Raw genomic sequence first — 56,475 nt, 5'->3', positions numbered from 1 at the left:
CGACAATCTGGACATTGTGGCAACGGTAATTGCGGCGCTGCTGGTGGCGGCGCTGGTTGTGTTCAGCCAATATACCAAGCAGGGCCGGGCGATGCGCGCTGTGGCGGATGACCATCAGGCGGCGCTGTCGGTGGGGATTTCGCTGAATTTCATCTGGATCATGGTCTGGTCTGTGGCCGGGTTTGTAGCGCTGGTCGCGGGCATCATGTGGGGCACCAAGTCTGGCGTGCAGTTCTCACTGTCGCTGATCGCGCTCAAAGCGTTGCCGGTGCTGATGCTGGGCGGGTTTACCTCGATCCCCGGAGCCATCGTCGGAGGGTTGATCATCGGTGTGGGTGAGAAACTGTTCGAGTTCGCCATTGGCCCGATGGTTGGCGGTGCGACCGAGAACTGGTTTGCCTACGTGCTGGCATTGATCTTTCTGGTCTTCCGACCACAGGGCCTGTTTGGGGAGAAGATCATTGAAAGGGTTTAGGAACCGCGTGATGTTCGCCGCTGGGGTTGCATGTGTTGCGGCTGTGCTTTCCGGCATCGCTGCGCAATCCAGTGGCAGATATCGAGGCCCCGGTGTTGATGCGGGGTTGGATCTGCTGGGAACCATCGCTCTTATGGGCCTCTCTGCGATTGCCATGTTCCTTTTGGTGATGTGGTTCACCTGGTGGGGCTCGTGATGACCAAACTCATCGCCATTCTCAACGTTATCGCATGGGCCGGGTTCTGGGCGTTTGGGTATATCGCCCTGACCTCGGACGATCTGACCGACAGCCAACTGACGATTGCCGCGATCCTGGCTTTTGCCGGGTTGGTCACGGGTGTCATGGCCTACATGAAACTTGTGCGCGCCTCAGAGGCGAGCGGATATGCCAAAGGCTCCAGCCAACTGAACACTGTCGCCCGCGACCGGGCGCAGGAAGAATGGGGAAAGTAAGACATGTTTTATCGCGAGGCCGGAGATTTCAAAACCTCTTACGTGGAAGACAGCCAGACCTTTCCGATCAAATTTGACCGGTATCGGTACTATGTGGTGCTGGCAGTGGCATTTGGGATCATTCCATTCATCATCAATGACTACTGGGCGAACGCGCTGCTGCTTCCGTTTCTGATCTATGCGATCGCCGCCATCGGATTGAATGTATTGGTTGGCTATTGCGGGCAGGTGTCGCTGGGTACCGGTGGGTTCATGGCTGTGGGAGCCTATGCCTGCTACAAGCTGATGACCGCCTTTCCCGAAGTCAGCATGTTCATCCATGTCATCCTTGCGGGCGGGATCACCGCCATTGTCGGTGTTCTGTTCGGATTGCCTTCGCTTCGGATCAAAGGGTTCTATTTGGCCGTGGCCACGCTTGCGGCGCAGTTCTTTCTGGTGTGGCTGTTCAACCGTGTGCCGTGGTTCTACAACTACTCGGCATCTGGGCAGATCAACGCGCCCGAGCGGGATGTGTTCGGCATCATCATCACAGGCCCGAATGCTCCGGCCTGGGCAACCTATCTGTTCTGCCTGATCTTCCTGACCTTCTGCGCCATCATTGCACGGAACCTGACTCGGGGAACGACCGGCAGGACATGGATGGCGATCCGCGACATGGATATCGCGGCCGAGATCATCGGGGTAAACCCGCTCAAGGCAAAACTGACCGCCTTTGCTGTCAGCTCATTTTTTGTGGGTATCGCGGGGGCGCTATTCTTTGCGGTCTATCTGGGCGCGGTTGAGGTTGGCGAAGTCTTTGGCATCCAGAAATCGTTCCTGGTCCTATTCATGGTCATTATCGGCGGATTAGGGTCTATCTTCGGCTCCTTCGCCGGGGCAGCTTTCTTGGTATTGCTGCCGGTTGTTTTGAAGGTGGTCGGTGTCGATCTACTGGGCTGGCCCACTGATATCGTTGCGCATCTCAATCTGGTGATCGTCGGCGCACTCATCATCATGTTCTTGATTCTGGAACCGCATGGGCTGGCGCAGCTTTGGCGTGTGGCGAAAGAGAAACTCAGACTCTGGCCGTTTCCGCACTGACGGGCAGGCCCAAAGACAAGACGGGTGCAAAGCCCGAATTCAACATCGGACCAATCAAGGGAGGAGACACCCGATGAAGACGAAACTGGCAACCCTGGCGCTGGGCGCTATGATGGCCGCAGGTCCGGCCATGGCCGACCTTGTGTTCCCGTCGCTCAGCTATCGGACGGGACCATATGCGGCAGGCGGTATCCCGTTTGCTGACGGCTATGCCGATTATTTTACACTGCTCAACGAGCGTGATGGCGGCATCGGAGGTGTTTCGGCCAATGTGATCGAATGCGAAACCGGCTATAACACCGAAAAAGGCGTGGAATGCTATGAATCCACAAAGGGCGAAGGCGCCTTGGTATATCAGCCATTGTCGACCGGCATTACATACCAGCTGATCCCAAAAGTGACCGCAGATGGCATTCCGCTGCACACGATGGGCTATGGCCGGACCTCTGCTGCGAACGGCAAGGTATTCAGCCACGTGTTCAACTATCCGGCCAACTACTGGAACGGAGCGTCGGGCGCGATCAACTATCTGCTGAGCGAAAACGATGGTGACCTGAACGGTAAGAAAATCGCACTGGTCTATCACAACTCGGCCTATGGCAAGGAACCGATCCGCACGCTGGAGACCCTGGCTGAAAAGCACGGGTACGACCTGACGCTGCTGCCTGTTGACCACCCCGGTCAGGAACAGAAATCGCAGTGGCTGCAAATTCGCCGCGAAAAGCCTGATTATGTAATCATGTGGGGCTGGGGCGTGATGAACCAAGTCGCGGTGCAGGAAGCTGCGAACATCCGCTTCCCGATGGAAAACTTCATCGGTGTCTGGTGGTCTGGCGCTGAATTTGACGTGCAGCCCGCGGGCGACAAGGCAAACGGCTATAAGGCACTGACCTTTACCGGGCTGGGCATGGACTATCCGGTCTATGATGATCTGCAGAAATACGTGGTGGATGCAGGCAAAGCGGCGGGTGCGGGCGATCAGCTTGGCTCGGTTCAGTATAACCGCGGTCTCTATGCCGCCATGCTGGCCGCTGAAGCTGTGAAGACTGCGCAGGGAATCCACAATACCGCTGATATCGACGCATCCATGATGCGCGATGGTATGGAGGCGCTGGAAATGACCAACGCCAAGATGGAAGCGCTGGGCATGACCGGTTTCGGGCCTGAATTTTCCGTCTCGTGCGAAAATCACGGCGGACCCGGCCTTGTCGGCGTTGTGCAGTGGGATGCTGCGGCCGGAACCTGGAACCCGGTTCAGGACTTCCAGCCGACCGATGCAGATGTGATCAACACGTTGATCGAAGAAGATTCTGCAGCCTATGCAGCGGAAAACAACATCACACCTGGGTGTGAATAAATGGCTGGCCCCGGTCTTGATCCGGGGCCGCGAAACTGACCAGAGCGGCGGGCAGCCGCCGCTCTATCCCAACGGTCCCTCGCGGGACAGTCATGAGGACACGCGCTGATGCTGGATGCGGCACAAACCACTGACGTGCAGGCGGAAACCCTGCTTGAGGTCAACAATATCGAGGTGATCTACAATCATGTGATCCTTGTGCTGAAAGGCGTCAGCCTAACGGTGCCCAAAGGGGGCATTACGGCCCTGCTGGGCGGCAACGGGGCAGGCAAGACCACCACACTCAAGGCTGTGTCGAACCTGCTGCATTCGGAACGGGGCGAAGTCACCAAGGGATCAATCAAGTATCGCGGGACCAGCGTGCATGAAAGCGATCCTGCAGATCTGGTGGAAAAAGGCGTCATCCAGGTGATGGAGGGCCGCCATTGTTTCGAACATTTGACGGTCGAGGAAAACCTGCTGACCGGCGCCTATACCCGCAAAGATGGTAAGGCCGCGATCCAACAGGATCTGGACCTTGTTTACACCTATTTCCCACGTCTGAAGGAACGCCGCCGCAGCCAGGCGGGTTACACGTCGGGCGGAGAGCAACAGATGGTTGCGATGGGTCGGGCGCTGATGTCGCGGCCCGAGACGATCCTGCTGGATGAGCCGTCCATGGGACTGGCCCCGCAGCTTGTCGAAGAGATTTTCGGCATCGTCCAAGATCTGAACGAAAAAGAGGGCGTCTCGTTTCTGCTGGCCGAGCAGAACACCAATGTGGCGCTCAGGTTCGCACATTATGGCTATATTCTTGAATCCGGCCGCGTTGTGATGGATGGCCCAGCTGCCGAGCTGCGCGAAAACCCCGATGTTAAGGAATTCTATCTGGGCATGTCGGATGACGGCCGCAAAAGCTTCCGCGATGTGCGCTCATACCGCCGCCGCAAGAGGTGGCTGTAGGCGGATGGAGGATTTGGCGATGACGAAATTCTACGATGCGCTAGAAACCCGCTCGGCCGACCAGCGCGCCTCTGAACAGTCTGAGGCGTTGCAGGTACAGATCACGCGCGCGAACTCGGCTCCGGGGTTTGCGGCGCATATGGCGGATGTTGATAAGGCAGCTGTAAAGTCGCTGGACGACCTTGTGAAGCTGCCAGTTCTGCGCAAGTCCGATATGGCTAAGGCGCAGGCGTCGCGCCCGCCCTTTGGCGGGTTTACCGTCAAACCGGCCCGGCATTTCCATCATGTTTTCCAGTCGCCCGGCCCGATCTATGAGCCCGGCAGCACCGATCACGACTGGTGGCGGATGGGGCGGTTCCTGCACGCAGCAGGTGTCGGGCCCGGAGACATCGTTCAGAATTGCTTTGGCTATCACCTGACCCCAGCGGGCATGATCTTCGAAAGCGGCGCGCGGGCGGTGGGGGCTGCTGTGCTGCCTGCCGGCACCGGCCAAACCGAACTGCAGGTAACCGCCGCGCGCGATATCGGCTGCACCGCTTATGCGGGCACACCGGATTACCTCAAGGTCATTTTGGACAAGGCCGATGAGATGGGCGTGGCACTGGATTTCGTGACTGCCGTTGTTGGCGGCGGTGCTTTGTTCCCGTCTTTGCGTCAGGAATACGCCAATCGCGGTATCGCCTGTCTGCAATGCTATGCCACCGCCGATCTGGGCAGCATCGCTTATGAAAGCCCGGCGATGGACGGGATGATCATTGATGAGCATGTCATCGTCGAGATCGTCACCCCCGGAACCGGAAACCCGGTCGCGCCGGGTGAAGTGGGTGAGGTTGTCGTGACCTCACTGAACCCCGATTACCCGCTGATCCGGTTTGCCACCGGTGATCTGTCGGCGGTTCAACCTGGTCAGTCACCTTGCGGTCGTACCAACATGCGCATCAAGGGCTGGATGGGACGCGCGGATCAGACAACCAAGATCAAGGGTATGTTCGTGCGCCCTGAACAGGTCGCGGCGCTGGTCGACAAGCATGATGAAATCGTCAAGGCGCGCGTCATTGCCGCCCGCCAGGGTGAGATGGACACGATGACGGTTCAGATCGAAAGCGCCGGCGGAAATGACTTGGCTTATGCGAAATCCGTCGTCGAGGTGCTGAAGCTGAAAGGCGCGATCGAAGTCGTGGCGCCGGGATCGCTGCCGAAAGATGGTTTGGTGATCGAGGATCAGCGCGTCTACGAATGAAGGCTGTACAACTCTGCGGCAGTATGTGTCGCAGATTTGTTTCGCTGCCCACTGGTGTTTCCGAGCGTTTTGGTCGATTAAAGACGGACTCTGCGCCTTAGCCAGTTAAAGCCGGGATCATGGCCGATATCGAAATCTCTGAGCACGGACGGCGCAACCGCGGCGCTGTAGGTACACGCCTCGTCGGCGTGGTGGCCTGCCTTGTGGCGGCAGCCTGTCTGTTGCCGATGCTTGCGGTTGTTCTGGCCGCTACGACGGGCGGCACGGATACGGTTTCGCATCTCCTGGAAACTGTTCTGCCCGGCTATGCTATGACGACGCTGATACTGGTCGTGCTGGTGGCCACGGGCACGTTTTCCATCGGCGTGGGCGCAGCCTGGCTGGTGACGATGACGCGGTTCCCCGGCGTGCGCATTCTGGAAATTGCGTTGGTGCTGCCGCTGGCCTTTCCGGCCTATGTGCTGGCCTATGCCTATACATTCATTCTTGATCACCCGGGCATCGTCCAGACCACCCTGCGTCAGGTAACGGGCTGGGGCCCGCGCGACTATTGGTTCCCCGAGATTCGGTCGACCGAGGGTGCGGCAGTGATGTTGATCTTAGTCTTGTATCCTTACGTCTACCTGCTGGCCCGGGCCGCTTTTCTGCAGCAGAGTGCAACGGCCTTTCTGGCAGCGCGCGCGTTGGGCAAAAGTCCGTGGCTGGCCTTTTGGCACGTTTCGCTGCCAATGGCGCGCCCGGCGATTGCGGGTGGCGTGCTGCTTGCCATCATGGAAACCATCGCCGATTTCGGCACCGTGGCCTATTTCGGGGTGCAGACATTTGCCACGGGCATCTATACCAGTTGGTTTTCGATCGGTGATCGGGTGGGTGCGGCGCAGCTGGCGCTCTGCCTTCTGGGCTTTGCGCTGGTCATGGCCGTGGCAGAACGGATGCAGCGCGGGAAGGCCAAATACTATCAGGCAGGCAAAAGCCACGCCTCGCTGCCATCCGCCCGGCTGAAGGGCTGGCAAGCGGGCGCGGCTTTTGCCCTGTGTGCCATACCGGTGCTGTTCGGATTTCTGTTGCCGGTGTTCATTCTGGTTCAGATGGGGATGGAGTCCGAACAGAACCTTCTGTCACGGCGCTATCTCGGGTTCATTCAGAATTCGCTGACGCTGGCCGGTGTGGCGGCGTTTGTCACGGTCTTTGCGGCCATCAGCGTTGGGTTCTTTCAGCGATTGCGGCCGGGGAGGGTGTCCTCTGGTGCCGGGTACATGGCGCGGCTGGGCTATGCGGTTCCAGGCGGTGTGATCGCCGTCGGGCTGATGGTGCCTTTTGCCAGTTTCGATAACGCACTGGATGCATGGATGCGGCAGAATTTCGACCTATCGACCGGGTTGCTTGTTACCGGTTCGATCTGGCTGTTGGTAGCCGCTTATATGGTGCGGTTTCTGGCCGCCGCGCTCAGCGCATATGAGGGAGGGCAGAGCACGGTGCATGCCAATATGGATGCAGCCTCGCGGTCTCTGGGGCAGACGCCGCTGGGGACGTTGCGCCGGGTGCATTTGCCGATTCTGACGCCGTCGCTGCTGACCGCGCTGCTGATCGTCTTTGTGGACGTGATGAAAGAACTGCCCGCGACCCTGATCATGCGACCTTTCAACTTTGATACGCTGGCGGTGCAGGCCTATCGGCTGGCATCAGACGAACGGCTTGAGGGCGCTGCTGTGCCCTCGCTGGTCATATTGGCAGTGGGGTTGCTGCCGGTGATCCTGATTTGTCGGCAAGTCGGGCGACAGCGTTAGACTTGACCAAAAAACCACACCTATTTGCGGATGGGCTTGATTCGAACGCGTTTTCCGGCAAGGCTTGATCCATGAACATGCAGCCTCCCAGCCGGTTTTCTGCAAACCCGACCCAGATGCCCGTCGCGTTCGATCGGCACGAGATGTCCCAAATCCTTTCTGTCTATGGCCGGATGGTCGCCGCCGGAGAATGGCGCGATTACGGGATCTCGAACCTGCGTGATATGGCGGTGTTTTCCATCTTCCGCCGCACGGCAGAGCATCCGATTTATCGGGTCGAAAAAGATCCGCGTCTGCGCTCCCGGCAAGGGATGTATTCGGTGGTCGGTATGGATGGTCGCATCCTGAAACGCGGTCATGATCTGCGCACGGTTCTGCGGGTATTGGAACGCAAGCTGATACGGTCGGTCGACTTGGATTAGAGCCTTTTATGGGTGGTCACGGGCCCATCGCCCTGTTCCAGAATGCGCGTGATTGCAACATCCATCGGCTCAAAGGTCACATCCATGTGGAACGCGTTTGCATGCAGCAGCATATTGTCGCCGTAGACCCAGGCCACATGCCCTTTCCAGAACAGCAGATCACCGCGCTGAGCGGGTGTGCCAGGGGTCAGCGCCTGACCCAGATCACGCTCCTGATCGCCACTATCACCGGGGCAGGGCAGCCCACAAGCCAGCATTCCGGCCTGAACCAGACCTGAACAATCAAGCCCGAACCGGCTGTTGCCGCCCCAAAGATAGGGCGTTCCCAGAAACAGTTCGGCCACGGCGATCGGATCGGTCAGGGTTACGTTGATCTGTTTGGCGTGTATGGCCGGGATAAAGCCTAGCTCCGTCTCAATAAATCCATTCTGTTCGGACATTGTCTGAACCTTGCTGCCAAAGCTTAACGAGGTTCGGTCCCGGGATTTCATGTTCGGTTGCTCATAGGCATGTGTTGACGGTGCCGTGATCCAGTGCGTGGCAGGCACATCTGGGGCCAGACAGTCTGACCGGACCCAGCCCGCATAGCCGTCCTTGTCCGAGGTGATCCGGCTCCAGCCGTTGTTCTCTTCATGCGTGCAAACACCATCTCCATACAAAAGCTGGCGATCTCGCGGCCCGTCCGGGGCGCGCAACAGGTCGATGACCGGTTGTATGATGCGGTGCCGGGTCAAAGGCCCAAAATTTCAGGCAGGGCAGTCAGCAGGGCGCGGGGCCCCTGACCGAATCCGCCCTTGCTGCGTCCGGGTTCTTTGCTGCGTTGCCACGAGAAGATGTCGAAATGCATATAGGGACTGTCACCAACAAATCTGCGCAAGAACAAGGCGGCAGTAATCGAGCCTGCAAAACCACCCGCCGGTGCGTTATCCAGGTCCGCAATACCGGGTTCAATCAGACCCTCATAGGGGTTATGGAATGGCATGCGCCAGACAGGATCGGCTGCTCTGCCTGCGGCGCGGTTCAAGGCATCAGCCGCGGCATCGTTGTCGGTATAGAATGGTGCAAGATCGGCGCCCACCGCCACACGTGCCGCCCCGGTCAGTGTCGCCATCGAGATCACCAAATCCGGTTCGCCCTCATCCGCCAGCGCCAATGCATCGGCCAGAACCAAGCGCCCTTCGGCATCGGTATTGTTGATCTCAACGGTCAGCCCCTTGCGCGAGGTCAGGATGTCGCCGGGCCGGAAGGCGTTGCCCGCAACGGAATTCTCTACCGCCGGGATCAGCACGCGCAGCTGCACGGGCAGCTCTAGGGCCATGATCATCCGGGCCAGCCCCAGTACATTTGCGGCCCCGCCCATATCTTTCTTCATCAGCCCCATCGAGGCGCCGGGTTTCAGGTTTAGCCCTCCAGTGTCAAAGCAGACGCCCTTGCCGACAAGGGTCAGCTTTGGGCCTGTCACGCCCCAGTTCATCTCAATCAGACGGGGCGCTTGTGCGGCGGCGCGGCCAACCGTGTGGATCATGGGGAAGTTCTGCTCTAGCAGGGCGTCGCCCAGAACAACCTCGAAAGAGGCGCCGAATTCCTGTGCCAGGGCTTCGGCTGCGCTATGAAGCTGTTCCGGCCCCATATCAGAGGCCGGTGTATTGACCAGATCGCGGGTCAAGGCCTCGGCCCCGGCCAGAACCTCAAGCCGGGCGGCGTCGATCCCATCGGGGGCAACCAAACGGGCCTTGGCCGGGGATTGGCTGGCATAGCGGTCAAAGGCATAACCGGTCAGCAACCACCCCAGGCACTCTGTTTCCAGATCACCTTGGTCTATGCCCGATGCGATGTGATATGTGCCTTCGGGCAGGGCTTCGGCGGCGGCGGCCAGAGGAAAACGATTGCGGGCCCGACCTGTGGCTGTGCCATACCCCGCCAAAGCAGACTGTACCGCACCGTCAGCGCCCGGAATCAGCAAAACCTGTCCCAGTGCACCGGTAAATCCGCTGATTTTGGCCCAGGTCGTCACGGCTTCGGGCTGGCCCGCCAGCCAGTCGTCCAGACCTGGCTGCGCAATGACGTGAAGAGGAACAGATGGATCCGATGGTGATGCGAAAGACAGGGTCATGAAAATCTCGGCTGTTGCGGCTTATGCCCAACCTAGCCGTCCATGGACCGTCCGCAAGCCCTGTCAGACCGAAAGATCTTGCTGATCCCAGATCACAGTCAGCGATTTCTCACCCACTCTGATCAACCGCGACAGGGTGGCCCCGGCGGCGACCGAGTCGCCCGCATCCACATTTTGCGCCACATCATTCGCCACACAGGCCAGCGCCATCATTCCGATCTGTTCGGCAATGGCCACAATGGATCGCGCACATTTGCGCAGCCCGGCCCAGTCACGCTGTCTCCAGAACCGCTCGCAATTCGACAGGCGCACCGCCAATTCCTCGACCGTGCGACACAGCACGTCCAACGCGTTTTTCTCACCCAGTTGTCGATACAGCCCATTCAGACGATCCGAATCCAGCCGCACTGTTTCTTTGTGTTCAAGCGTGACGATCTTTTCCACCACATTCACCCCAATTCTATACGCCCCCACGGCATAGCCCGAATGTGGTGCGCAATTCCTTTGCAAAACCTTGCTATGGGGCAGGATAATGGCTCGAATTTTCTTCGAATTCAGGTTACAGCAGTCCACCGAGACATGAACAGGGACACAAGAATGGAATTCGCCAAACCTCTGCCAAACTATCTGGTCAATCGGTATCATGGCTGGAAAGCCACCACATATTCGGAAAACCAGGTCTGGTATCGCCGTCTGGCCACCGAAGGGCAGCGTCCGCGGGCCATGGTGATTTCCTGTTGCGACAGCCGGGTTCATGTCACCTCGATTTTTGGGGCGGATCAGGGTGAGTTCTTTATTCACCGCAATATTGCAAACCTGGTTCCGCCTTATGCGCCCGACGGTGATCATCACGGCACCAGTGCTGCCATCGAATACGCGGTGACCGCGCTGAAAGTGGCGCATCTGATCGTGCTGGGCCATTCCCAATGCGGTGGTGTGCAGGGCTGTATCGACATGTGCAAGGGCCAGGCACCACTGCTGGAAGCCAAAGAAAGCTTTGTTGGTCGCTGGATGGATATCCTCAAACCAAAATATGATCTGGTTGCCGATATCGAAGACAGCACCGACCAAGCGCGCCAGTTCGAACGGCAGGCGGTTGTTGCTTCGCTCGAAAACCTGATGACCTTCCCCTTCATCTCCGCGGCGGTTGAGAGCGGCTCGCTCAGCCTGCACGGTTTGTGGACAGATATCGGTGAAGGTGGCCTTCAGTGTTATGATCCCGGCGAAAAGAAATTCGTGGTCGTCTGACCCGGCGGATTTTCGACAATTTCAGACAGCGCGGATCAGACTACTGATTCCGCGCTGTTTTTTTGATAAGTTTGGGATGTCATTTTAGGGATTCGGAGCATTCCATGCGATTGATCAAACGTGTTCTTGTCACTTTGCTAGTCTTGATTCTGGTTCTGGTAGGGGTGTCCTTTATATTGCCAGGCAAGGCAGAAGTTTCGCGTAGCATCACGATTGATGCCTCGCCCGAGGTCATCTTTCCTTATGTCAACTCCATGCAGGAGACCGAGAAATGGTCGCCATGGTTATCTCGTGATCCCGAGACGAAGCTGACCTATGGCGGGCCTGATTCTGGGGTCGGGAATGTGCTGAACTGGTCGTCGGATCACCGGCAGGTCGGCACCGGTTCGCAAGAGATTACCGAAAGCGTTGAAAACCAGATGGTCAGAACCGCCTTGGATTTTGGTCCAATGGGAACTGCCATTGCCATGTTTGAACTGCAGCCGGAGGGCAGCGGCACCAAAGTGACCTGGGGGTTTGAATCCGAATTGGGTATGAATCCCATGTCCCGTTGGATGGGGCTGATGATGGATAAATGGGTTGGCGGAGATTACCAGCGCGGGTTGGATAATCTGAAAGCGCTGGTCGAAGGGTGAATGAGGCCAAACCCCTGACCGGAGTGATCAGCCGAGGGCCGGATTGGCCAGTTGAATCTCAAAAAGCCACCATTATTTCATTTTCTGAACACCGTGTTGGGACATTTAACGCGCTTTTTCCTCGATAAACACATGTTAAAGCAGCAGGGTTAGGTAGACCGCCATGAGTATCAATCGTCGTGTTTTCGCCTCCGGAGCGTTGGGAATCGGGCTAACGGCATTCTTACCGGTTGGGGGCTATGCGTTGGCTGTGGCCGCGGGTCAGGTCGCGCACCGAATTCTGGCCGCTGAAAAGCTGAGCTTTCTGTCCGAGAAGGTCGCCAAATCCGCAGTTCTGGTCAGCATCGGCGGAGCAGTTGATCGGAACCTGAGTGAATTGCAGCAGGCGCATGATGAATTTGACGATATCCTGCTTGGCTTCAAAGAAGGCAAAGGGTCGTCCGGTATTGACCGGGAAAGATTCTATTCCGTCAACAAAGCGCTTGAGGAAGTCGCCAGCGTTTGGGTGCCATACCGGACCGCGGTCGAAGACATCGTTGCTGACAAGTCGATCAACGAAGCGCAACTGAACATGATCGTGGGCAATGTCGAGGCACTTGAAGAATCCTGCCACATCGTGGTCCGCAAGCTAGAAGCGGCCTATGGCGAGGTCGATATTGAACCTTCGATGGCCCTGGCATTGGAATTCGCAGGTCGTCAGCGGATGATCACCCAGAAGATCTGCAAGGAGATTGCGCTGGCCGCCACCGGAAAAGAAACCGCAGAACACCACGAAAAGTTCAAGAAGAATGCAGCCAAGTTTGGCAAGATCGTCGATGCGTTGATTGGCGGCGGCAATGACTATCTCAAGATGTCTGAACCGCCCAGCGATGCCTCGCTTGAGGCACTGGAACAGGTAAAGGCCCAGTGGAATGAGCTGCAACCAACCGTCGAGGCCCTGAACGCCGCAGAGGTGCCAAGCCTGGAGGACGTTGTGCAATTCTGCGCAAAAATGGACGTGCTCGAGAAGGAATCCGAACGGGCGGTTTTGCTGTACGAGGATGCGATCAAGATCGCCTCTTGATTGGGGCTGCGCCGTACCGGCGGGCTACACGAACACCAATCACTTTAATCTGATCCGGGTCCACTACAGAGATGGGCCCGGATTTCTTTTTGCGGCCTAAGAAAAAACAAACCCCGCAAGCGGCGCTGCGGGGTTTGGTCAATCACATAAAGAAAGGGTATCAGTTATCCCTTCTTCAGGACCTCACGGCCCAGCAATTCGGCGATTTGTACCGCGTTCAGCGCTGCGCCCTTGCGCAGGTTGTCACTGACGCACCACAGGTTCAGGCCGTTCTCAATGGTTGAATCCTGACGGATGCGGCTGATGAAGGTGGCGAAATCACCCGCGCATTCGATCGGCGAGACGTAGCCGCCCGGTTCGCGCTTATCGATCACCATGATACCTGGTGCTTCGCGCAGGATGTCACGGGCTTCGTCTTCGTCTAAGAATTCCTCGAACTCGATATTCACGGCCTCTGAATGGCCGACAAAGACCGGAACGCGGACGCAAGTGGCTGTAACCTTGATCGACGGATCGACGATCTTCTTGGTCTCGACAACCATCTTCCACTCTTCTTTAGTCGAGCCGTCTTCCATGAAGACGTCGATCTGCGGAATGACGTTGAAGGCGATCTGCTTCTGGAACTTGTTCGGCGGAACTTCGGTGGTGGGGTTATAGATGGCTTTGGTCTGATCCCACAGCTCATCCATCCCTTCTTTGCCCGCGCCGGAAACCGACTGATAGGTCGACACGACGACGCGCTTGATCTTGGCGCGGTCATGCAGCGGTTTCAGCGCGACAACCATCTGCGCGGTCGAGCAGTTGGGGTTGGCGATGATGTTCTTGTTCTTATAGTCGTGGATCGCCTCGGGGTTACATTCCGGCACGATCAGCGGAATTGCAGGGTCATAGCGATACAGGGACGAGTTGTCGATCACCACGCAGCCAGCCGCCGCCGCCTTGGGGGCGTAGACCTTGGTCGCCTCGGATCCCACGGCAAACAGCGCCATGTCCCAGCCGGTGAAATCAAACGTGTCCAGGTCTTTGGTCGTGAGTGTCTTGTCGCCAAAGCTTACTTCGGTTCCCAGCGACCGACGGCTTGCCAGCACGGCAAGCTCATCGATGGGGAACTGGCGTTCTGCCAGAATGTTCAGCATTTCGCGGCCCACATTACCTGTGGCGCCGACGACTACGACGCGATAGCCCATTTCATGTCTCCAAAGTTAAGGACGCGCGTTCATAGCCGCGTTGCAGCAAAGAAAAAAGAGGTTTCGCGGGATATTTCCCCCAATGACACCGATTTGACGCGGTGCATCGCCTCAGGCGTCGGTCAGAAGCCGTTCATAGAGCGCCACCAAGGTCTTTGCCTCGCCGTAGATGTCGAAATTCTGTTCCACATGGACGCGGGCGGCGCTGCCGGATAGCGCCAGCGACTCGGGGTTCGACAGCATTTCAGCGGCGGCATCAGCCAGGGCGGGAATGTTCCCCGGTTCGACCACATGGCCCAGTGAGGGGTCGGTCACGATCTCTGCAAAGGCACCGACATCGGTTGCCACCACAGGCACGCCGCAGGCCATCGCCTCGAGCGGGGTCAGGCCAAAGCCTTCCCAGCGTTGCGGCGCGATGAACAAGTCCAGCACCTGGTACCACTCGGCGATCTGATCCACCGTGACCTCGGGTTTGAACAGGATGCGGTCAGACAGGCCCGCCTTGGCGACCTTGTCTTTCAGCTCGGCCAGAAAGCCGGTGTGTTTTTCGGTCGCGCGGCCCATGACGATGCCATGGACGTCTTCGAAACGGCCACAAAGGTCGATCATCGCATCGACGAAAGCATCGGTGCCTTTCTGGTGCCGGATACGGCCATAGCACCCAAGCAGCAGACCACCGGGCAGGCCGAGTTTGCCCCGCAGGGCGGCTTTGTCCGCGGGCGGGGTGAAATTCTGCAGGTTGATGCCATGCATGATGACCTGCGCGTCCCGCTCAAGATATCCGGCGGTTTTGCGCGATGTGGCGACTACCGCGTCCATTTTGTCGATCAGCCATTTGCTATAGCCCGTATGCGACCGCTGCGAGGCGCTGGTGAACAGTAGTTTCAGGCGCAGACGAAAGACATTGCGCAGGATCAGGCCCAGCAGCATCTCGGTATTGCGCCGCGCGTGCCAGACGCGCGTGGTCTTGCGCGACAGAAATGGCAGACGGCCCAGCGGGATATGGGGCAGATCGGCCGGTAGGCCCGGTCCGGTTGCGGCGATGTCGATCCATTGCACTTGCAACGGCACCAGCCGCGCGATCGTCGCGGTCACGCCGGAAAGCCTGCGCTTGAGGTTCGGTGCGATGACAACAGGGTCGGACATGGGCTCTCCCGATGGTTCCAGCGTCAGTCAACGCTGTCGCGGCTGAATAGGTAAATCACGCATCCAATGGCAAGCGTGACTGCAAAAAAGCCGAATATCGCTGTGTAGGGCGCGGTTGGACTGATGTCCACTGTCGCGGCATGGACGCGGCCGGTGACAAATTGCGCCAGACCCACTCCGCCAATGCCGAACAGATTCAACAGGGTCATGCCACGCCCGACCAGATGCGGCGGCACGAAGGCGCGGCCATGGGCCATGATGACCGGAAAGCTGGCGCCCATGAAACCGATCACCGCCATCAGACTTACTGACACCCAGACTGCCATGTCGATCCACAGGCACAACAGCCCCAGCGCCGCCGCGCCCAAGGCATTGCCGCCAAAGATCACCCATTTCCGTGTGCCCAAAAGCCGGTCGAGCGGCCCATAGGCAAAGGTGCCGGCAATCATAGCCGCCCCCATGACCAGCGTCGCGGTTCCGATCTGCGTGGTGCTGAGGGCGAAAACGTCGTTCAGATATGGACCTGCCCACAAGCCTCGTGTCGCAGCCGCGGGGGCGTAGGCCACCAGCATCAGCGGCAGGATGGCCCACAGGGCAGGTTCTTTCAGCAGGTCCAGCACTGACCCGCGATGCTCGGTCTCAACCGGTTTGGGGTCGTGAACGCTGATCCAGATGCCCGCTGCAATAATGGCCGAAACGACGGCCAGTGTAGCCATTGTGGCGCGCCAGCCCATCAGTTCGACCGCAAGTGCTGTGGGGTAGGAGGCCACCAGATTGCCGACCGACCCAACGCCCAGCATGATGGCTGCTAGCGTGGCAAAGCGGGCGGGCGGGTATTCGCGGGCAAAGATGTAATAGGATGCCATCAGAACGGGCGAGCACCCGACTCCGATCAGCCCCATCGCGACTGCGATATGAAACGGTGTGCTGGCCGCTGCAAACAACGCAGCGCCGCCCGCGCCGCCTGCAAGCAACAAAACCGCAGCCGTCAAACGCGGCCCGATCCGGTCCAGCGCCCAACCCACTGGCAGTTGCATGGCGGCAAAGACCAGAAACCAAAGCCCAGAGGCAAAGGCCAGATCTTCGGGCCTTGCCCCGATGTCACGCCCCAGATCGACGCTGAGCACGGCAAGAAAGGCACGAAAAAATTGGCTGAGCACATAGCCCAGACACAGAACCACCAGTCCGGTTTTCATGAGACGCCTCTTTCGCCCAACCCGCCAGCAAATGCTTGGCATGTCCCCGTGATATGTACAAGCGCGTGTGCTATGATGTTTTCAGCGGACATCGAACAAATTTGGGCTATCTGAAGGTCTATTCATATTGTCGAGGAACCAATGAAAGATGCACAGGCCGCATTTTATGACAGCCTTCCGCTGTTGCGGGACTTTAACAATCTGACCGATCCTGAACGCTTTACCGCGGTGCCGACGGAATGGGTTCTTGGTGTCGCAGATGTCGTGGATTCCACCGGTCAGATAGAGCGGGGACGATACAAGGCCGTGAACATGGTTGGGGCCGCGGTGATCTCGGCCATGATCAATGCGCTTCGCGGGCAAGAATTTCCCTATGTCTTTGGGGGTGATGGTGCCGGGTTCGCCGTACCGGCAAGCGCGGCAGAGGCAGCACGTAGCGTTCTGGCCGATTTGCGGCGCTGGGCAGAAGAAGAGTTCTCGATCGCGTTGCGTGGGGCCGTCGTGCCCGTCGCCGAAATCCGGCAGGCGGGCAAGGATCTTCGGGTTGCGCGTTACGCGCCATCCGAGGGGGTGGATTATGCGATGTTCTCGGGCGGTGGTCTGGCCTGGGCCGAGGCCGAGATGAAAGCAGGCCGGTTTGAGGTTCCGTACGCAGCCCCTGGTGCGCTGCCGGATTTGACCGGGCTGTCCTGCCGCTGGTCCAATAGCAAGGCGCAGAACGGTCAGATTGTTTCGGTGGTGGTGCAGCCAACTTCCCGCGCAACCGAGACCGATTTCGCCGACCTGTCACGGGCAGTTCTAGTGGCCGCTGAAGGATTGGACCGGTCCGGCCACCCGATGCCGGAAAGCGGCCCTCCGATCCGCTGGCCGCCGCCTGGTTTGGCGCTGGACGCCCATGTGTCCCGTGCGGGTCGCAATCTGTTGGTACAGAAACTCAAGCTGTTGGCGCAGAATTTGATGATCGCACTGCTGTTCAAATCTGGAAAGCGATTGGGGAATTTCGAGCCTGGTCACTACAAGCGCACGGTCAGTCGCAATGCGGATTTCCGCAAATTCGATGACGGTCTTAAAATGACGCTGGATTGTGACCCGGCAACCTTGAATCAAATTCAGACCGTTCTTGAACAGGCTCGGAAACAGGGCAGCATCCACTATGGCTTGCATGCACAGGACGAGGCGATGATGACCTGCTTTGTCCCCTCGGCCACCCGTGACGATCACGTCCATTTCGTCGATGGTGCCTCGGGCGGGTATGCTCAGGCGGCCTCGGCGATGCGGGCTTAGGCCTTCCACCTTGCGGCCAGGGCACGCGCCGCCTGTGTCAGCAGCATCACGTCGATCCCCACCGCCTGGAACTGGGCGCCCATGTCCTTATAGGCCTGCGATGCCTCATCCGTAACACCAAGAATGCCCGGGGCTTTGCCTGCTGCAACGATGCGCTTCATCGCGTCGGCGATCACCGCCTGGACTTCGGGCGCGGCGCTGTTTCCCTGAAAACCCATGTCAGTCGACAGGTCAGACGGACCGATAAACACGCCATCCACGCCTTCCACCTGTGCAATGGCATCCAATGCGGCGATACCGGCGCGGTTTTCCACCTGTAACAGCAGACATATCTGATCGTCTGCGGTCTGAATGTAGTCCTGAACCGTTCCGTATTGCGTTGCGCGTGAGGCCATCGCGCCGACGCCTCGCACACCTTGGGGCGGATAGCGGCAAGCGCTTACCAGATCGCGCGCCTGCTGGGCACTTTCCACCATCGGTACCAGGATTGTCTGAGCACCTGCGTCCAACACCATCTTGATCAATGCGGTGTCGCCCACCGGGATTCGCACGACGGGATGTGTCGGACTGGCGGCCAGCGCGATCAGCTGATCCCGGATGGACCGGATATCATTCGGCGCGTGCTCACCGTCGATCACCAGCCAGTCGAATCCGGCAGTGCCCATGATCTCGGCTGTTACCGCCTCAGCAAAGCTGGACCAACAACCAATCAGATGGTCGCCGTTTTTCAGGGCTTGTTTGAACGTGTTGACGGGTGCGGACATGTGGAACCTCTAGTTTAGCGAGCGGGCGATTTCAGTGATCACGTCAAATGCCATTTGGACGTCTGCCTGCGTGGTCTCAAACTGACCGGCCTGAAAGCGGATCACCAAGTCGCCATCAACGCGGGTTTGAGTCAAGTAAATGCGGCCATCATCATTGATCGCATTAACCAGCCGTAGGTTCAGATCGTCCAGATCGGTTGATCCAGGGGGGGCATAGCGGAATGTCCACAATGACCACATAGGGTTGGTGGTGATTTCGAAATCGGATTCAGCTTTCAGCCGATCATGCAGAGCCACTGACCATGTTATATGATTGCGCAACCTTTCACGTAGCCCTTCCAGACCATAGGCGCGGATGACGAACCACAGTTTCAAGGCTCGGAACCTGCGGCCCAGCGGTACCGACCATTCAGAATAATTTATGATCCCGTCTTTGCCGTGGGTCTTCAGGTATTCCGGGCTGATCGCGAGTGTCCGTACCAGATCATCGGGGTCCTTCAGAAAATGGGCGCAGCAATCGAACTGAATGCCTAGCCACTTATGCGGGTTGAACACGATGCTGTCGGCTTGCTCGACTCCCTCCCAGTAATGGCGGTATTCGGGGCATATCATGGCCGAGCCAGCCCAAGCTGCATCGACATGCGAATACAGCCCGTATTTTTGCGCAATCTTCAGACATTCCTCTACCGGATCGGTCGCGCCGGTTCCGGTGCCGCCGACGCAGAGGATCACGCCGGTTGGTTGATAATCAGAGTCTAAATCGGCTTGAATTGAGTTTTCCAGCGCCTGTGGGTCCATCCCGCGCCAGTCGCCTTGTATGGGCACCCGCACCAGATTTTCCTGCCCGATCCCCGCAACCCATATGGCACGATCAACCGAGGTATGAACCTCGGCCGAGCAATATACGCGCAGCGGTTTCTGTCCGAACAACCCATGTTGGTTGCCCTGCCAATTCAGCGCCTTTTCCCGCATGGTCAGCACAGCGGCCAGGGTCGCGGACGAGGCGGAATCCTGAATGACACCTGCAAAGCCCGTGGGCAGATCCAGGGCCTGCCGCAACCAGTCCATCATCCGCGTCTCCATCTCGGTCGCGGCGGGGGATGTCTGCCACAACATGCATTGCGGAGCGATGGCGCTGGTTAGAAACTCGGCCAGAACCGACGGGGCCGAGGCGTTTGCATTAAAATAGGCAAAAAAGCGAGGATGTTGCCAATGGGTAATCCCAGGCATCACGATCTGTTCGAAATCGTGAAAGATTTCGTCCATCGCCTGGGAGCGCTCGGGAGGGCGCGCGGGTAAGGCGTTAAGAATATCACCGGGTTCCGTTCTGGCCCGAACCGGATTGTCGCCGACAGTCAGATGGTAATCCTGTGCCCACTCAGCAATCTTGGCGCCCCAATCCGAGAATTCATCCCAGTTCATTTTATCTTCCAATCTTCTCTGAACACCGCTTTCGATCCTGTGCCAGTGATGAATATCCGGGTTGAAACGTCAACGCCCTTTGCAGGAATCCAGTGGTCTGAGATTCTTCTGAATATGTTTCCGCAGAGAGAAATGGAATAATTTGGGCTCTAATAAACGATAAATGCCTAGAATCCCGAACACGGAAAGGTCAGTTGAAGAATGAACCGAATTCGGCCAGAATTTAATATGGCTCACGAAATTCCATTGACGTCCCGGTCTTTGCCTATTGCGCTGCTGCGCGCGAGGGAACGGGTTATGGGGCCTATCCGTAGAATGCTTGTCGAGGCGGGCGTAACCGAACAGCAATGGCGGGTTCTGCGGGTGCTGGAAGAGGAAGGCCCGCAAGAGCCCACCCATATTGCTGACCGTGCCTGTCTGCTTTTGCCCAGCCTGACCCGCATTCTGCAAAAGCTTGAGGCCAAGGGCCTTGTCGTGCGGAAAAGCCATCAGGTCGACAAGCGCAGGCAGATTGTTGAGATCACGGTCAAAGGGGCAGGGATTATCCGGGATAACATCGACTATACGTTGCTTTTGGCTGAAGAAATCCGCAACACGCTGGGACCAGAGCGGCATGAGGCGTTGCTGGATCTTCTCAACGATCTGCACGAGTTGAAATTACAATCAGATTTTCGGGACTAACAGTGTGTGGGCCCCGCCAGAGGGCCTTTGTGACCTCTCTGGCGGAGTGGCCAGGCCCGAGTGGACCATGTGCCTGGCCTACAGCCGGATACGAGGGGTGTTCAAACGATCCGGCAACGTTTCAGAGAACATCAGACCCCGAAAATCGGGTTTTCTCAGGCGCAAACTTACCCAGGGGGATGGGTGTTTGGCCGTGGTCCTCTGAATACTCGCACCCGGATTTCAGCGATTTCTGCCGTCCACGCGGGTGTCTTCGCAAGAAGGCGGAGGATTGGTGGTCCGCCGCCTTTGTGAGTGGTGACGTCTCAGTGCTGAACGCTTTCTGTTAGCAACAAGCTAGCGCGATACAGCGGTTTTCCAAGGTTTGACGGCTAAAATCTGAATGAGCTGTCGCAGTGTTTTCAGTCGCATGTTGAAAGTAAGCCCAGCGCCATAAGTAGCCATGTCTGCGAATTTTGAAACACGTGCAGGCTTACCGGTTCGATTTGGGCAAGCCTGTGCCGAATTATCCCCGAATTGTCGGCAAAAACCGGCGTGCGGGTTTCCAAGGATTGCGACTTGCTCTGGTTTATGCCCTTTAATATCCACTTTAACTAACCTGTTTTATGGCGGCATGATGATGGGTAGCCTGTTCTCTATTCCTGATCCGATCGCTTTGCCGGTTACCGGCGAGGACGACACATACCCGGTTGGGCGAATCTTTTGTGTGGGCAGGAACTATGCCGCACATGCGGCTGAAATGGGACATGAGGTCGACCGTGAGGCCCCTTTCTATTTCACCAAGGCCGCTGCAAACGCGGTCCTGTCTGGGTTGACGACGGCTTACCCTCCAGGGACCGAAAATTTCCACCATGAGATGGAGCTGGCTGTTGCAATCGGAAAGCCGGTTTTTCAAGCTGATACTTCTCAGGTGCAGGAAGCGGTGTTTGGCTTTGGCTGCGCCCTGGACATGACCCGACGTGATCTGCAAATTCGAGAGCGCAACAAACAGCGCCCTTGGGATCTTGGAAAAGATTTCGAGAATGCAGCCGTATTTGCCCCTCTGACCCGCGTGAGCGATTGGCAACCCGACCCGCAAAAACGCATCATTTTGCGCGTTAATGGCGAAACCCGGCAGGACGCAACCTTGGATGAGCTGATCTGGTCGATTGACGAGATCATAAGTCACTTGTCCGGCTATTATCATCTGCGACCAGGGGACTTGATCCTGACCGGAACGCCGGCTGGTGTAGGACCGGTTCAGCCCGGAGATTCACTGGAGGGGGAGATTGACGGGTTGCAGCCGGTCAAATTGAGTATATCAGACCCTAATTAGGGTCTTTTTGCCAATTCTCGGCAAATTCTATGTCATCCAACCCGGCAAAGCGACGAACCCGGTCCAGTTCGGCCTGTAGGCGGCGCGTCCGGGCATCTGACCACCGTACTGTACGTTCTGGCCACAGCGCGCTGACCCGCAGCACCGACTGATCGCGATGGGCCTTCATGTCGATCCGGCCAATCAGCCGGTCGCCTTCGAGAAGCGGGAAAACATAATAGCCATAGGTGCGTTTCGGGGCGGGGACAAACACCTCGATCCGGTAGTGAAACCCAAACAGCCGCTGCGCACGGTCACGGTCACGCAGCATGGGGTCAAACGGGCTCAGCACTCTGATCCGACCCGGCGCTGGGGGGATCTGCGCGGCTTGTTCAGCAACATCCGGGCGTGCAAGCAGTTTCCTGACCTGACCATTGGCACATTCGATCTCGATCTCTTCGACATGGCCCTCGGTCAAGGCGGTTTTGCACCAGCTTCGGGCTTCTGCGGTGCTGACCGTATCCCAAAACGCCGCCAATTCGCCCGAGGTCGCAAACCCCAGCCGGTCAAGTGCCGCATGGCACAGCCAATCCACGGTATGTTCGGCGTCACAAGGCATATTGCCGGGGCAAAGATGCGTCTCGATCACCCGCTCGGTCAGGTCATAGCGTTTCTGGAACCCCTGCCTGCCGATCACGGTCAGCGCGCCCGAGCGCCAGAGGAATTCAAGCGCGGTTTTCGACGGGTGCCAATCCCACCATCCGCCGGAGCCTTTCTTTTCGTCTTTTCCCACATCCGACGAGGAAACTGGCCCATGATCGCGTATATGCTGCAATACGGTTTCAAATTGCTGCTCAAACCCATCGCGACGCCAGTTTTTCCAGCGCGATTTCAGCAGGTCAGCGTCGCGCTGAAACCGTAGATGCCAATGGGGGTAGAACTCCATCGGAATGACTGCGGCATCATGAGTCCAATGTTCGAACAGCCCACGGTCACGTTCATACACATGCTTGAGGTTTTTGGCGCGATAGGCGGGCCTGCGCGAAAACAGGATCATGTCATGGGCGCGGGCGACCGTGTTGATACTGTCCAGCTGAACAAATCCCAGACGCCTGATCAATTCAAGCAGGTCAGGCCCTTTCGCAGCCCCGGACGGCTGTTCTGCCAGCGCGTGCCGGTCCATGAACAGGGCGCGGGCCGCCCGATTGTTCAGCCTTTGCATCGCCATGGGTCAGCGGCGTTTCAGCGTATCGCCATAACTGATCTTGGGGGTCAGAGTTATGCGGTTTTCAACCTCGGAAGCGGGATCGGAAAGCTGAACGGCGATTATCTCGGCTGCCTTGCGCCCAATCTCGTGTCGACATGCATCCATTGTGGCCAGCTTGCGCGGCAGACCCTGTAACAGTTCGACATTGTTGAACCCTGCCAAACCGATCTGGCCTGGAATGTCTATCCCCTGGTCCAACAGATACAGCAATCCACCAGCACCAATCATGTCGTTGGAATAATACAGGAAATCCAGATCCGGTGAGCGTTCCAACATGGCTTGAGTCATCTCGCGGCCTTTGGCCAAGGCCGAGCCCCCGGAATAAAACTCGCGGTCTTCGATCTCGATCCCATGCTTGCCCAGCACTTCGGTAAAGCCTTCGAACCGTTTCCGAGCGCGGTGATCCAGGGGCATTTTGGTGCCCATAAAGCCGATATGTTCATAGCCCGCTTTCAGGATCGCCTGTGCCATCTCACGTCCAGCGCGGCGATGGGAAATCCCGACCATCGCGTCCACCGGCTTACCATCGGTGTCCATGATCTCGACCACCGGAATCCCCGCCGAATCCAGCATGGCGCGTGCGGCATCGGTATGTTCCAATCCGGCGATGATCACGCCCGAGGGCCGCCACGAGAGCATCTCGTACAGGACTTTTTCCTCTTTTTCGGGCAAATAATCGGTGACGCCGACCACCGGCTGTAGCTCGGTATCCTCAAGAATCTGATTGATCCCGGTCAGCACCTCGGGGAACACCATGTTCGACAGCGACGGGATGATCACTGCCACAAGGTTCACCCGGCTTGAGGCAAGCGCACCAGCGATTTTGTTCGGCACGTATCCCAGCTCTTTTGCTGCGGCCAGAACGCGTGTGCGGGTCGCATCCGACACGTCACCCCGATTGCGCAGAACCCGGCTGACCGTCATCTCAGACACTCCGGACGCTTCAGAAACATCACGAAGGGTGAGCGGGCGTTTGTTTTCTGTGGTCACGGGGTGCACCTGCGTTGTTGTTTTGTCCGATGGTAGCGTGAACAGGACGCATTTTACAACTGCCCTTCAAAGCCGATGACAACCCGAAAAAACCACGTTACAGAGAGTTTTGCGCGGCCCCGTGGCTCAACTGGATAGAGCAGCCCCCTCCTAAGGGGCAGGTTGCAGGTTCGAATCCTGCCGGGGTCGCCAAAATCACCTGAAAAATATGGATTATTTACAAGGCTTTGTGCAGGAGCCTGCAAAAAGTCCCGCCAGCTTTCGGACCGAAATCGGCTGAAACGGCCGATTTCTCGTACAAAACCCGTACAAAATCCGCACGTTTGTGCGCATTTCGGGGGACAATCATGAGCCGTCATAGCTTTGATCCCGAAATCGCCGAACGTGTCGGTCTCAATGCAGCGGTGATTTTCCAGAACATCACCTTCTGGATCGAGAAGAACCAAGCCAACCGTCGCAACCTTCGCGACGGGCGGTATTGGACTTACAATTCGATCTCAGCCTTTGGTGAGTTGTTCCCCTATCTGAGCGAAAAGCAGATCCGAACAGCGCTTGAAAAGCTGATCAGCGCAGAGCTGATTATCAAGGGCAATTTCAGCGATGATCGGTATGATCGGACCTGCTGGTACGCCTTGGGCAACTCCATTCGCCCAAATGGGCAAATCGATCCGACCGAAAGGGAAAATGATGCATTTGCCCCTGAGGGCAAGCCATCTGCCCCAGAGGGCAAATCCTATAAGAACAGATATAAACCATATCAAAAACCAAATCCTTCGCACGCGAGGGCGGCGGTGGAGGATGAGATTTCAGAAAAGATTTTGTCCGCCTATCCCGAGGATCGCATTCGCAGCAAAGCGGTTTGCCTCTCACAAATTCGCCAAGCGCTGGCCGACGGCGTGGACGCCAAAGACCTCGAGGACGCCGTGCGGACCTATGCGACCGAGAGCGAAGGTTTCACCCGATCCAAGGTGTGCTTCTCCGACAATTGGTTCACATCTGGACGTTGGTTGAAATATCTTCACGACGTCGAGGAAGCGTGGGAAGCGGGCAAAGCCAAAGAGGCCGAATTGCTGAAAGGCTTGGCCGACTGGGTGACAGATCGTCACCCACTGTGCCGCCACATCACACCCGGCCAAGTGACAGCTTTGCTGGTTGCAAACCTGGTCAGCCCCGCTGAAATCGAAGCGGCGGGGCTCAGAGCATGAACGCGACCGATCCCAACAAAGAGCAGAGAGCAAGGTTACCCACCGATTACATCGGCGGGACTTGTGAGGGGCGGCAAGCCTCCCCTTCAAACCCCAACCAGACGCGCGCAAGCGGCGTCAAAGAGGGCCTTTCCGAGAGCGTTATCTTTCGATGCACACCGTCGGAAAAGGCAGCACTTGTGGCCAAGGCACACGCCGCTGGCCTGCCCAATGCCACGTTGATGCGCGAGGCCTTGGGGCTGACCGAGGCACGCCGGCGCAAGCCTGTCCCTCGCGTTGATCCGAAGCTGACCTTCGCCATTGCCCGCGTCGGCGGCTACCTCAATCAGCTCTCCCGCTGGATCAACGGCGCGGTCAAATCCGGCCGTGCGAACCAGATCGACGCGCTCAAGGTTGCTGCTCAGCTGGTGACCATCGAGCGGCAGTTGGCGCAGATCGTGGCGGCACACACAGGCGGCAACGAATGATCATTTCCTTCTTCTCCACTGGGACCGGTGGCGGTGCGGCCCCGGTGGACTACCTAACCGCGCGCGAAGTTCTGGCCTACGACGAGAACCGCAATCTAATCCACGACGACACCGGCCAGCCATTAACCAAGATCCGCGACCCGCTGCCGGAGGTGCTGCATGGCAACCCCGACCAAACCCGCGACCTGATCGATGCGAGCCCCAACAGATGGAGCTACACGGCAGGCGTGATCAGCTTCACTGAGAGCGATGATCCCAGTCCCCCCGCCCAGCAAGAGGCCATTGAGCTATTTGAGGCTCTGGCCTTTGCTGGGCTGGACAGGGACCAATACGACTGCCTCTGGGTGCGACACACGCACGAGGGCAACGTCGAGCTCCACTTCTGCACGCCGCGTCTCGAACTCAGCACCGGCAAGGCTCTGAACATCGCCCCGCCAGGACATGAGAACGCCTTTTCCAGCCTGCGCGATTTCATGAATAAGACGCACGGTTGGGCAGACCCTTTGGAGCCTGAACGCGCCCGCGAAGTGAGGGCGACGGTTGAGGTCCCAACCCGCGCACAGGGGCGCGAAGCGCTACACGACTGGATCCGCGATCAGATCAGCGTCGGCAACATCACCGACCGCGCCAGCATGATCGATGCGCTTACCGAGGCCGGTTTCGAGATGCCTCGCGCCAGCAGGAATTACATCACCGCCAAAGACCCCGACACCGGCGAACGCTGGCGATTGAAAGGAGAGATTTTCCATGACGACTGGCAAGCCGAACCGCCTCGCCGAGAAATTGAACGCGGACCTGGAGACGATCCGGAGCGACCACGCCGCCTTGATGGCATCTCAGTTGGAGAGCTTCAGGAGCGATTTCAGCAGCATTGCGACCAGCGCGCTGCATACAATCGAGACCGATATCAGGTTCTTTCTCAGCGACAGCAGGAGCGAGTTGGAGAGGCGGAGCGAGACGATCAGGCGCTGGTTGACGATCTCACCTTGGGTGATCGTGGCGATGGTCTCAGTCTGGATCGTAACAGTGCTGATCGCGAGTTGGTTTTGGATGGGCTTGATCAAGAGCTCGGAGATGACGGAGCTTGGCCTAACGCGGATCGAACGGGCTGGGAAGACCTGGGTGACGCTCGACCCGGACCGAACGGAATTGAAGACCTGCACGATGGCGCAAACGCCAATCATCTGCATCGAGATCAAGGAGCCTTAGATGACGCAATCCCTGACAGCATTGGAGCGCGAATTGCTCGCATCCGTCGAACGGTTGGTGACGGCTTGCGAGAGCTCAGCCAAGGAATTGCACGCCTTGGAGAAACGCTCGACCAGCAAGATCGAAAGCAAGGTGAATGGCTTGGCGCATTGCGTGGCGCTATTGATGAAATCACATCTCACGTCCGTCACCACATTGGCCGACTTGCTGCGCGAGGAGCAGAACTACGAGACGCTGCAGGCGAGTTTAGAGACCAGCTGGAAGTTAGCGAAAGACGCCGAGAAACAGCTGAACGAGAGCTAGATGCGAGAGATAGCCACCGAAGCGCGGGACACTCGCTTTGACGAATTTCCAAGCCGCAGAAAGGCATCACATGCAATTCGACCACACCCAATTCACGCTCGGTTTCCGCCAAGCCCTAGATCACGGCATTGACTATCGCGACTTTGATAAGGTCGACCGCTTGCCCAAAAGCGTTCCCCTGATGGCTATCGCTGGCGTTTGGGGCGACTACAGTGACATTCGCTGCCTGTTCATCGACCAAATAGGTAAAACCTACCGTCGCCATATAACCGGCCGTGCCGGCCAGTACATCGTCCGCGAGTTGGATTTGAATGCGAAAGAGATGGAGGTCGGGCAGGTGGTTGTGGTGGAAAATGACTAACTAGCGTCGTTGCGGGCAGGGAGTGTGAACTCCCCCGTCTGGAGCGGCGGCGACTCTCAGGAAGCTCCAAAGCGGACTTTGATCATCGAAAACGTGGATACATCAAATAGCGCCTCGACCGTCGTAGGTATCTACTCGTTCGCGGTAACCGAGTAGTCGATTCCTTTGACTGAAAGCAGCAGTTCTGAACGTTCCTCCATGATGGCGTTGGCGATGCTTTGCAACCAGGCGACCGTCGTTTCCAAATTCATTCTTTCGCCGGTGTCCGGGTGCTCCCATTGCCGCGTTTCGCGCATGCAAATTAACAGGCAGCCCACCCGACATCGCTCGTGGTTCAGATAGCGCCCCACGAGTTGGTCGATCAAAGCATCTCTTAGTTGGCTTCCGCTCCATCGATGTCTTGCGTCATCTAACTTCGCCTCTATTGATGCGTATCGGTCCAAACCGGCTGCGTGCAGTCGGATATCTGTTCGCTTTTCAGCAATTGCCACGGCTTCTTGTGTGACAATGTATGCACCACGAGCGTTTTGGGTCAGCCAGTAGGAAAGGAATTGACGTAGCTCTGTTTCGCCTTCCACTTTTCGCAAAGTCGCTACAGTTGTCTGCTCGTCGTTAAGCAGGTGGTGTTTAAAGTCTGCCAGCCTGTGATTCATGACCGCAAATAGCGATGGGTCATCATAGGCACGGTAGTTTCGCTCTTGGTCGAATATTCGGAATACCGAGGCATTCATTGCCTCGGGTTCCGATATGGTCGCCGCCAACTCTGTAGCCATCTGTTTCAAACGGTCAGTCAGATGCGCGAATTCGGGCATTGCGGACAATTCGTAAAGCACCGACAGCGTTCTCGGCGACTTCGTCGAAGTAAGGGTGCTCAGAAGGTACCCGCGTGCTTCCTCAGCGTGGTCGCGAGTGTTCGGCGTAAAGGTGCCTTCATGATGCTGATCCTCTTGCGGGCGCACCGTTTGGTAGGCTCTTATGACTAGCTGGGTCAACAGATCGAGGCGACGGCCATTCTCCACCCCATCAAAACTCGGTTGTCCGCCCCAGTGGCGATCACCGAAAACCGCGGCAAATATTGAAATTGCAGCTTCTCGGGACTCTTGCGTTGATAAGTCAGCGGTCGCGGCCAGCGCGGATTCGCACCCTTGCTCCAGGCTCAGTTGGGTCAACATTTTCAGCCAGAACAGCTGGCTTTCAGCAGTCATTTGGTTGGATGTGTCGAGATAATTTTGGATCGCTCCAACGGCTTTCGAATTGGCCTCTTCCGTGCCATGGCCAGCAATCAGTTCAAAGGCGTATTTGAGGTCGTTCTGGGTATTATGCCCCATCGCATTCTCAAATGTCGGTAGGCTATCTGTAGCCGCTGCGGCTGCGATTTCGCGCATGAATGGTGTGCCATGGTGGAGTGCGTCGTGCAAAATGGGCGCACGTCCTACATCCATCAGGTTTACAAGTTGTCGGTTGATTTCAGTTCCAACGACTTCCTCGACGGCGCGTGGCTGGGCCATTTCGAGCTGCGACAGAAAGGTTCCGAATCCGTTCAGTTCCAATGTTGAAATACGCGTCGCCCTAACTGCTTCATCATGCGAAAGGGCTTCGGCCCAATTCTCGGTCTCAGCCTCACATTTGAGCGCAGCAAGTGCCATCAGGCTGGAGGCTGAATAGCTATTCCGATCTTCTTCTGCGCGCTCACTGAACAGCGATACGTCGGTGCGCCGCCAGAACTCAGACAGACCTTCCCTTACTCTGGCGAGAAAATCCGGAGAAAACGCTGTCTCAACAAACTGTGCATCCCAATAACCCCACGTATTGTGGTCGAGTTCCGTGTGCTGCATGACATTGTGTAGGCTGTACAGCGTGTTTTCTCGATCTGCTTCCCCGAGCATTAGATCTTCGGCAGCAAGAACCTCCTGACGCCATTGTCTCCAACCCTCCTGCCGCTCACCTTCTTCGATTTCACGGTCCCGTTGCCAGTTTTGGTGTTCAATTTCGTGCTCGTCGGGTTCTTGAGGTGGAGGGTTTAGGGTTCTTTGAAGCTCATCAGACAGGTCGGACCGATCGGCAACCAGTTCCGCAATCTGTGCCGCGAGGTTGGAGTTTTCTCCATCCCAAATGAATGAGCGAAGGATATGAAACGCCACCCCACGCCGTTCCGCTATCGCATCGGGCGCGAGAGACTTAAGAAGCCAAGGAATGTCTGCATCTGAGAACGGTCTGAGCGTGCCACCATAGTCAGTCCGAAATGCTCGTTGCCTATCGTTCTCAGGTGCTTCGAGTGCTTCCGCAAGCTCAAAGCACGTCCAAAAATAAGCCTCACGCAGTCCTACATCGCGCGACAACAACCCTCTCAGCTCTTCGGTCTCGTCTTTTGCAATAATGCTGTTGCGGCGTTCACCAAAATGAAATGCGACCGCCACGCTCCACGCCCAATTTGCGATCGCTTCAACGGTACTCGGCGGTGTGAGATGACAAGCCGTTATCACGGGATCGACGAAGTGATCATAGCTTGAATGCGCTTGGTAGACGCGACTTCCCTCGGTGCGGTTCGCCCAAATTGCGTCGACCAGGTCGTCCCTGACTTGGACCTTTTGCTCTGCGCTCATGGCATCCGACTTGATTGCCTGAAGCAGCGCATAGCCCAAACCATGAACGGAACGCGGTACTTCGTTCAGCGATCTTGCAAGAGCCAGAAACTCCGCCAGTTCAATTGCTTCAGGAAAAAGATCAGGCAGCACATTGCGCACAACCCGTTCGGGCCAATTGCCCGCCACCATGCTAGTCCCGATCTCGCGTTTCTGCTGATTGCTTCCACATCTAAGAACTGCCCAGACAGCGTATGTCCGATGGTGGTAATCCAAGTTCTCATCGAAGGCCGCTTGAAACGCCAAATCGGCACAATCGGCCATTGGCGTCAGGTACACCATTTCGAGAAGTAGCTCTCGCGTGTCGTGACCTGTATAGGCTTGGTCCCACAACTCTTGCACCAGCGGCGCCAGCTCCGGTGTCGACACGCGCTTTAGCTCAGTGTGCCCAACGCCGACCCTGCGCCAGTCGCTACCAGAATATCGCTCAACGAACCTGCGTAACAGTTCCGCGCGCAGTTCGAGGCTTAGAATCGCAGGTATTCCCTGGCGGAAAAGTAAGAGAGGGTTCCGCTCTTTTACCTCAGTCAGAACGTCGGGGTTCCACAGTGCCAACCAAGCCACCAAAGGTTCCATACTTGGGACTATCACGCGCTCTTGTCCGACGATCGCGAACAACAGGTGATGGAGGTCGCTTGTCGCAAGACCTTGCTCACGCAACTTCTGAAGGCGTTGTGCGGCCAAGAACTCTTGCGTGGATCGATGATGAAAGCGCACAGCACCGACGCCTGTGGGGTCAAACAAGGACTTGCCAAGCAACTCGACCTGCTCATCGTGCGACCAACCCGGCAAGATGTCGGCTACACTGACCCCCTCTTCGTCACCCCCAGGCGCTGCAAAGTAGATTGACCTGCGCTTCATGAGAAATAGCGCAAGCGCAATCCGCTCCGCCCCTTCCATGCCTTTTTCCACGGTTAGATCGTTACGCTTTTTGTCAGAGGTTTCGCGAAGCCGTTGGCCAATGCCAAAGACCAATTGTTCTTGAAGGTTGCCCAGATGTCCTTCCGCCGCCAACTGATCAAGCGCAGCCATGATGTCCGCAGGCAATTGGTAGAGGTGCCACAGCTCTTTTTCCTCTAAGTGCTGGGCAAAGGCATTAGCGTGATCTGCCGCGTAGAGACGCGCAAATTCAACGATCTCATTTCTAGATAACGGCAAAAGCGCGAGAACCTTTACAGGTTCCTCCCTACCGCCGGCCTCCTCCTCCCCATCACTAGGGGGTGGGCCGCCATCTCGTGCAATCACTGCCGTGAAAACTTCTTCACCTGCAGGAGCTTCAGTAACCTCGGCGGCTCTTTCTCTCGGCGCAACCAAAGCGGTCACAACCTGAAAATCCAGCTCGTCAGTCCAATCATTTGGTCGACATGAAACGAAGAAGCGCGCCCGGTGTGTCTGCGCTCCGATAGCAGTCTGAATTTTTCGCAATGCACGCCGCAGCGTGCCCTTACGCAACTTCAACTCGTCGACCGCGTCCAAGAAGAACACTGCCTCTGCGTCAGATGCCTCTAACCAGTGCTGAAATTCTTGCTCTTCTTCCGCGGTGATTGAGTCCAAAAACTCTCCGTCTTGAAGCAATTCAAGTGGGACAAAAAACGCTGCTTGCCCCTGATCCTGGAGCGCTTGCTTTTGCTGTTTGAATTCATGGGTCTTACCGCACTTCCCCTCACCCAAGACGACGACACAGCGGTGAGCATAGAGGTCGCTCCAACGTAGGGAACCATGCTCATAACTCCCCCAGATAGACATGTAGTCTGGGTCGCGCAGTCGCTCTTCTGATGGGGGTGCAAAACGACGTTCAAATGGGACGTGGATCATGTCGCGGTCCACAAGACACGCTTGTCTTGACCCTCCCCAAGAACAATCTGCCAATTCGCAAACTTAGCCTTAGCTTCTCCCGATGAAACCAGCCCTTCGTGCAAGGTGATTTGGATTTGACGGCCGAACGATCTTTCTGCTTTCGCCGCCACAACAAGTTTTGTGTCGGTCCTAGTCACTGAAAGCATGGGCGCTTCAGAAGAGTATTCGTCAACGAAGCTAGTCTCATCGATCTCAATTCGTACAGATGGAATGATCAGTCCACCCCAGCTTTCGTTGCCTTCGGCCTCGAAGAACATCGATTTATGCTGCCCTGAAAGAAAAACCGCCGTCGGCACGTCGTTGAGTTGGCCAACCAGTAACGTTTCCTCATACTTCGAGGTCGGCAGGATCAAGCTGAGTGGCTTTGCGATACCGACTTTTCCGACTGTGAATTCACTTGGCGACAGCATTTTTTCTCTCAGAATAATAACCCATGGGCGGTAGCTGGGATGATCATGAATGGCCCTGCAGTTTCGATTTTAGCATCTCTACTAATCCCAACCCATTCGAATGTCGGTTCGACGGCACTCTGGACAATGTACAGCTATGGTCGGTCGATTATCGCGGAGAGCTTCACGTTGCTCGTTCTTGCTGAGCACCGCGGATTCGAAACGGTGACCGCAATTGTTGCAGCGAAAGCGAGCACGTTCAGGCATGACTGATGCCTGCTTGCTCAATAAACTGGCTCCATAAGTACTCTGCAGCTTGCTCAGGATTTAGCCGGTCAGTTTCATTCCCGAACATCGACATTGTCACCACAAGGAACTGTTCGTATTCGTCGGACGAGACGTTGAAGCCGCCGTTTGCCGTATTGTCTGCTGCGTTCTCATTGAAAGAAAAATAGATGTCGCCCAACGCGAACCCCGCGTTTCGGCTGTGCACTGTTATGTGCGCCGTTCCTTGCTGCCGGCCACGATTGACAACGGTGCTGCCAAAGGAGTTCGCGCCTCGGTCTACAAATCGGCCCCGCAACCCATCGACTGCATCTATCTCGCCAATCGCCCGTTTGAAATATTCCCTGATCGTATCGAACGCTGCGTCGCGATATTCGCTGTGGTCGATTTCGTCAAAGTCGCGTTGAACGCGATAGCGGGGCGCGACTTGCTGTGTTGACGCTGGCGCTGTTTCATCAGCGGTTGAATCGAGCGCATTCGAAGCACCTGCATCGACTATCCGGCGAATTTCCTGAATGACATCTAGGTACGCAGTATTCGCGTTTGTCCAATCCGAGATCGGCAGACCGTCCTTCGGCACCGCTTTCAACCGTCGGAGCTGAGGCATTGCAGCCCAGTCGCATGGTTCGACGATGACGGGGACAACCCGTGCCTCGCGTGCTTCATGCCGCTCCAAGGCTCGTTGCATCTCTCGTTCGACACAATAGTTGGACGCGATGAAGTCGGGGCTAACCATCAGTAGGAAAAGCTCAGCCGCCTCCAACTCTTCGCCGATTTCATCGTCTAAAACCTCACCCGCCAAGATATCGCGGTCGTACCATGTTTCGATCCGACCTTCCCGCTGAAGGTTCGCAAGATGAACATGCAGGCGGTCAAGCGCGTCTGCATCTCGGTGGGAGTAAGAAATGAAAGCTCTCATGTGTTTGCTCGAAATGTTTGTATTTTGTTCTATTTTATATAGCCGGGTCCAAGTCGGCAACTAAGTTTCGTGAGCTGCTGCGCAATTCGCAAGTGGGGTATCACGTCCCAACCAATATCTGCTCTTATTGAGCTGCAGCGGAGCGCGAGTTATCAAAACCAAAGGCAGGTCTGGTCCGTCAGTGAATACAACCCAAGTAGTTCTCCCCAAAACGGTCCATTGCTATAGGAGCAATTCGCTCGTTGACGTTCTCATCAATGAATAGCCCCCAAGGATATACGTCGACGTTCGCTAGGTCGAAATCGTCTTTTGGGTACGGCTTGTTCCGGCTAAGAAATGCGTAGCGGATTCCGGCCCACATCTCGAAGCCAAGTTCGACCTCGAGACCATCATATACGCTGTCCCCAGGAGCGCTGACGATCACCTTTTTGGTAATGTCACCGAGTGCTTCCAACAGCATTATGCTGCATGTATGGGCCATGATGTCGGCCAGCTGGATACCCATTATTTCCTTGGAATCTTGTTCAAAGTGGAAGTTGCAGCCTGCGAGTTCCGCGTCGCCTGCAACTAAAGCCTCAGCCGCACTTTTCTGCTTGAAGAGACCTTCATCAAAGAAGACCTCATGCTGCCTACCCACGAGCCGGGGATGCTTCAATGCGTTACGCAAAAGCGCCAGAGAAGCAGAGCCTAACTTTCTGACGTCATCTGTGCTGTCTACAACGCACAAAGCCATTTTGCAGTTTCGCGTGATAAAACTTTTCAAACTGTTTCGCAGCGCTTGAAGATCACGGTCATCTTTCATTGTCGCTGAAGATTTGAACTCGAACATACTCGGGTCGAAGCCGTGCTTTCGAAAAAGGCTGCCCATTTCCGCTGAGGGATCCGCTTCACATATGGCAAAAGCTGCAAGTGAAAACCCGGATCTATGGTGCTTACTGTCGTCCAAAAATAGATAGGCCATTACTGCTTAAAACAATTCTCTCTGTGCCAGGTTACAAACTCAGTCCTTGGCTGGTTGGCGAGGCGGTCCGGCACCAAGACCTTTCCGGACGAGTTGATCATCGACGTCACGGCTTCGATATCGTTGCTTTGACGGGAAACCAGAATAGTCAGGTCGTCAGCTAACCCAACGAGACCCCGATCAAACATCCAGTGTGCAGTCCCGGACAAGGCGAGACCGTTACTAACAATGTCGGGGCCGTCATGCTCGACAGGTCTGATATGAGCGGCTTCTACTTCAGCTCGGCCACCGCCATTGATCAGACGTAAACCAGTGATGGCGCAGCGCTCGCCGTAGGCGCGCAGGACGTTCTTTCTGAAATTGCGGTCGCGAACCGCGCGATTGGTCAGCTGGTTGACGCGTTCCCGTGCGGGCATGTGTTGAAAAGGTGTTGGCGCGTCTTGAAACCCTGGCAACTGCATCGTGTCGCCCACGCGAGGCAAGATGTCTTCATCTCGTCCAAGACCACGTTCGACTATTCGGGCAAAGTCTTCAGCTGAAAGGGTTCTTACTGCGGCTTGCGCTCGTCCGGATATCTTGCCTTGATCATTCAGCAATCCTCTTTCAATGATTGAATTCTCGTCTCGGAATGAAACAGGGTCGCCGAAATCAAGATACGTTCCTGGCTCTATTGCCGCCAAGAACATATCCGGCTTCCTAGGATCCGGAATGATCTCCTGGACCTTAGCGACAGCAAAATAGCCTTTGGTCTCTTTGACCTTGCTTGGCTCTAGGTAGACGATCCAATCCCCTTCGCACTGCTGGGCACGCGAAAGATATTGTTTGGGAAACTGATACCGCTCCGAGGGAATGTCGTCGTAGATCGAGTCGCTGCGATGGATGAAGATACCGAAGGCCATCGGTTCACCCACGTTGGAGGCGTTCCAGTTTTCGATCGGCCGCGCGTAGGGTCAGCACCGCACCTGTCAAAAATGGAAGTGCTAAGCCAGCCGCTGCGATGGCAAAAATCATGATGGTGGCCAAAACCGAGTATTCGGCGGTCTGTTGTGCCAATGATAGTCGCCCCAAACCAATCAGGTAGAACACACTGGTTCCCAGGAAGATCAGGTAAAGCGGGCCAAAAGGTTCAATCACCTCACGACGGGTGCGCTCCAAGACCGAATGTCGCAACATGTTCCAGCGTTTGCTTGTCTTGTTCACTAGATTACTCCCTTACCAGCTCGATCCATGTGTGCACGTCATCATCCGTCACTTCACGGCCTTCGACATGCGATTGATACCAACGGGCGACGATAGCCCCGCGCTTTTCGCTTTTGATTTTTATACCCGCTTCGTTGAGGTGCTTATCCAGCGAGCTTTCAATGTGTTTGAGCGCTTCGAAATCATGCCCGGCCCGAATTGATTTGGTGCCCAGTAGTAGCCACGGCACGTCCACCTCGAACCGTTCACCCATCGCGACTAGGGCTTCTACAGGCATCCCACGCTGGCCCTTTTCGTAGCTGTGATACGCGCGCGGTGAGACGCCGATAGCTTCCGCCATAGCCGCTTGTGAGAAGCCGATTTCATTGCGAGCAATGGTGAGACGAGCACCCATTGCAGCAAAAAGATCAGCATGTTTCTGCGGCATCGACATTTTCCAATTGACTACTTCGTCGAAATTCGCGAACTTTGCAAAAAATGACGAACATTTACAGTTAATCACATCTGACCACGTCAGAAGGTGCAGAACAAGCGATTCCATGCGCATCACCGATTCAACTTAAGCGGACAAGGACGACTGAAATGGCCGAGACCAACTATTCAGACAGCTCTCAGATCCTGGGGCTTGGGAAAACACCCGCGCAGTGGGTCGAAGTCATGGCCGGGATGGGGATCGATATTTCGGAACGCACGTTGCGCGAGCGAGCAAATGAGACGGGCGCATTCTATCGCCTTGGGCGAACCATGCTGATCACGCCCGCGCAGATTGATACGATTTTTGAAGGAGGCCAGTCATGCCGCTCCAAATTTACAAGAGGGGCCGTGTCTACTGGGCCAAGGGGTGGATTGAATACAACGGCAGGCCAATCGCCGGCCCATACCGGCGAAGCACTAAGGCATCTACAGAAGAGGGCGCACGGGACTGGATAAACCATGAGACTGAACGCCAGATCCGTCGCTACGTCGTGGGCGACGAACCGAGCAAGACGTTCTCTGATGCAATCATGCTCTACAACGCGTCGCCCAAGGCTGCGAAGCAGTTGATCCCGATTGTCGAGGCAATCGGCGACCTTTCGCTAGGCGCGATTTCTGGCGCGCTATTGAAGAGCCTTGGGCCGAAGCTGAAACCCAAGGCGTCGACCGATACCTGGTGGCGTGAAATCGTGACGCCCGCGAGTGCGGTGATCAACAATGCGCACGAGTTGGAAGGTACGCCGCTGATCCGCGTGAAGCCCTACGACAAGTTCGAGCGGATCGCTCAAGACAAGCGGCGCGGGAAGCTTAGCCGCGTCGAGCGCACGCCAGCTGACAAGGAATGGATCGAGGCATTTTGCCGCGCCGCCGATCCGTACAATGCCGCGTTGGTCCGTTTCATGTTCGAAACGGCGGCACGGATTGATCAGGCCGTGTCATTGGAGCCTGATGACCTAAGGCCGTATGAGAACAAAGTTCGCGTGAAAGCGCAGAAGGGGCATCCGGAAAGTTGGATCACGGTCTCGCCTCAGATGATGGACGAGCTGCTCGCGTTGCCGCCGAAGCGCCCCAAGAACCGCAAGACCGGCAAGCTGATGAAAGCGCGCGTTTTCGGCTATGGCAGCTCTACCGGTTACAACACACGCTGGAAGACGATCTGCAAGCGCGCGGGTATTCCGTACCTGTCAGCGCACCCCGCTGGGCGACATGGGTTCTTCACTGAATTGGTGGTCAGACAAGGCGTTGATCCGGTCACCGCAGCTAAGGCCGGGCGTTGGTCCGACCCTAATTTACCTATGCGTATTTATGCCCATGCAGAGACCGATGAGGCCGATGTCAGGGCCCGTTTTCGTACAAACCACGTACAGGATGACGCTGTACAAACACCCAAACAACAGAAATCAAAGAAGGAATAACGCTATGAACTGTTCCCTCCTAAGGGGCAGGTTGCAGGTTCGAATCCTGCCGGGGTCGCCAAGATATCTAATGAAATCATTTATTTTCCATACTTTAGACAGTTCACTCGCTTCGAAAGGTGACACATGACTAAAAATTGGTTCGGATGAGCCAATCAAAATATCCATCGCCGAGAATGAACTTCTTTTGGGGCGAGTGCGGCAAAACAAATTACTGGTCCGAAAGTCGACCGGATATTGTCCGTTCTTGCTCTGTGACGGGGCCAGCCTCGCGAATTTGTGGCATTCGCCAGTTTAGGCCACCGGTCCTGTTGCGCACCCAGCTAATGAGCGCGGCGCTAGATTTATTCTTCGCTGATCTCAGATTGCATAACACCAGGCTGACCACGGCCGGCCTTCCAAAGCCTTACAAAAAACTGGCTTCAATAGGGGGGTAAAAGAAAAAGGGCCCCCAAGCGGCGGCCCTTGATCGTTTTGCAGTGAAAGCTGGGATCAGCCGTTCACGCTGTCCTTCAGCGCCTTCGCAATGGTCATTTTGACCACTTTGTCGGCTTCTTTCTTGAACTGCTCGCCGGTGGCAGGGTTACGCACCATGCGCTCGGGGCGCTCGCGACAGTAGATTTTGCCGACACCAGGCAGGGTCACCGCGCCGCCCGCCGACACTTCGCGGGTGATCAGGCCGGTCATGGCCTCCAGCGCAGTGTTCGCAGCTTTCTTGTCGGTTCCCATTTCCTCAGCGAGAGCAGCAACCAGCTGAGTCTTTGTCATAGGCTTTGCCATTTCTTGGTCTCCTTAACGTGCCCGATAAATAGGGCCTCACCGCGTAACTGTAACGGGATATTGTAGGTGAACACAACGAATAGTAGCGTCGAAAACCCTAAAAATAGGGGGAATTCGTTGCTTTTTTGCTTCAGAGAAAGGCCGTTTCATCAAAGGAACGCAATTTCCGGCTGTGCAGGCGCTCCAGCGGCATGCCCCTCAGGTGCTCCATTGCACGAATTCCGATCGCGAGATGGCGGCTGACCTGCGTGGTATAGAAGGCAGAGGCCATGCCAGGAAGCTTTAATTCGCCGTGCAGCGGCTTGTCTGAAACACAGAGCAACGTGCCATAGGGAACACGGAACCGATAGCCGTTGGCGGCAATGGTCGCGCTTTCCATATCCAGCGCGATTGCCCGTGATTGGCTGAGCCGCTGTACCGGGCCGGACTGGTCGCGCAGTTCCCAGTTGCGGTTATCGACCGAAGCGACGGTGCCTGTGCGCATGACCCGTTTCAGCTCATAACCTTCCAGCTCGGTGACCTCGGCTACAGCCTGTTCCAGCGCAACCTGAATCTCGGCCAAAGGCGGAATCGGCACCCAGACCGGCAGGTCATCATCCAGAACCTTGTCTTCGCGCAGATAGGCATGGGCCAGAACAAAATCGCCCAATGCCTGTGTGTTGCGCAGCCCGGCACAGTGGCCAACCATCAGCCAGGCATGCGGGCGTAACACGGCGATATGATCGGTCGCGGTTTTGGCGTTCGACGGACCGACGCCGATGTTGACCAGCGTGATACCCGATCCATCCGCCCGCTTTAGGTGATAGGTCGGCATCTGCGGCAGCTTCAGGGGTTGTTCCAGCACTCCGCCTTCGGTGGTGATCTCGACATTTCCGGTCGAGACAAAGCTGGTATAGCCACTGTCTGGATCGGCCAGCTGCGCGCGTGCATAGTTTTCGAATTCCGAGACGTAGAACTGATAGTTGGTGAACAGCACATGGTTCTGGAAATGACTGGGATCAGTCGCAGTGTAATGCGCCAGCCGGGCCAGTGAATAGTCGACCCTTTGCGCAGTAAACAAAGACAGAGGGCCGTCTTCTTCCTCGTGGTCATGGACGCCATTGACGATGTCGTCATGGGTGGTTGTCAGGTCCGGTACGTCGAATACATCGCGCAGGGTAAATCCGGCGGCGCCCTGATGCGGAACGATCAGATCAGGATTGTTGGCCACGGCGAAATGAACCGGAATGGGTGTGTCCGAGGCCCCGATCGTGACCGGCTGGTCATGGTTTCTGATCAGCAGGGCAATCTGTTGGGTCAAATAGGACCGGAACAGATCTGGCCGCGTTACAGTGGTCGAATGGATGCCCGGTTCCGAGACGTGACCGAAACTTAGCCGGCTGTCGACCCGCGCATAGGAGGAGGTTTTGATGCGAATTTCCGGGTAATAGGCTCTGAAGCGTTCAGTTGGTGCTCCGTGCTCGATCACATTGGCAAAGTTCTCGCACAGGAAGCTGGTGGCTTGCTCGTACAGTTCTTCCAACCTTGCGACCGCGGCTGCGGGATCGGTGAAGTTCTCGGGCGCGGGGGCCTTAGGTGCTCGTATTATTGTCATGCAAGGGGTTCCAAAAGATCGATCTTTTCAAATTTGCGCACATCCACCAGCCCGACATCCGAGATCCGCAATTCAGGGATCACCACCAGGGCCAGCAATGAGTGCTGCATATAGGCGTTGTTCAGTTTACAGCCACAGGCCTGCATCGCCCGAACCATTTGTTCGGCCTTGGCGGCCACTTCGGCTGCCGGGCTATCAGACATCAGTCCAGCGATGGGCAGTTCCACCAGCGCCAGTTCCTCACCGTCTCGGAAAATGGTGATGCCACCGCCGATCTCGGCTAGCCGATTTGCGGCAAGGGCCATCTGTTCGCGGTCGGTCCCAACAACAATCATATGGTGACTGTCGTGGGCCACGGTCGAAGCCATTGCCATGCGCCCCTGATATCCAAACCCCGAGACAAAGGCGTTTGTGACCCCGCCCGTTGCGCGGTGGCGTTCGACAAGCGCAATCTGGCAGACCTCACCCTCGGCTTCGACCAGGCCGCCAATGATGGGCAGTTCGGCCTTTAACGCTTTGGTCGGGGCCTGGTTTTCGACCACACCAATCACATTGGCCTGAACGCGGTTCGCCCCTTTGGGGGCCTCGATCTGAAAATCCGCGCTGGTCAGGGCATGGCCCAGATGCACGGTGTTTCGAGCGGCTGCAGGCCAATTCAGATGCGGGCAGTCCACAGTGATCTTGCCGTCCTCAGCCACGATTTGGCCGCGCGCTATGACAAGCTCGATGGGCAGGTCCTTCAGGTCCGAGCTGAGGATGATATCCGCCCGGCGCCCGGGCGTGATCGAGCCGATATCGCGCTCCAACCCGAAATGCGTGGCTGTGTTGATGGTCGCCATCTGCAACGTGATCAACGGATCACAGCCGCAGGCAATCGCATGGCGCACCACGCGGTTCATATGCCCTTCATTGACCAGGGTACCAGAATGGCAATCATCTGTGCACAGGATGAAGTTGCGCGGATCCAGCCCTTTCTCGGTGATGGCGGTGATCTGAGTTTCCACGTCATACCAGGCCGATCCCAATCGCATCATCGACCGCATCCCTTGACGCACCCGCGCGATGGCATCGGCCTCGCAGGTGCCTTCGTGGTCGTCGGCAGGGCCGCCTGCGACATAAGCTGCGAAATCAGGCCCTAAATCAGGCGAAGCATAGTGCCCGCCAACGGTTTTCCCTGCCCGTTGGGTCGCGGCAATCTCGGCCAGCATCTTGGGATCGCCATGAATGACGCCTGGGAAATTCATCATCTCGCCCAGTCCGATGATGCCCGGCCAGTTCATCGCCTCGGCCACGTCTTCGGGGGTGATCTCATAACCGGTGGTCTCAAGCCCTGGCGCCGATGGCGCGCAAGAAGGCATCTGGGTGAAAATGTTAACGGGCTGCATCAGCGCCTCGTCATGCATCATACGAACGCCGTCCAGGCCCAGCACGTTGGCTATTTCGTGCGGGTCAGTGAACATGCTTGTCGTGCCATGAGGGATAACGGCCCCCGCAAATTCGGCCGGGGTCAGCATTCCTGATTCGATATGCATATGCCCGTCGCACAGGCCGGGCAGCATATACCGCCCCTTTGCCTCGATGATCCGGGTGTTCGGGCCGACGCAGTGCGAAGCATCGGGGCCAACATAGGCGATACGTCCATCGACAATCGCGATGTCATGATCGGGCAGGGCTTCGCGGCTGTGCACGTTAACCCAGATCCCGCTGCGGACAACAAGGTCAGCGGCTTGACGCCCTGCGGCGACAGCGATCAGACGGGGGGCGGTATCGGGCCAGCTTGGGAAAGGTGTGAATTCCATGGCCCAACTTTCCCGAACGCACGGAAAGGTGCAACCCCTGCTCGGCAGTTATCATGATTCCGTCATGCAGCGCGTCAGCGCTGTTGTGCCTAGCCCCGTGAAGGTCCCGTAAGAGCCGCTATGCTAGGCAGGAGAGCCACGGCCTAGCCAGGGAACGTTTTCGCAATCTCGCGCCGGACCCATTCGGCAAAGGCAATCGCTCCTGGTGACTCTTCTGCCTGAGGCGACAGCAACAGGTAATAGGCCTCTGGTACAACTGCGCGATATTCGAATGGTGCAACCAATCGACCTTCATCAATCAAGTCGCGCGCGATTGTGTCATGCGTCAGGCACAAGCCACCCCCGGCCATCGCAACCGACAGGCTGACCAGATAGGTGGTGGAATATGTGATCGGAGGATTTTCCCAAATTAGACCCTGATCTTCGATCCAATTCTGCCAATTCGACAGCAGGTTTGAGCAGTCATACAAGGGGATTCGCTGTAGTGTATCCAGCGACACCTCATAGCCCGGCGCGCAAACCGGATAATAATGATCGGATCGCAGCAGTTCGGTTCGCACCGTGTCCGAAGGTCTGAGCGAAAATCGAATTTCTACCGCAGCCCCCTCCGCCATTTCCCGGGGCTCCCACAACTCGGTGAATATGTTCAGCTGTACAGACGGGTGTTCGGCCTGAAACATTGGAAGGCGGGGGGCCAGCCAGTTGACCGCAAAAGTGATGTTGCATTGTACCTGCACCGCGTTCTGCTGGGCCCCAGTCACGGCCCGCGTTCCGCGCAGTAATGTGCGAAATGCCTCACGCACGACAGGGAGATAGCTGATCCCGGCCCCGGTCAATTCAAGTGCGCGGGGACGGCGCAGGAAAAGCGGTTGGCCAAGATAGGCCTCAAGCGACTTGATTTGCTGGCTGACTGCACTTTGTGTCATGTTTAGATCGCGCGCTGCCGCGGTAAAGGACAAATGGCGGGCCGCGGCCTCGAAAGTCCGAAGCCAACCCAACGGGGGCAGCTGTTTTTGCATGGGCATAACCTGGCCATTAGTTCAGCTTATGAAATAGGCGCGATTTTTTCGTTGGTCAATTTTTTCTACTGCGGGCACGATTTTCCAATCAAGCAATCCGCTGACAGGAGACGGAAATGAGCGTTGCCAGCTTGCGCCCCAATATTGACCATTGGCCTGAACGTGTGGATCTGGCGGCTACATTTCGATGGGCTGAACGTCTGAATATGCACGAAGGGGTCGCAAACCATTTTAGCTTGGCGGTGAATCAGGACGGCACACAATTCTTGATGAACGCCAATCAGATGCATTTTGCACGAGTCAAAGCATCGAACCTGCTTTTTCTGGATGCCAAAGACGCTGATGTCATGACCCAACCCGGCGCACCGGACCCAACTGCCTGGGGCCTGCATGGTTCGATTCACCGGCACTGTCCTCATGCCCGCTGTGTAATGCATGTGCATTCCATCTTTGCCACGGTTCTGGCCTCGTTGGCCGACAGCACATTGCCGCCGATCGATCAGAACACCACTACGTTTTACAACCGTTATGTGGTCGATCGCGAATTTGGTGGACTTGCTTTCGAAAGCGAGGGGGAACGTTGCGCAACCATGCTGGCAGACCCAAAAAAGAAAGTCATGATCATGGGTAATCATGGGGTTTTGATTTTGGGCAGTAACCCGGCAGATGCCTTTAATAGACTCTATTATTTCGAGCGCGCTGCCGAAACGTATATCCGTGCCTTACAGACGGGCCAACCCCTGCGCGTTTTGTCAGACGAGATTGCGGAAAAGACCGCGCAAGAGTTGGAAGATTATCCCGATCAGGCCGAGGCACATCTGCGTGAGATCAAGGCGCTGTTGGATGCTGAAGGCGCGGATTACGCAAGCTGACGAGAGACCCGGATGACGGATTCTGATCAAAATCCCGAAGCAGCCCGCTGGCACTATCACCCTCAGGGGCCGGTGGCTTTGAACCCGTTGTTCAACTGGCCACCCCGCCCATCAGCGGTGTTGAGGTGGTATGGTGGCGCGTGGCTGCAAATTACTTCTCTGACGCTGTGCATGGGGCTTGCTGCAACGGTCTATGTGCTGTTTTTCCCGGGTTTAGAGACGATGAAGACCTTCCAGCCCGGCTGGATGTTCCGAATCTGGTTGCTGAACATGATTCCACAAACTCTGGTCGCGGCCGGGCTGCATTGGTGGCTGTACATGCGCAAAGGGCAGGGCATGTACAAGAAGTTCGACCGCCGGGATCTGACCCGGGACAACGGGACCTTCACCTTTCGCAATCAGGTCTGGGACAATATCTGGTGGACCCTGGGCAGCGCCATGAGTGTCGCCACGATTTACCAATGGGGGATCTATTGGGCGATGGCAAATGGCTATGTCCCCACGGTCACATGGTCCGCCGCACCGGTCTGGTTTGTGATCTGGATGTCGCTCATCCCCATGTGGTCGGGGCTGCATTTCTATTGGGTGCATCGGCTGGAACATCACCCCAAGCTCTATAAACATGTCCACGCCGTGCATCACCGCAACGTCAATATCGGGCCGTGGTCGGGGATATCAAATCACTGGTTTGAGAACCTGTTGTACTTCACCACCTATTTCATCCACCTGATCGTGCCGTCGCACCCGATACATTTGTTATTCCACGCCTATTTCCAGCAGGTCAGCCCGGTTCTGTCCCATTCCGGGTTCGAAAAGCTGAAAGCCGGGGAGACCGAGGCCGCCCGCGCAGGCGATTTTTTCCACCAGCTGCATCACCGGTATTTCGAGTGCAACTACGGCACCTCAGAGATCCCGTTCGACAAGTGGTTTGGCACCTATCATGACGGCTCGGCCGAGGCGACGACGCGGACGCGGGCTTATAAAAAGCAGATGTATACCTAGCCGACCCGTAAGGCACGGGGGGTGATCCCGAATTCGGCCCGGAAGGCGCGGGTCAAGGCGCTGGGATCGTCGTATCCGGCCCGCAGGGCGATCTCGCTGACAGTCAGGTCGGTTTCTGCCACCAGCTTCCGCGCCAAATTCAGGCGCAAGCGGCGATAGACCTGAGCCGGACCCGCACCCAGTTCGGCCTGCATTCGTGTCGACAATGCCTTGTGTGAGCGCCCGACCTGTCGGGCGATATCCGTAATGGGCAGCGGGGTTTCAAGATTTTCCTGCATCAATGCCAAGGCCTTGTTCACATACCCACTGGTTGCCCCGACCCCTCCGGAATGCGACCGAGCGGAATCGCGGGTCATGAACAACTGCGCGACTTCCAGTGCCAGTGCCTGCCCCTGGTCATGACCGATCAGATGCAACACAAGATCAAAAGCTGCCATGGCGCCGGAACAGGTAATGCGATTCCGGTCTAGGACATACCGCTCGCGCCGGGCGTCGATCTCGGGGAACCGCTCGGTAAAGCTGGTCAGCTCTTCCCAATGGATGGTGGCGCGATACCCGTCCAGCAGTCCGGCCAGCGCCAGCAGCCAGCTTCCAGTATCCAGCCCAGCCAGAACGTCATAGCGATTTGCGGCGGATCGCAATCCGGTCAGCGTCGGCCAGCCGCCATGCGCGCGAAACCCATAGGATGGCATCACCATCAATGTACCGCCGCGGGCAGATTGCAGTCTTGCGTGCGGCGTAACCTGCAACCCCGAGGATGATGTGACCGGCCCTTCTGTCAGCGACAGGAATTCCCAGTCATACAGTTTTCGTCCAGCCAGCGAATTGGCCGCACGCAGGGGTTCGACGGTGTTGGCAAGGCAATGGTTTGAAAACCCATCAAAAAGCAGGACCCCGAATTGCTGCATCGCGGCAGGCGATTTTGTCCATCTTCGCATGGTTAACGTCTATTTCTGCACGATGAACTTTGCAACCCGGGCCACGATATCGCATGCCCCAGATGTGGAGACCGCAGATGCAATATGGCCTGACCGACGAGCAAGAGATGATCGCCGCGACTGTTCGCAGTTTCGTCGAGAAAGAGATCTATCCACATGAAGAGCTGGTTGAACGTACCGGCGAGGTTCCGCAGGAAATAGCGGATGAGATCAAGCGCAAGACAATTGAATTGGGTTTCTATGCCTGCAATTTTCCCGAAAGCGTCGGATGTGCCGGGCTGAACCATCGGGAATTTGCACTGGTCGAGCGCGAACTGGGTCGGGGATCGATGGCCTTGAACCACTTCTTTGGCCGTCCGCAAAACATCCTGATGGCCTGCGAGGGCGAGCAAGTCGAACGCTATCTGATGCCCGCAGTTCGGGGCGAAAGGATGGATGCACTGGCGATGACCGAACCAGGTGCAGGTTCGGATGTGCGTGGTATGAAATGTGCCGCAGTTCGAGACGGCGGAGATTGGGTCGTCAACGGGACCAAACATTTCATCTCGGGCGCGGAGCATGCCGATTTCATCATCGTTTTCATCGCGACGGGTGAAGATCAGACGCCAAAAGGTCCAAAGAAACGGATCACAGCCTTTCTTGTGGATCGCGGCACGCCGGGATTCACCATCCGGGACGGGTATAAATCGGTCAGCCACCGGGGCTATAAGAACATGGTCCTGGATTTTGACGATTGTCGCCTGCCCGACAGTCAGGTGTTGGGCGAGGTCGATGGCGGGTTCGAGGTGATGAATACCTGGCTATATGCCACCCGCATCACCGTGGCGACCATGTCGGTCGGACGCGCACGTCGCGCCTTTGACTATGCGCTGGACTATGCAGCCACGCGTGAACAATTCGGTCAGAAAATCGGCAAGTTCCAGGGCGTGTCATTCCAGATCGCCGATATGATCACCGAAATCGATGCCGCTGACCTGTTGACACTGGCAGCGGCCGACCGGCTGGACAAAGGGCTGCCTGCAAACCGCGAGATTGCCTCGGCCAAGCTCTATGCGTCCGAAATGCTGGCACGGGTGACTGACGCCGCGATTCAGGTGCATGGCGGCATGGGGCTGATGGACGATTACCCGCTGGAACGGTTCTGGCGCGATGCGCGTGTCGAACGCATCTGGGACGGTACAAGCGAGATTCAGCGTCACATCATCAGTCGTGAGCTGTTGCGGGCACTTGGCGCATGACAACGGCGCTGGCACGGGCGTTGAACCCCAGCTCCATTGCTGTGATCGGTGGTGGGGCTTGGTGCGCGTCAGTCATTCAACAGGCGCGCAAGTTCGGGTTTCAGGGCGATATCTGGCCGGTCCATCCCAAAGCCGCCGAGGTCGCCGGAGAGCGCGTTTTTGCGCGGCTCGAGGATTTGCCCACAGCCCCGGATGTGGCCTTTGTGGGCATCAATCGTCATGCAACAATCGAGGCGGTTCAGGCGCTGGCAGCGATCGGGGCAGGGGGTGCGGTTTGTTTCGCGTCGGGGTTCACCGAGGCGCGAGCCGAGGATGATCTGGGCGCCGATCTGCAGGACCAGTTGATTGCAGCCGCCGGGGAAATGCCTGTTCTGGGTCCCAACTGCTATGGTTTCGTCAACGGGCTGGACCAAGTCGCAGTCTGGCCGGATCAGCATGGGATGCAACCGGTGGAACGAGGCGTAGCGATCCTGACGCAAAGTTCGAATATTGCAATCAACATGACCATGCAACGCCGGGCCCTGCCGCTGGCGTTCATGCTGACCTGCGGGAATCAGGCGCAGACACATCAGGCTGACGTTGCCTCAACACTTCTGGACGACGACCGGATCACCGCTATCGGTGTTCATATCGAGGGGTTTGGCGATCTGCGAAAATGGGAGGCTTTGGCCGACAAGGCACGCAGACGGGGCGTATCGGTCGTTGCTTTGAAAATGGGCCGCTCGTCCCATGCGCAGGCGGCGACGATTTCGCATACCGCGTCTTTGGCAGGTGGTGATGCGGGCGCGCAGGCGTTTCTGGACCGGTTGGGAATCGCACGGTTGGACGACATTCCCAGCTTTTTGGAATGTCTCAAGCTGTTGCATGTTACGGGGCGATTGCGCGGCAGCGGGTTGGGTACCATCAGCTGCTCGGGCGGTGAGGCCAGCCTAGCCGCAGATATGTCCGAGGGGCGCGATCTGCATTTCCCGCCATTGACCAAGGTGCAGCAAGCTGACCTGCGCGCAGCTTTGGGGCCCATGGTGGCGTTGGCGAACCCGCTGGACTACCACACCTATATATGGCGCGATACCAAAGCGATGACCCGCGCGTGGTCGGCGATGACCGGGCCGGAACAAGCCATTACCATTGCGATTGTCGACTATCCTCATACCGACGCATCGGATTGGGAATGTGCCACCCAAGCGGCGTTGAACTGCGCCGCCCAAACCAGGCGACCTTTTGCCGTTGCCGCGACCCTACCAGAACTTTTGCCAGAGGAAGTGGCGCAGCGCCTGCTGGTCGGCGGTGTGGTGCCTTTTGCCGGTCTGCATGAAGCCTTGGCTGCGGTTGAGGCCGCCGCGCGGCCGGTTGCGGCACCGGCTGATCCGGTACTGTTGCCCTCGCAGGCTGAGGCAAACCATGTCTTGACCGAAGCAGAGGCCAAACGGGCGCTGGCAGATCATGGTCTGCGGATTCCTCAATCCGTAGTGACGCGTCCGGACAAGGCTGCGCATGCTGCATCGAATCTGACGGCTCCATTCGCGGTCAAGGGCGTCGGGCTTGCGCATAAATCCGAACACGGTGCGGTGCGCCTTGGCGTCGGCTTGGACGATCTGAGCGCGGTTGCGACCGAGCTTGGAACCGACGAAGTTCTGATCGAAGAGATGGCCCAAGGCGGTGTTGCCGAGTTATTGATCGGCGTCACCCGTGATCCGGCCCATGGCTATGTTCTGACGCTAGGGGCTGGAGGCGTGCTGACCGAAATTCTGCGCGACAGTGTTTCAGTGCTGATCCCGTCATCCCGGGACGTGGTCCGTCAGGCGCTGGGCAAGCTGAACTGTGCGCCGTTGCTTGCGGGGTATCGCGGTAAACCGGCGGCGGATACCGAGGCGATCCTGAATGCAGCCGAGGCTGTGCAAGCCTATGTTATTGCCAATGCAGCCCATGTCAGCGAAGTTGAAATCAATCCACTCATCTGCAATCCCGATGGCGCTGTGGCCGTGGATGCTCTGATCCGAAAGGCACGTATATGAACCCGGTTAAAACCAAGCGCGATGGCGCGATTCTGCAGGTCACTCTGGACCGACCCAAGGCAAATGCCATTGATCTGGCCACCAGCCGGGTCATGGGTGAAGTGTTCCGCGAATTCCGCGATGATCCTGAGTTGCGCGTGGCCATCCTGACCGGTGGTGGCGAAAAGTTCTTTTGCCCGGGGTGGGACCTGAAGGCCGCCGCGGACGGAGACGCCGTGGACGGAGATTATGGAGTCGGCGGTTTTGGCGGGCTGCAGGAATTGCGGGATATGAACAAGCCTGTCATCGCCGCGGTGAACGGGATTGCCTGTGGTGGAGGGCTGGAACTGGCGCTGAGTGCGGATATGATCATCGCTGCAGAGCATGCCAGCTTTGCCCTGCCCGAAATCCGGTCGGGCACCGTGGCCGATGCGGCCAGTGTAAAGCTGCCAAAACGCATCCCCTACCATATCGCGATGGAACTGCTGCTGACTGGCCGCTGGTTCGATCCGGTTGAGGCAAAAGGTTGGGGCCTGATCAACGAGATCGTCCCAGGTGATCAGCTTTTAGACCGGGCATGGGAACTGGCCCGTTTATTGGCCAGCGGCCCCCCGCTGGTTTACGCGGCGATCAAAGAGATCGTGCGCGACGCCGAAGATTCCAAGTTTCAGGATGCCATGAACCGGATCACCGGGCGGCAGTTGCCGACGGTGGACATTCTATATGGTTCTGAAGACAACCTCGAAGGCGCGCGCGCCTTTGCCGAGAAACGCGACCCGGTCTGGAAAGGGCGCTGAGCGGAACTACGAACCGTTGAACAACGCCTCGACCTCGGCAACTGTTTCGCGAACCTGCTGATCAATTGAGGGGCCGTTGGTTGGTTCATTCTTGACGTGAAGCGTCAGGACAGAATTGGTTTCTGGGTGATGCAGGCTTGGGGACGATTGCACAACGTCGATCAGCCTGTCCTTGCCGATCCAGACAGGCTTGCCCACGGGTGTCGTCAGCTTGATCAGAGCAGTGGCGGCCATCAGTTGCGAAATGATATCTTCGGATGTTGAGCCTGAGTGAAACCTTTTCTTGTCAATGCGGATTGTAAGCGCGTTGGTCGGTTCACTATCACCATGTGTTGGGCGCAACCGGATGAAGTTGTCGGAATTAAAAGCAGCAGGGCTGTCTGCGAGATCTACGTAATGAATAAGTGCCATGAGTATCCTCAAACGAACGAAATAATCTCAATATGGTACCATAATTGGACGCTCGACACTATGATCACTAACTGCAAGGCATTCCAGAATGGGGCGTTAATCAGGTCGCCCAGGCACTTTGCTAAGATCAGATCTTCTCGAACATTGCGATAAGGGCGGTATCGTCCCGGTTGGGCCCGGCAGCCAGGTCGCCGTAGATTCGAACTTCGGGCAGGGACAGGTTTTGTATCTGCCCATGGGCAAGCTGGTGCAGTGCGTCAGCAAATCCCAGAGATTCGTAGTGTTTCGCGTTAATCGACAGAGCGAATTGCGCGCCTGTCCGGGCCACGTTCAACAGCGCAGGCAGGGCCTCGGGGCCGAGATGGCCATGGGTAAATGTGCCCGAGGACACAATGCCCGAATAGCTGTCGCGCGGGACCGGGATGCCCTGGTTCAGGTCAGCCTCAATCGCGTCGCGGTAGATGTCTTTGCGCAGGGCCTGATCCAGCATCTCGGCGCTGATATCGGTGGCGTCGATCGGACCAACGCCCAACCCGGCCAGTACCGCACCGCAAAGCCCGGTGCCTGCACCGACATCCAAAACCGGACCCTGTCCCCCGGCGCTGACAAAGGCGCGGGCGGTGTGGATATGCAACTGATAGTCCTCGCGCGCCGCAAAACCGTCATCATAGTCGCCAGCCCATTCAGCATAAAGCCGTTTGTGGTCCTCGGGGCTGTCTAGCGCATAAGCTGCATGCAGGTCGGGCGATTTTGTACTCATGACTCATGAAAGGCGTATGTGGGGATTCGAATCAAGTATCCAGTGGCGGGTGCTTGCATCTTGGACCATTGGCGATCATCAAGAAGGATATGGTTAAGATACTCTTTTCATTCGGTCACGGATATTCGGCGCAGGCCCTGTCGCGGCATCTTGAACCGGCGGGTTGGCGCGTATTCGGAACTACGCGCGATCCGGCGCAATCGGGTGCGGTCCGCGCATCCTGTGCCAAACCGGTGATCTGGCCCGGTCAGAAGGTTGATTTGGACGGGGTAACACATCTGTTGATTTCGACCGCGCCGAATGCGGGCGGAGATCCGGTGCTAGCGGCGCTTGGCGACGAAATCGCTGACCGCGCAGGTCAGTTCGATTGGGTCGGATACCTTTCCACAACCGCAGTCTATGGGGACCACAAAGGCGGGTGGGTGGACGAGGCGACCCTTCCTTCACCAATGGCGGAGCGCGGCAGGTGGCGCGTCCGGGCCGAGACACAATGGCAAGACATTTCGGGCCTGCCCGTCCACATCTTTCGCCTTGCCGGGATATATGGCCCCGGGCGCGGCCCATTTTCCAAACTTAAACGGGTGGGAATGCGCCGCATAATCAAACCGGGGCAGGTGTTCTCGCGCATCCATGTGGCGGACATCGCGCAGGTGCTTGCGGCGTCGATGGCATCGCCGAACTCGGGTGCGATTTACAATGTCTGTGACGATGAGCCGGTGCCGCCACAGGATGTCATCGCCTATGCGGCTGAACTGCAAGGCCTGCCTCTGCCCGCTGCGGTTCCGTTCGACCAGGCCGATATGTCCCCGATGGCCCGAAGTTTCTATAATGAAAACAAGCGGGTCAGGAATGACCGGATCAAGGATGAACTGGGTATCCGGCTTTTGTATCCGGATTACCGCGCTGGACTGCAGGCCCTGATGAAGGACGGCTGAGCCCTTATCGGGCTTATCGGGCGGTGGCTTTGATCAGGTCTGCGGCTTTCTCGGCGATCATGATGGTTGGGGCGTTGGTGTTTCCCGAAACCAGAGTAGGCATGACCGATGCATCGACCACGCGCAGCCCCTCGATCCCGCGCACACGCAGTTCGGGGTCAACCACGGCCATCGCATCCACACCCATTTTGCAGGTTCCGACCGGGTGATAGATCGTATCGGCGCGAGCGCGAATATGGTGCTCCCAATCCGCATCGGTCTGAGCGTCATCCATGCCGTACATCGCTTTGTGCCGGAATTTACTGAAGGCCGGCGCGTGCAGAATGTCTTTGGTCATACGCGCGCCCTTGATCAGCGTGTCCAGATCGCGGTCATCGGACAGGTAAGCCGGATCAATGGCCGGAGCGGCAAAAGGATCGGCGCTGTGCAGCCCGACCGTGCCACGGCTTTCGGGGCGCAATTTGCACACATGGCAGCCGAACCCATAGCCATAATGCAGCTTCCTTGCATGATCATCGGCCAAGGAAATGACAAAGTGCAGCTGGATGTCGGGGCGATCCAAAGCCGGGGAGGTTTTCAGAAACGCGGCGCCCTCGGCAAATGGCGTGGCCGCCATCGACTTACCGGTCTTACGCCAGCGCCAAATATGTCCTGCCAAATTCAGTGCGGCAGCGACACCGATGCCGAATGTGTTGGTGTCCCGGGTTTTATAGAGCAGCGTGAAATCCAGATGGTCCTGCAGGTTCTTGCCAACGCCCGGCAGGTCGTGCCGCACCTTGATCCCATGTTTGACCAGATCATCAGCGGCACCAATCCCGGATAGCTGCAACAACTGCGGAGTTTGAAGTGCACCGGCGCAAACCAGAACCTCGCGCCTGGCGGAGACAGTGATATCCGCACCTTTCGCCTTTTTCCTGTACACCACACCGGTGGCCCGCTTTCCTTCAAAGGTCAGCTCTTTGGCATGGGCGTCGGTAATGACCGTCAGGTTTGGGCGGTCCATGACCGGAAAGACATAGGCTGCCGCTGCCGAGCATCGCTCACCATTCTTCGAGGGGTCGTGAAACTGTGTGACCTGATACAGACCAACGCCCTCGTTATCGCCCCGGTTGAAGTCCCGGCTTCGGCGGTGCTGCATCTGTTCGGCAGCTTCAATAAAGGCAAGCGTGATCGGGCGCGGCTGTTTCTGGTTTGACACGTGCAGAGGGCCGCTGTCGCCGTGATGGTCGTCGGCGCCATCTTCGTTATGTTCGGACATCTTGAAATAGGGAAGGACGCTGTCCCAGTCCCAACCGGCACAGCCCAGTTCAGCCCAGCCATCATAGTCCTGACGCTGACCCCGGACGTACAACATTGCGTTAATCGCGCTGGACCCGCCCACCGTCTTGCCGCGCGGCTGATATCCTTTGCGGCCGTTCAGCCCCGGTTGGGCCACGGTTTCAAATGCCCAGTTGTTGATTTTCGGCCGCCCCGGCAGCGAGGCCACTGTTGCCGCGGGCAATCTGGTAAGCATGCCGTTGCCGCCGTTTCCGGCTTCAAGAAGGCAGACACGTATTCCAGGATCTTCGCTCAGACGACCGGCAAGAACCGAACCGGCGGATCCTGCGCCGACAATTACATAATCAAATTGCATTCAGACTCCAAAAATTTTCGGAACCGGCAGTCAAATACGCCGGTCAATCTGTATTAGGCGCGGATCCGAACAAAAGAACCCGCGCTCGTGTCGTTCATAAAGACAGTGGTCGCATACGGATGAAAAACAAGGGCTGTGGTCTATATGTGACCCAAGGTTATTCAGGGATCTGAAAATTGTTCCGATTGCACGGGATCCGGGGATGTTCTCTTCATAATTATTTCCTATGGTTTTCATCATTAAACAAAACTTTTATGCATGAGTGCAATTTGCTATTTCTGACTAGGTCAGGACTTCAGGAATACCGATACCCTTGCCAGATGCTCAGCGTATATGGATGAGGAAGACGTGTCTTGAATCTGTGTTCTTGATTACCACGAATTTCACTGCGCAAGATCGCCGGATATTAGCTAGGATTGGAGACCGATATGGACGGAAGTGATAACCCCAAAGCAGGCGGATGCCCTGTGATGCACGGCGCTGGAACCCGTTCCAACCGGGATTGGTGGCCGAACCAGCTAAACCTGTCGATCCTGCACCAGCACGGAGCAGCTTCGAATCCTCTGGGTTCGGATTTCGACTATGCTGAAGAGTTCAAAAAGCTGGATATGAAGGCGCTGAAAGAAGACCTATATGCGCTGATGACGGATTCACAGGAGTGGTGGCCGGCGGATTATGGCCATTATGGTGGTCTGTTCATTCGGATGGCCTGGCATAGTGCAGGCACCTACCGGACGGCAGATGGCCGTGGCGGGGCCTCGACCGGGAACCAGCGTTTTGCGCCGCTCAACAGTTGGCCGGACAACGGTAACCTCGACAAGGCGCGTCGTCTGCTGTGGCCGATCAAACAAAAATACGGAAACCAGATTTCCTGGGCTGACCTGATGATCCTGGCAGGTAACTGCGCCATCGAATCCATGGGTGGCAAAACCTTTGGTTTTGCCGGCGGCCGTGCCGATATCTGGGCCCCCGAAGAAGACATCTATTGGGGAACCGAGACAGAATGGCTGGCCCCGACCGACAATCCGCAGAGCCGGTATTCCGGTGAGCGCGATCTGGAAAACCCTCTGGCCGCAGTGCAGATGGGCCTGATCTATGTAAACCCTGAAGGTCCGGACGGAGAGCCCAACGTTCTGGCTTCGGGTCGTGACATCCGCGACACCTTTGGCCGTATGGCAATGAATGACGAGGAAACCGTTGCTCTGGTTGCTGGTGGTCACACTTTCGGCAAGGCGCATGGTGCGGGCGATCCCGATCTGGTCGGCCCCGAACCCGAAGCGGCCCCGATCGAAGAGATGGGCTTTGGTTGGATCAACAAGTTTGGGTCCGGCAAGGGTGACGATACCACGACATCAGGGGTCGAGGGCGCCTGGACCGCAAATCCGGTCCAATGGGATAACGGCTATTTCGACCTGTTGTTCGGATATGACTGGAACCTGACCAAAAGCCCCTCGGGCGCGTGGATTTGGGAACCGGTGAATGTCAAAGAAGAAGACATGGCCCCGGCGGCGCATGACGCGTCGAAGAAGGTCAAAACCATGATGACCACCGCCGACATGGCGATGCGCATGGACCCGATCTATGGTCCGATCTCAAAGCGTTTTCACGAGAACCCGGAAGAATTCGCTGACGCTTTCGCCCGTGCATGGTTCAAACTGACCCACCGCGACATGGGCCCGCGCTCGAATTACATCGGCGAGGAATCTCCGGCCGAGGAACTGCTGTGGCAAGACAATGTCCCCGCCGTGGATCACGAGCTGATCGGTGACGCGGATGTGGCCGAGCTGAAGGCTAAGATCGCGGCCACTGGCCTGTCGGTGTCCGAGCTGGTTTCGACCGCATGGGCTTCGGCCTCGACCTTCCGCGGCTCGGACAAGCGCGGCGGTGCCAATGGCGCACGTATCCGTCTTGCTCCGCAGAAAGACTGGGACGCGAACGAACCGATGAAGCTGGCCAAGGCGCTGACCGCGCTTGAGGGCGTTCAGGCGACGTTCAACGGCGCACAATCCGGGGGCAAGAAAGTGTCTCTGGCCGACGTGATCGTTCTGGCTGGTAATGTGGGTGTCGAACAGGCCGCCAAGGCCGGTGGTCAGGAGGTTGAGGTTCCGTTCACACCTGGCCGCACCGATGCGACGCAAGATCAGACCGATGTGGACAGCTTTGCCGTGCTCGAGCCCGAGGCCGACGGCTTCCGCAACTATCAGAAGACGGATTATTCGGTTTCACCCGAAGAGCTTCTGGTCGACAAGGCCCAGCTGCTGACTCTGTCGGCGCCGGAAATGACCGCATTGGTTGGCGGTCTGCGCGTGATCGGAGCCAATTTTGGTGAAACCAAGCATGGTGTGTTGACCGACCGCGTCGGCACGCTCAGCACCGACTTCTTCATCAACCTGCTGGACATGGGCACCGAATGGAAACCCGCGGGCAAGGGCGTCTATGAGGGTCGGGACCGCGCCAGCGGTGAGGTCAAGTGGACCGGTACCCGCGTCGATCTGGTCTTCGGCTCCAACTCGCAGCTGCGGGCTCTGGTCGAGGTCTACGGTCAGGCAGGCGCAGAAGGCAAATTTGTCTGCGATTTCGTCTCGGCCTGGAACAAGGTCATGAATGCAGACAGGTTCGATCTGAAGTAAGCCTGCGACCTTCGCAGAATTTGCGCCGTCCGAGGAGACTCGGGCGGCGTTTTGTCTGCCCCGGTTCCGGGCGCATACCCAGCATTGGGTACGATTCCGCCCAGGGGCCGTTCTTTCCCCCATTCCGTGCGGTCCGTTACCGGCTCGGAAGAGAGAATTATTAAGCTAACCTGTTGTTTTCATTAACCTAGAGAAGTTTCTGTTAAGAATTGCAAAGTTTTTTCAGATTGGGGGTTGCAGGTCCCAGACCTAATCCGTAAATACCCCTTCACCGGCGCTGCTGAGGCGCTTGGGACACACTGGAGAGACGGTGGGACGGGTTGGAGAGACGGCCGGACGC

At 57.1% G+C, this 56,475-nt stretch carries 52 protein-coding genes and 1 tRNA gene (1 of these 53 only partly in view); 28 read left to right on the top strand and 25 right to left on the bottom strand.

Annotation, left to right across the window (positions count from 1 at the left end; all coding sequences use genetic code 11):
* From AC2FLE_RS19210 to AC2FLE_RS19170, 9 genes are all read left to right on the top strand, one after another.
* Positions 1–475, top strand: partial view of a branched-chain amino acid ABC transporter permease gene (locus AC2FLE_RS19210; protein WP_142637525.1) — the final stretch only. Its footprint begins 512 nt before the window's first position; 475 of the gene's 987 nt are visible here — the last part of the coding sequence; its start codon lies beyond the left edge, outside the window; it ends in the stop codon at positions 473–475.
* Positions 476–485: 10 nt separating this feature from the next.
* A complete protein-coding gene (locus tag AC2FLE_RS19205) occupies positions 486–671 on the top strand; it encodes a hypothetical protein (protein ID WP_496699049.1) in 186 nt (61 codons plus the stop codon).
* On the top strand, positions 671–928 hold the full coding sequence (locus AC2FLE_RS19200) for a hypothetical protein (protein WP_496693118.1): 258 nt from the start codon (positions 671–673) through the stop codon (positions 926–928). Before AC2FLE_RS19205 ends, AC2FLE_RS19200 begins: the two co-directional genes overlap by 1 nt.
* Positions 929–931: 3 nt before the next feature.
* Positions 932–2,008 (top strand): branched-chain amino acid ABC transporter permease, encoded by a 1,077-nt coding sequence (locus tag AC2FLE_RS19195; RefSeq protein WP_142637529.1) that lies wholly within the window; start codon positions 932–934, stop codon positions 2,006–2,008.
* A 73-nt stretch (positions 2,009–2,081) separates the two neighbouring features.
* Positions 2,082–3,365, top strand: coding sequence for an ABC transporter substrate-binding protein (locus AC2FLE_RS19190; protein ID WP_271950686.1), 1,284 nt, complete (start codon positions 2,082–2,084; stop codon positions 3,363–3,365).
* A 108-nt stretch (positions 3,366–3,473) separates the two neighbouring features.
* Positions 3,474–4,307 (top strand): ABC transporter ATP-binding protein, encoded by an 834-nt coding sequence (locus tag AC2FLE_RS19185; protein WP_271950688.1) that lies wholly within the window; start codon positions 3,474–3,476, stop codon positions 4,305–4,307.
* Between the two features lie 19 nt (positions 4,308–4,326).
* Entirely contained in the window at positions 4,327–5,547 is a 1,221-nt protein-coding gene (locus tag AC2FLE_RS19180) for a phenylacetate--CoA ligase family protein (RefSeq protein WP_496699045.1), read from the top strand.
* 119 nt (positions 5,548–5,666) lie between these two features.
* Complete coding sequence (locus AC2FLE_RS19175) at positions 5,667–7,334, top strand: ABC transporter permease (protein WP_281996107.1); 1,668 nt, start codon at positions 5,667–5,669, stop codon at positions 7,332–7,334.
* Between the two features lie 71 nt (positions 7,335–7,405).
* The gene (locus AC2FLE_RS19170) at positions 7,406–7,756 is read left to right on the top strand and encodes a DUF2794 domain-containing protein (RefSeq protein ID WP_496699043.1); all 351 of its coding nucleotides are present in this window, start codon (positions 7,406–7,408) and stop codon (positions 7,754–7,756) included.
* Here AC2FLE_RS19170 and AC2FLE_RS19165 read toward each other — a convergent pair.
* The 3 genes from AC2FLE_RS19165 to AC2FLE_RS19155 form a co-directional block, all read right to left on the bottom strand.
* Positions 7,753–8,490: a C40 family peptidase gene (locus AC2FLE_RS19165; protein WP_496699041.1), complete on the bottom strand. Its 738-nt coding sequence runs from the start codon at positions 8,488–8,490 to the stop codon at positions 7,753–7,755. The genes AC2FLE_RS19170 and AC2FLE_RS19165 overlap by 4 nt on opposite strands.
* On the bottom strand, positions 8,487–9,869 hold the full coding sequence (locus AC2FLE_RS19160) for a leucyl aminopeptidase family protein (protein WP_496699040.1): 1,383 nt from the start codon (positions 9,867–9,869) through the stop codon (positions 8,487–8,489). The genes AC2FLE_RS19165 and AC2FLE_RS19160 overlap by 4 nt, the downstream gene beginning before the upstream one ends.
* A 63-nt stretch (positions 9,870–9,932) precedes the next feature.
* On the bottom strand, positions 9,933–10,322 hold the full coding sequence (locus tag AC2FLE_RS19155; RefSeq protein ID WP_496690522.1) for a hypothetical protein: 390 nt from the start codon (positions 10,320–10,322) through the stop codon (positions 9,933–9,935).
* Positions 10,323–10,466: 144 nt separating this feature from the next.
* Here AC2FLE_RS19155 and AC2FLE_RS19150 point away from each other — a divergent pair, with 144 nt between their 5' ends.
* From AC2FLE_RS19150 to AC2FLE_RS19140, 3 genes are all read left to right on the top strand, one after another.
* On the top strand, positions 10,467–11,117 hold the full coding sequence (locus AC2FLE_RS19150; protein ID WP_142637545.1) for a carbonic anhydrase: 651 nt from the start codon (positions 10,467–10,469) through the stop codon (positions 11,115–11,117).
* Positions 11,118–11,221: 104 nt separating this feature from the next.
* Positions 11,222–11,752, top strand: coding sequence for an SRPBCC family protein (locus AC2FLE_RS19145; RefSeq protein WP_496699039.1), 531 nt, complete (start codon positions 11,222–11,224; stop codon positions 11,750–11,752).
* Positions 11,753–11,915: 163 nt separating this feature from the next.
* A complete protein-coding gene (locus AC2FLE_RS19140) occupies positions 11,916–12,815 on the top strand; it encodes a type IV pili methyl-accepting chemotaxis transducer N-terminal domain-containing protein (protein WP_496699037.1) in 900 nt (299 codons plus the stop codon).
* A 164-nt stretch (positions 12,816–12,979) separates the two neighbouring features.
* Here AC2FLE_RS19140 and AC2FLE_RS19135 read toward each other — a convergent pair whose 3' ends face one another.
* The 3 genes from AC2FLE_RS19135 to AC2FLE_RS19125 all read right to left on the bottom strand — a co-directional run bounded on the left by AC2FLE_RS19135 (position 12,980) and on the right by AC2FLE_RS19125 (position 16,344).
* The gene (locus AC2FLE_RS19135; protein WP_142637551.1) at positions 12,980–14,002 is read right to left on the bottom strand and encodes an aspartate-semialdehyde dehydrogenase; all 1,023 of its coding nucleotides are present in this window, start codon (positions 14,000–14,002) and stop codon (positions 12,980–12,982) included.
* Between the two features lie 111 nt (positions 14,003–14,113).
* A complete protein-coding gene (locus AC2FLE_RS19130) occupies positions 14,114–15,148 on the bottom strand; it encodes a glycosyltransferase family 4 protein (RefSeq protein ID WP_496699034.1) in 1,035 nt (344 codons plus the stop codon).
* Positions 15,149–15,171: 23 nt separating this feature from the next.
* On the bottom strand, positions 15,172–16,344 hold the full coding sequence (locus AC2FLE_RS19125; protein ID WP_496699032.1) for an MFS transporter: 1,173 nt from the start codon (positions 16,342–16,344) through the stop codon (positions 15,172–15,174).
* Positions 16,345–16,485: 141 nt separating this feature from the next.
* On the opposite strand from AC2FLE_RS19125, the gene AC2FLE_RS19120 reads away from it, so the two are divergent.
* Positions 16,486–17,628 (top strand): DUF3095 domain-containing protein, encoded by a 1,143-nt coding sequence (locus AC2FLE_RS19120; protein WP_496699030.1) that lies wholly within the window; start codon positions 16,486–16,488, stop codon positions 17,626–17,628.
* Here the strand turns inward: AC2FLE_RS19120 and AC2FLE_RS19115 are convergent.
* Both AC2FLE_RS19115 and AC2FLE_RS19110 read right to left on the bottom strand, forming a co-directional pair.
* Positions 17,625–18,392, bottom strand: coding sequence for an HpcH/HpaI aldolase family protein (locus AC2FLE_RS19115; protein ID WP_496699028.1), 768 nt, complete (start codon positions 18,390–18,392; stop codon positions 17,625–17,627). The genes AC2FLE_RS19120 and AC2FLE_RS19115 overlap by 4 nt on opposite strands.
* Before the next feature lie 9 nt (positions 18,393–18,401).
* A complete protein-coding gene (locus tag AC2FLE_RS19110) occupies positions 18,402–19,814 on the bottom strand; it encodes a pyridoxal phosphate-dependent decarboxylase family protein (RefSeq protein ID WP_496699026.1) in 1,413 nt (470 codons plus the stop codon).
* Between the two features lie 228 nt (positions 19,815–20,042).
* On the opposite strand from AC2FLE_RS19110, the gene hpaR reads away from it, so the two are divergent.
* On the top strand, positions 20,043–20,495 hold the full coding sequence (gene hpaR, locus AC2FLE_RS19105; RefSeq protein ID WP_496699024.1) for a homoprotocatechuate degradation operon regulator HpaR: 453 nt from the start codon (positions 20,043–20,045) through the stop codon (positions 20,493–20,495).
* A 616-nt stretch (positions 20,496–21,111) separates the two neighbouring features.
* Positions 21,112–21,810 (top strand): fumarylacetoacetate hydrolase family protein, encoded by a 699-nt coding sequence (locus tag AC2FLE_RS19100; protein WP_496699022.1) that lies wholly within the window; start codon positions 21,112–21,114, stop codon positions 21,808–21,810.
* Here AC2FLE_RS19100 and AC2FLE_RS19095 read toward each other — a convergent pair.
* Both AC2FLE_RS19095 and AC2FLE_RS19090 read right to left on the bottom strand, forming a co-directional pair.
* On the bottom strand, positions 21,803–23,017 hold the full coding sequence (locus AC2FLE_RS19095) for a winged helix-turn-helix domain-containing protein (protein WP_496699020.1): 1,215 nt from the start codon (positions 23,015–23,017) through the stop codon (positions 21,803–21,805). The genes AC2FLE_RS19100 and AC2FLE_RS19095 overlap by 8 nt on opposite strands.
* 3 nt (positions 23,018–23,020) lie before the next feature.
* Positions 23,021–24,046: a LacI family DNA-binding transcriptional regulator gene (locus AC2FLE_RS19090; protein ID WP_496690504.1), complete on the bottom strand. Its 1,026-nt coding sequence runs from the start codon at positions 24,044–24,046 to the stop codon at positions 23,021–23,023.
* Positions 24,047–24,161: 115 nt separating this feature from the next.
* Here AC2FLE_RS19090 and AC2FLE_RS19085 point away from each other — a divergent pair.
* The 5 genes from AC2FLE_RS19085 to AC2FLE_RS19065 all read left to right on the top strand — a co-directional run bounded on the left by AC2FLE_RS19085 (position 24,162) and on the right by AC2FLE_RS19065 (position 27,591).
* A tRNA-Arg gene (locus AC2FLE_RS19085) sits at positions 24,162–24,238 on the top strand.
* 155 nt (positions 24,239–24,393) lie between these two features.
* Complete coding sequence (locus AC2FLE_RS19080) at positions 24,394–25,251, top strand: hypothetical protein (protein ID WP_496699019.1); 858 nt, start codon at positions 24,394–24,396, stop codon at positions 25,249–25,251.
* Complete coding sequence (locus AC2FLE_RS19075; protein ID WP_496699018.1) at positions 25,248–25,718, top strand: plasmid mobilization protein; 471 nt, start codon at positions 25,248–25,250, stop codon at positions 25,716–25,718. The genes AC2FLE_RS19080 and AC2FLE_RS19075 overlap by 4 nt, the downstream gene beginning before the upstream one ends.
* Positions 25,715–27,271 carry a relaxase family protein gene (locus AC2FLE_RS19070; RefSeq protein ID WP_496699016.1) on the top strand — a complete coding sequence of 519 codons (1,557 nt, stop codon included), beginning with the start codon at positions 25,715–25,717 and terminating at the stop codon, positions 27,269–27,271. Before AC2FLE_RS19075 ends, AC2FLE_RS19070 begins: the two co-directional genes overlap by 4 nt.
* 29 nt (positions 27,272–27,300) lie before the next feature.
* The gene (locus AC2FLE_RS19065) at positions 27,301–27,591 is read left to right on the top strand and encodes a hypothetical protein (RefSeq protein WP_496699015.1); all 291 of its coding nucleotides are present in this window, start codon (positions 27,301–27,303) and stop codon (positions 27,589–27,591) included.
* Between the two features lie 131 nt (positions 27,592–27,722).
* On the opposite strand, the gene AC2FLE_RS19060 is transcribed toward AC2FLE_RS19065, so the two are convergent.
* The 7 genes from AC2FLE_RS19060 to AC2FLE_RS19030 all read right to left on the bottom strand — a co-directional run bounded on the left by AC2FLE_RS19060 (position 27,723) and on the right by AC2FLE_RS19030 (position 36,385).
* Positions 27,723–32,048: an NACHT domain-containing protein gene (locus tag AC2FLE_RS19060; protein WP_496699014.1), complete on the bottom strand. Its 4,326-nt coding sequence runs from the start codon at positions 32,046–32,048 to the stop codon at positions 27,723–27,725.
* Positions 32,045–32,500: a hypothetical protein gene (locus AC2FLE_RS19055; protein WP_496699013.1), complete on the bottom strand. Its 456-nt coding sequence runs from the start codon at positions 32,498–32,500 to the stop codon at positions 32,045–32,047. The genes AC2FLE_RS19060 and AC2FLE_RS19055 overlap by 4 nt, the downstream gene beginning before the upstream one ends.
* 238 nt (positions 32,501–32,738) lie before the next feature.
* Positions 32,739–33,683 (bottom strand): toll/interleukin-1 receptor domain-containing protein, encoded by a 945-nt coding sequence (locus tag AC2FLE_RS19050; RefSeq protein ID WP_496699012.1) that lies wholly within the window; start codon positions 33,681–33,683, stop codon positions 32,739–32,741.
* Between the two features lie 178 nt (positions 33,684–33,861).
* Positions 33,862–34,644, bottom strand: a complete 783-nt coding sequence (locus tag AC2FLE_RS19045) for a DUF3800 domain-containing protein (protein WP_496699010.1) — start codon at positions 34,642–34,644, stop codon at positions 33,862–33,864.
* Positions 34,644–35,543 carry an HNH endonuclease gene (locus tag AC2FLE_RS19040; RefSeq protein WP_496699008.1) on the bottom strand — a complete coding sequence of 300 codons (900 nt, stop codon included), beginning with the start codon at positions 35,541–35,543 and terminating at the stop codon, positions 34,644–34,646. Before AC2FLE_RS19040 ends, AC2FLE_RS19045 begins: the two co-directional genes overlap by 1 nt.
* Before the next feature lie 4 nt (positions 35,544–35,547).
* Positions 35,548–35,844 carry a hypothetical protein gene (locus AC2FLE_RS19035; RefSeq protein ID WP_496699006.1) on the bottom strand — a complete coding sequence of 99 codons (297 nt, stop codon included), beginning with the start codon at positions 35,842–35,844 and terminating at the stop codon, positions 35,548–35,550.
* Between the two features lie 4 nt (positions 35,845–35,848).
* Positions 35,849–36,385, bottom strand: coding sequence for a helix-turn-helix domain-containing protein (locus AC2FLE_RS19030; RefSeq protein ID WP_496699004.1), 537 nt, complete (start codon positions 36,383–36,385; stop codon positions 35,849–35,851).
* A gap of 253 nt (positions 36,386–36,638) precedes the next feature.
* Here AC2FLE_RS19030 and AC2FLE_RS19025 point away from each other — a divergent pair, with 253 nt between their 5' ends.
* Positions 36,639–37,733, top strand: coding sequence for a tyrosine-type recombinase/integrase (locus tag AC2FLE_RS19025; RefSeq protein ID WP_496699002.1), 1,095 nt, complete (start codon positions 36,639–36,641; stop codon positions 37,731–37,733).
* 492 nt (positions 37,734–38,225) lie between these two features.
* On the opposite strand, the gene AC2FLE_RS19020 is transcribed toward AC2FLE_RS19025, so the two are convergent.
* The 4 genes from AC2FLE_RS19020 to AC2FLE_RS19005 all read right to left on the bottom strand — a co-directional run bounded on the left by AC2FLE_RS19020 (position 38,226) and on the right by AC2FLE_RS19005 (position 42,925).
* A complete protein-coding gene (locus tag AC2FLE_RS19020; protein ID WP_142637567.1) occupies positions 38,226–38,513 on the bottom strand; it encodes an HU family DNA-binding protein in 288 nt (95 codons plus the stop codon).
* 130 nt (positions 38,514–38,643) lie between these two features.
* The gene (locus tag AC2FLE_RS19015; protein ID WP_496699000.1) at positions 38,644–40,107 is read right to left on the bottom strand and encodes an AMP nucleosidase; all 1,464 of its coding nucleotides are present in this window, start codon (positions 40,105–40,107) and stop codon (positions 38,644–38,646) included.
* Entirely contained in the window at positions 40,104–41,906 is a 1,803-nt protein-coding gene (gene ade / locus AC2FLE_RS19010) for an adenine deaminase (RefSeq protein ID WP_496698998.1), read from the bottom strand. Before ade ends, AC2FLE_RS19015 begins: the two co-directional genes overlap by 4 nt.
* A 143-nt stretch (positions 41,907–42,049) precedes the next feature.
* Positions 42,050–42,925, bottom strand: coding sequence for a LysR family transcriptional regulator (locus AC2FLE_RS19005; protein ID WP_496698996.1), 876 nt, complete (start codon positions 42,923–42,925; stop codon positions 42,050–42,052).
* Positions 42,926–43,041: 116 nt separating this feature from the next.
* Here AC2FLE_RS19005 and AC2FLE_RS19000 point away from each other — a divergent pair, with 116 nt between their 5' ends.
* Entirely contained in the window at positions 43,042–43,797 is a 756-nt protein-coding gene (locus tag AC2FLE_RS19000) for a class II aldolase and adducin N-terminal domain-containing protein (protein WP_496698994.1), read from the top strand.
* A gap of 12 nt (positions 43,798–43,809) precedes the next feature.
* Entirely contained in the window at positions 43,810–44,799 is a 990-nt protein-coding gene (locus AC2FLE_RS18995) for a sterol desaturase family protein (RefSeq protein WP_496698992.1), read from the top strand.
* On the opposite strand, the gene AC2FLE_RS18990 is transcribed toward AC2FLE_RS18995, so the two are convergent.
* Positions 44,796–45,737: a GlxA family transcriptional regulator gene (locus AC2FLE_RS18990; protein WP_496698990.1), complete on the bottom strand. Its 942-nt coding sequence runs from the start codon at positions 45,735–45,737 to the stop codon at positions 44,796–44,798. The genes AC2FLE_RS18995 and AC2FLE_RS18990 overlap by 4 nt on opposite strands.
* 77 nt (positions 45,738–45,814) lie before the next feature.
* Between AC2FLE_RS18990 and AC2FLE_RS18985 the strand changes: the two genes are divergently transcribed.
* Genes AC2FLE_RS18985 through AC2FLE_RS18975 form a run of 3 tightly spaced genes read left to right on the top strand, consistent with a single transcriptional unit; the run spans position 45,815 to position 49,766 of the window.
* Positions 45,815–46,975 carry an acyl-CoA dehydrogenase family protein gene (locus AC2FLE_RS18985; RefSeq protein WP_496690501.1) on the top strand — a complete coding sequence of 387 codons (1,161 nt, stop codon included), beginning with the start codon at positions 45,815–45,817 and terminating at the stop codon, positions 46,973–46,975.
* Entirely contained in the window at positions 46,972–48,990 is a 2,019-nt protein-coding gene (locus tag AC2FLE_RS18980; protein ID WP_496698989.1) for an acetate--CoA ligase family protein, read from the top strand. The genes AC2FLE_RS18985 and AC2FLE_RS18980 overlap by 4 nt, the downstream gene beginning before the upstream one ends.
* Positions 48,987–49,766: a carnitinyl-CoA dehydratase gene (locus tag AC2FLE_RS18975; RefSeq protein ID WP_142637585.1), complete on the top strand. Its 780-nt coding sequence runs from the start codon at positions 48,987–48,989 to the stop codon at positions 49,764–49,766. Before AC2FLE_RS18980 ends, AC2FLE_RS18975 begins: the two co-directional genes overlap by 4 nt.
* A gap of 6 nt (positions 49,767–49,772) precedes the next feature.
* Here the strand turns inward: AC2FLE_RS18975 and AC2FLE_RS18970 are convergent, their stop codons facing one another.
* Entirely contained in the window at positions 49,773–50,177 is a 405-nt protein-coding gene (locus tag AC2FLE_RS18970) for a hypothetical protein (RefSeq protein WP_496698988.1), read from the bottom strand.
* A gap of 127 nt (positions 50,178–50,304) precedes the next feature.
* Complete coding sequence (locus AC2FLE_RS18965) at positions 50,305–50,937, bottom strand: class I SAM-dependent DNA methyltransferase (protein ID WP_142637587.1); 633 nt, start codon at positions 50,935–50,937, stop codon at positions 50,305–50,307.
* An 89-nt stretch (positions 50,938–51,026) separates the two neighbouring features.
* On the opposite strand from AC2FLE_RS18965, the gene AC2FLE_RS18960 reads away from it, so the two are divergent.
* Positions 51,027–51,872, top strand: coding sequence for an SDR family oxidoreductase (locus tag AC2FLE_RS18960; protein ID WP_496698987.1), 846 nt, complete (start codon positions 51,027–51,029; stop codon positions 51,870–51,872).
* Positions 51,873–51,885: 13 nt separating this feature from the next.
* Here the strand turns inward: AC2FLE_RS18960 and AC2FLE_RS18955 are convergent, their stop codons facing one another.
* On the bottom strand, positions 51,886–53,505 hold the full coding sequence (locus AC2FLE_RS18955) for a GMC family oxidoreductase (RefSeq protein ID WP_496698986.1): 1,620 nt from the start codon (positions 53,503–53,505) through the stop codon (positions 51,886–51,888).
* Between the two features lie 428 nt (positions 53,506–53,933).
* On the opposite strand from AC2FLE_RS18955, the gene katG reads away from it, so the two are divergent.
* Positions 53,934–56,135: a catalase/peroxidase HPI gene (gene katG / locus AC2FLE_RS18950; RefSeq protein WP_496698984.1), complete on the top strand. Its 2,202-nt coding sequence runs from the start codon at positions 53,934–53,936 to the stop codon at positions 56,133–56,135.
* The last annotated feature ends 340 nt before the right edge of the window (positions 56,136–56,475 follow it).

The organism is Ruegeria sp. CDSA077 (assembly GCF_059612265.1).
Note: the sequence above shows the minus strand (reverse complement) of the source record. Positions and strands in the feature narration are given on the sequence as shown.

What these genes read in the sequence shown, in the direction of transcription:
- AC2FLE_RS19205 (WP_496699049.1), top strand. Translation starts at nt 486, where the DNA reads ATGTTCGCCGCTGGGGTTGCATGTGTTGCGGCTGTGCTTTCCGGCATC.
- AC2FLE_RS19200 (WP_496693118.1), top strand. Translation starts at nt 671, where the DNA reads ATGACCAAACTCATCGCCATTCTCAACGTTATCGCATGGGCCGGGTTC.
- AC2FLE_RS19195 (WP_142637529.1), top strand. Translation starts at nt 932, where the DNA reads ATGTTTTATCGCGAGGCCGGAGATTTCAAAACCTCTTACGTGGAAGAC.
- AC2FLE_RS19190 (WP_271950686.1), top strand. Translation starts at nt 2,082, where the DNA reads ATGAAGACGAAACTGGCAACCCTGGCGCTGGGCGCTATGATGGCCGCA.
- AC2FLE_RS19185 (WP_271950688.1), top strand. Translation starts at nt 3,474, where the DNA reads ATGCTGGATGCGGCACAAACCACTGACGTGCAGGCGGAAACCCTGCTT.
- AC2FLE_RS19180 (WP_496699045.1), top strand. Translation starts at nt 4,327, where the DNA reads ATGACGAAATTCTACGATGCGCTAGAAACCCGCTCGGCCGACCAGCGC.
- AC2FLE_RS19175 (WP_281996107.1), top strand. Translation starts at nt 5,667, where the DNA reads ATGGCCGATATCGAAATCTCTGAGCACGGACGGCGCAACCGCGGCGCT.
- AC2FLE_RS19170 (WP_496699043.1), top strand. Translation starts at nt 7,406, where the DNA reads ATGAACATGCAGCCTCCCAGCCGGTTTTCTGCAAACCCGACCCAGATG.
- AC2FLE_RS19160 (WP_496699040.1), bottom strand. Translation starts at nt 9,869, where the DNA reads ATGACCCTGTCTTTCGCATCACCATCGGATCCATCTGTTCCTCTTCAC.
- AC2FLE_RS19150 (WP_142637545.1), top strand. Translation starts at nt 10,467, where the DNA reads ATGGAATTCGCCAAACCTCTGCCAAACTATCTGGTCAATCGGTATCAT.
- AC2FLE_RS19145 (WP_496699039.1), top strand. Translation starts at nt 11,222, where the DNA reads ATGCGATTGATCAAACGTGTTCTTGTCACTTTGCTAGTCTTGATTCTG.
- AC2FLE_RS19140 (WP_496699037.1), top strand. Translation starts at nt 11,916, where the DNA reads ATGAGTATCAATCGTCGTGTTTTCGCCTCCGGAGCGTTGGGAATCGGG.
- AC2FLE_RS19135 (WP_142637551.1), bottom strand. Translation starts at nt 14,002, where the DNA reads ATGGGCTATCGCGTCGTAGTCGTCGGCGCCACAGGTAATGTGGGCCGC.
- AC2FLE_RS19130 (WP_496699034.1), bottom strand. Translation starts at nt 15,148, where the DNA reads ATGTCCGACCCTGTTGTCATCGCACCGAACCTCAAGCGCAGGCTTTCC.
- AC2FLE_RS19125 (WP_496699032.1), bottom strand. Translation starts at nt 16,344, where the DNA reads ATGAAAACCGGACTGGTGGTTCTGTGTCTGGGCTATGTGCTCAGCCAA.
- AC2FLE_RS19120 (WP_496699030.1), top strand. Translation starts at nt 16,486, where the DNA reads ATGAAAGATGCACAGGCCGCATTTTATGACAGCCTTCCGCTGTTGCGG.
- AC2FLE_RS19115 (WP_496699028.1), bottom strand. Translation starts at nt 18,392, where the DNA reads ATGTCCGCACCCGTCAACACGTTCAAACAAGCCCTGAAAAACGGCGAC.
- AC2FLE_RS19110 (WP_496699026.1), bottom strand. Translation starts at nt 19,814, where the DNA reads ATGAACTGGGATGAATTCTCGGATTGGGGCGCCAAGATTGCTGAGTGG.
- hpaR (WP_496699024.1), top strand. Translation starts at nt 20,043, where the DNA reads ATGGCTCACGAAATTCCATTGACGTCCCGGTCTTTGCCTATTGCGCTG.
- AC2FLE_RS19100 (WP_496699022.1), top strand. Translation starts at nt 21,112, where the DNA reads ATGATGGGTAGCCTGTTCTCTATTCCTGATCCGATCGCTTTGCCGGTT.
- AC2FLE_RS19095 (WP_496699020.1), bottom strand. Translation starts at nt 23,017, where the DNA reads ATGGCGATGCAAAGGCTGAACAATCGGGCGGCCCGCGCCCTGTTCATG.
- AC2FLE_RS19080 (WP_496699019.1), top strand. Translation starts at nt 24,394, where the DNA reads ATGAGCCGTCATAGCTTTGATCCCGAAATCGCCGAACGTGTCGGTCTC.
- AC2FLE_RS19075 (WP_496699018.1), top strand. Translation starts at nt 25,248, where the DNA reads ATGAACGCGACCGATCCCAACAAAGAGCAGAGAGCAAGGTTACCCACC.
- AC2FLE_RS19070 (WP_496699016.1), top strand. Translation starts at nt 25,715, where the DNA reads ATGATCATTTCCTTCTTCTCCACTGGGACCGGTGGCGGTGCGGCCCCG.
- AC2FLE_RS19065 (WP_496699015.1), top strand. Translation starts at nt 27,301, where the DNA reads ATGCAATTCGACCACACCCAATTCACGCTCGGTTTCCGCCAAGCCCTA.
- AC2FLE_RS19060 (WP_496699014.1), bottom strand. Translation starts at nt 32,048, where the DNA reads ATGATCCACGTCCCATTTGAACGTCGTTTTGCACCCCCATCAGAAGAG.
- AC2FLE_RS19055 (WP_496699013.1), bottom strand. Translation starts at nt 32,500, where the DNA reads ATGCTGTCGCCAAGTGAATTCACAGTCGGAAAAGTCGGTATCGCAAAG.
- AC2FLE_RS19050 (WP_496699012.1), bottom strand. Translation starts at nt 33,683, where the DNA reads ATGAGAGCTTTCATTTCTTACTCCCACCGAGATGCAGACGCGCTTGAC.
- AC2FLE_RS19045 (WP_496699010.1), bottom strand. Translation starts at nt 34,644, where the DNA reads ATGGCCTATCTATTTTTGGACGACAGTAAGCACCATAGATCCGGGTTT.
- AC2FLE_RS19040 (WP_496699008.1), bottom strand. Translation starts at nt 35,543, where the DNA reads ATGGCCTTCGGTATCTTCATCCATCGCAGCGACTCGATCTACGACGAC.
- AC2FLE_RS19030 (WP_496699004.1), bottom strand. Translation starts at nt 36,385, where the DNA reads ATGGAATCGCTTGTTCTGCACCTTCTGACGTGGTCAGATGTGATTAAC.
- AC2FLE_RS19025 (WP_496699002.1), top strand. Translation starts at nt 36,639, where the DNA reads ATGCCGCTCCAAATTTACAAGAGGGGCCGTGTCTACTGGGCCAAGGGG.
- AC2FLE_RS19020 (WP_142637567.1), bottom strand. Translation starts at nt 38,513, where the DNA reads ATGGCAAAGCCTATGACAAAGACTCAGCTGGTTGCTGCTCTCGCTGAG.
- AC2FLE_RS19015 (WP_496699000.1), bottom strand. Translation starts at nt 40,107, where the DNA reads ATGACAATAATACGAGCACCTAAGGCCCCCGCGCCCGAGAACTTCACC.
- ade (WP_496698998.1), bottom strand. Translation starts at nt 41,906, where the DNA reads ATGGAATTCACACCTTTCCCAAGCTGGCCCGATACCGCCCCCCGTCTG.
- AC2FLE_RS19005 (WP_496698996.1), bottom strand. Translation starts at nt 42,925, where the DNA reads ATGCAAAAACAGCTGCCCCCGTTGGGTTGGCTTCGGACTTTCGAGGCC.
- AC2FLE_RS19000 (WP_496698994.1), top strand. Translation starts at nt 43,042, where the DNA reads ATGAGCGTTGCCAGCTTGCGCCCCAATATTGACCATTGGCCTGAACGT.
- AC2FLE_RS18995 (WP_496698992.1), top strand. Translation starts at nt 43,810, where the DNA reads ATGACGGATTCTGATCAAAATCCCGAAGCAGCCCGCTGGCACTATCAC.
- AC2FLE_RS18990 (WP_496698990.1), bottom strand. Translation starts at nt 45,737, where the DNA reads ATGCGAAGATGGACAAAATCGCCTGCCGCGATGCAGCAATTCGGGGTC.
- AC2FLE_RS18985 (WP_496690501.1), top strand. Translation starts at nt 45,815, where the DNA reads ATGCAATATGGCCTGACCGACGAGCAAGAGATGATCGCCGCGACTGTT.
- AC2FLE_RS18980 (WP_496698989.1), top strand. Translation starts at nt 46,972, where the DNA reads ATGACAACGGCGCTGGCACGGGCGTTGAACCCCAGCTCCATTGCTGTG.
- AC2FLE_RS18975 (WP_142637585.1), top strand. Translation starts at nt 48,987, where the DNA reads ATGAACCCGGTTAAAACCAAGCGCGATGGCGCGATTCTGCAGGTCACT.
- AC2FLE_RS18970 (WP_496698988.1), bottom strand. Translation starts at nt 50,177, where the DNA reads ATGGCACTTATTCATTACGTAGATCTCGCAGACAGCCCTGCTGCTTTT.
- AC2FLE_RS18965 (WP_142637587.1), bottom strand. Translation starts at nt 50,937, where the DNA reads ATGAGTACAAAATCGCCCGACCTGCATGCAGCTTATGCGCTAGACAGC.
- AC2FLE_RS18960 (WP_496698987.1), top strand. Translation starts at nt 51,027, where the DNA reads ATGGTTAAGATACTCTTTTCATTCGGTCACGGATATTCGGCGCAGGCC.
- AC2FLE_RS18955 (WP_496698986.1), bottom strand. Translation starts at nt 53,505, where the DNA reads ATGCAATTTGATTATGTAATTGTCGGCGCAGGATCCGCCGGTTCGGTT.
- katG (WP_496698984.1), top strand. Translation starts at nt 53,934, where the DNA reads ATGGACGGAAGTGATAACCCCAAAGCAGGCGGATGCCCTGTGATGCAC.